Source organism: Methylovulum miyakonense HT12, assembly GCF_000384075.1.
Classification (GTDB): domain Bacteria; phylum Pseudomonadota; class Gammaproteobacteria; order Methylococcales; family Methylomonadaceae; genus Methylovulum; species Methylovulum miyakonense.
This window is the reverse complement of sequence record NZ_KB913025.1, coordinates 584,250-641,920: the sequence shown is the minus strand read 5'-3', so window position 1 is coordinate 641,920 and position 57,671 is coordinate 584,250. Positions and strand designations below refer to the sequence as shown.

Annotated in this window: 53 protein-coding genes and 2 tRNA genes (2 of these 55 cut by a window edge); 16 read left to right on the top strand and 39 right to left on the bottom strand. The window is 49.9% G+C overall.

Annotated elements, in window-relative coordinates; genetic code table 11:
- The 22 genes from METMI_RS0103275 to METMI_RS0103165 all read right to left on the bottom strand — a co-directional run.
- Nucleotides 1-454, bottom strand: the 5' portion of a protein-coding gene (locus METMI_RS0103275; RefSeq protein ID WP_232215173.1) for a tyrosine-type recombinase/integrase. Its footprint begins 59 nt before the window's first position; 454 of the gene's 513 nt are visible here — the first part of the coding sequence; the start codon lies at nucleotides 452-454; the stop codon falls past the left edge of the window.
- Nucleotides 455-494: 40 nt separating this feature from the next.
- The gene (locus METMI_RS27700; protein ID WP_019864800.1) at nucleotides 495-677 is read right to left on the bottom strand and encodes an Arm DNA-binding domain-containing protein; all 183 of its coding nucleotides are present in this window, start codon (nucleotides 675-677) and stop codon (nucleotides 495-497) included.
- 374 nt (nucleotides 678-1,051) lie between these two features.
- Entirely contained in the window at nucleotides 1,052-1,231 is a 180-nt protein-coding gene (locus METMI_RS0103265) for a hypothetical protein (RefSeq protein WP_019864799.1), read from the bottom strand.
- Between the two features lie 851 nt (nucleotides 1,232-2,082).
- A complete protein-coding gene (locus tag METMI_RS0103255; protein WP_019864797.1) occupies nucleotides 2,083-4,086 on the bottom strand; it encodes a hypothetical protein in 2,004 nt (667 codons plus the stop codon).
- Nucleotides 4,079-5,008, bottom strand: a complete 930-nt coding sequence (locus tag METMI_RS0103250) for a toprim domain-containing protein (RefSeq protein ID WP_019864796.1) — start codon at nucleotides 5,006-5,008, stop codon at nucleotides 4,079-4,081. The genes METMI_RS0103255 and METMI_RS0103250 overlap by 8 nt, the downstream gene beginning before the upstream one ends.
- Complete coding sequence (locus tag METMI_RS0103245) at nucleotides 5,008-5,241, bottom strand: hypothetical protein (protein WP_019864795.1); 234 nt, start codon at nucleotides 5,239-5,241, stop codon at nucleotides 5,008-5,010. Before METMI_RS0103245 ends, METMI_RS0103250 begins: the two co-directional genes overlap by 1 nt.
- On the bottom strand, nucleotides 5,238-5,561 hold the full coding sequence (locus METMI_RS0103240) for a hypothetical protein (protein WP_019864792.1): 324 nt from the start codon (nucleotides 5,559-5,561) through the stop codon (nucleotides 5,238-5,240). Before METMI_RS0103240 ends, METMI_RS0103245 begins: the two co-directional genes overlap by 4 nt.
- Nucleotides 5,562-5,684: 123 nt before the next feature.
- Entirely contained in the window at nucleotides 5,685-5,966 is a 282-nt protein-coding gene (locus tag METMI_RS0103235) for a hypothetical protein (protein WP_019864791.1), read from the bottom strand.
- Nucleotides 5,967-6,266: 300 nt separating this feature from the next.
- Entirely contained in the window at nucleotides 6,267-6,773 is a 507-nt protein-coding gene (locus METMI_RS0103230; protein ID WP_019864790.1) for a hypothetical protein, read from the bottom strand.
- Complete coding sequence (locus METMI_RS25250; RefSeq protein ID WP_019864789.1) at nucleotides 6,770-7,141, bottom strand: helix-turn-helix transcriptional regulator; 372 nt, start codon at nucleotides 7,139-7,141, stop codon at nucleotides 6,770-6,772. The genes METMI_RS0103230 and METMI_RS25250 overlap by 4 nt, the downstream gene beginning before the upstream one ends.
- Before the next feature lie 164 nt (nucleotides 7,142-7,305).
- Entirely contained in the window at nucleotides 7,306-8,019 is a 714-nt protein-coding gene (locus METMI_RS0103220) for a hypothetical protein (RefSeq protein WP_019864788.1), read from the bottom strand.
- Nucleotides 8,020-8,172: 153 nt separating this feature from the next.
- The gene (locus METMI_RS0103215) at nucleotides 8,173-8,436 is read right to left on the bottom strand and encodes a type II toxin-antitoxin system RelE family toxin (RefSeq protein ID WP_019864787.1); all 264 of its coding nucleotides are present in this window, start codon (nucleotides 8,434-8,436) and stop codon (nucleotides 8,173-8,175) included.
- A complete protein-coding gene (locus METMI_RS0103210) occupies nucleotides 8,420-8,647 on the bottom strand; it encodes a DUF6290 family protein (RefSeq protein WP_019864786.1) in 228 nt (75 codons plus the stop codon). The genes METMI_RS0103215 and METMI_RS0103210 overlap by 17 nt, the downstream gene beginning before the upstream one ends.
- Before the next feature lie 76 nt (nucleotides 8,648-8,723).
- Entirely contained in the window at nucleotides 8,724-9,983 is a 1,260-nt protein-coding gene (locus tag METMI_RS0103205; protein ID WP_019864785.1) for a tyrosine-type recombinase/integrase, read from the bottom strand.
- Nucleotides 9,984-10,192: 209 nt separating this feature from the next.
- Nucleotides 10,193-10,266 (bottom strand) — tRNA-Cys (locus tag METMI_RS0103200).
- Nucleotides 10,267-10,316: 50 nt separating this feature from the next.
- A tRNA-Gly gene (locus METMI_RS0103195) sits at nucleotides 10,317-10,391 on the bottom strand.
- 55 nt (nucleotides 10,392-10,446) lie between these two features.
- Nucleotides 10,447-10,944 (bottom strand): hypothetical protein, encoded by a 498-nt coding sequence (locus METMI_RS0103190; RefSeq protein ID WP_019864784.1) that lies wholly within the window; start codon nucleotides 10,942-10,944, stop codon nucleotides 10,447-10,449.
- A gap of 246 nt (nucleotides 10,945-11,190) precedes the next feature.
- The gene (locus METMI_RS0103185; RefSeq protein ID WP_019864783.1) at nucleotides 11,191-12,753 is read right to left on the bottom strand and encodes a hypothetical protein; all 1,563 of its coding nucleotides are present in this window, start codon (nucleotides 12,751-12,753) and stop codon (nucleotides 11,191-11,193) included.
- 90 nt (nucleotides 12,754-12,843) lie between these two features.
- Nucleotides 12,844-13,647: an ABC transporter permease gene (locus METMI_RS0103180; RefSeq protein WP_019864781.1), complete on the bottom strand. Its 804-nt coding sequence runs from the start codon at nucleotides 13,645-13,647 to the stop codon at nucleotides 12,844-12,846.
- Entirely contained in the window at nucleotides 13,644-14,384 is a 741-nt protein-coding gene (locus tag METMI_RS0103175; RefSeq protein WP_019864780.1) for an ABC transporter ATP-binding protein, read from the bottom strand. The genes METMI_RS0103180 and METMI_RS0103175 overlap by 4 nt, the downstream gene beginning before the upstream one ends.
- Entirely contained in the window at nucleotides 14,381-15,340 is a 960-nt protein-coding gene (locus METMI_RS0103170) for a PQQ-dependent catabolism-associated beta-propeller protein (RefSeq protein WP_019864779.1), read from the bottom strand. The genes METMI_RS0103175 and METMI_RS0103170 overlap by 4 nt, the downstream gene beginning before the upstream one ends.
- 2 nt (nucleotides 15,341-15,342) lie before the next feature.
- Nucleotides 15,343-16,521, bottom strand: coding sequence for an ABC transporter substrate-binding protein (locus METMI_RS0103165; protein WP_019864778.1), 1,179 nt, complete (start codon nucleotides 16,519-16,521; stop codon nucleotides 15,343-15,345).
- 157 nt (nucleotides 16,522-16,678) lie between these two features.
- On the opposite strand from METMI_RS0103165, the gene METMI_RS0103160 reads away from it, so the two are divergent.
- On the top strand, nucleotides 16,679-17,080 hold the full coding sequence (locus tag METMI_RS0103160) for a PilZ domain-containing protein (protein ID WP_019864777.1): 402 nt from the start codon (nucleotides 16,679-16,681) through the stop codon (nucleotides 17,078-17,080).
- 2 nt (nucleotides 17,081-17,082) lie between these two features.
- Nucleotides 17,083-17,907, top strand: a complete 825-nt coding sequence (locus tag METMI_RS0103155; RefSeq protein ID WP_019864776.1) for an MOSC domain-containing protein — start codon at nucleotides 17,083-17,085, stop codon at nucleotides 17,905-17,907.
- Here METMI_RS0103155 and METMI_RS0103150 read toward each other — a convergent pair.
- Together METMI_RS0103150 and lnt are read right to left on the bottom strand one after the other, a co-directional pair.
- Nucleotides 17,904-18,578, bottom strand: coding sequence for a phosphatase PAP2 family protein (locus tag METMI_RS0103150; RefSeq protein WP_019864775.1), 675 nt, complete (start codon nucleotides 18,576-18,578; stop codon nucleotides 17,904-17,906). The genes METMI_RS0103155 and METMI_RS0103150 overlap by 4 nt on opposite strands.
- Before the next feature lie 50 nt (nucleotides 18,579-18,628).
- Nucleotides 18,629-20,191 (bottom strand): apolipoprotein N-acyltransferase, encoded by a 1,563-nt coding sequence (lnt, locus tag METMI_RS0103145; protein WP_019864774.1) that lies wholly within the window; start codon nucleotides 20,189-20,191, stop codon nucleotides 18,629-18,631.
- Between the two features lie 193 nt (nucleotides 20,192-20,384).
- Here lnt and METMI_RS0103135 point away from each other — a divergent pair, with 193 nt between their 5' ends.
- Nucleotides 20,385-21,389 carry an endonuclease/exonuclease/phosphatase family protein gene (locus METMI_RS0103135; protein WP_019864772.1) on the top strand — a complete coding sequence of 335 codons (1,005 nt, stop codon included), beginning with the start codon at nucleotides 20,385-20,387 and terminating at the stop codon, nucleotides 21,387-21,389.
- A gap of 380 nt (nucleotides 21,390-21,769) precedes the next feature.
- The gene (locus METMI_RS0103130) at nucleotides 21,770-23,053 is read left to right on the top strand and encodes a hypothetical protein (protein ID WP_156829756.1); all 1,284 of its coding nucleotides are present in this window, start codon (nucleotides 21,770-21,772) and stop codon (nucleotides 23,051-23,053) included.
- A gap of 425 nt (nucleotides 23,054-23,478) precedes the next feature.
- On the opposite strand, the gene METMI_RS0103125 is transcribed toward METMI_RS0103130, so the two are convergent.
- Nucleotides 23,479-24,525: a hypothetical protein gene (locus METMI_RS0103125; protein ID WP_019864770.1), complete on the bottom strand. Its 1,047-nt coding sequence runs from the start codon at nucleotides 24,523-24,525 to the stop codon at nucleotides 23,479-23,481.
- 458 nt (nucleotides 24,526-24,983) lie between these two features.
- Between METMI_RS0103125 and smc the strand changes: the two genes are divergently transcribed.
- The 4 genes from smc to METMI_RS0103100 all read left to right on the top strand — a co-directional run bounded on the left by smc (nucleotide 24,984) and on the right by METMI_RS0103100 (nucleotide 31,932).
- On the top strand, nucleotides 24,984-28,538 hold the full coding sequence (gene smc / locus METMI_RS0103115) for a chromosome segregation protein SMC (protein ID WP_019864768.1): 3,555 nt from the start codon (nucleotides 24,984-24,986) through the stop codon (nucleotides 28,536-28,538).
- Entirely contained in the window at nucleotides 28,538-29,359 is an 822-nt protein-coding gene (locus tag METMI_RS0103110) for a cell division protein ZipA (protein WP_019864767.1), read from the top strand. The genes smc and METMI_RS0103110 overlap by 1 nt, the downstream gene beginning before the upstream one ends.
- Nucleotides 29,360-29,465: 106 nt before the next feature.
- On the top strand, nucleotides 29,466-31,463 hold the full coding sequence (gene ligA / locus METMI_RS0103105) for an NAD-dependent DNA ligase LigA (protein WP_019864766.1): 1,998 nt from the start codon (nucleotides 29,466-29,468) through the stop codon (nucleotides 31,461-31,463).
- A gap of 133 nt (nucleotides 31,464-31,596) precedes the next feature.
- On the top strand, nucleotides 31,597-31,932 hold the full coding sequence (locus tag METMI_RS0103100; RefSeq protein WP_019864765.1) for an ASCH domain-containing protein: 336 nt from the start codon (nucleotides 31,597-31,599) through the stop codon (nucleotides 31,930-31,932).
- A gap of 204 nt (nucleotides 31,933-32,136) precedes the next feature.
- Here the strand turns inward: METMI_RS0103100 and METMI_RS0103095 are convergent, their stop codons facing one another.
- On the bottom strand, nucleotides 32,137-33,690 hold the full coding sequence (locus METMI_RS0103095) for a lipopolysaccharide biosynthesis protein (RefSeq protein WP_019864763.1): 1,554 nt from the start codon (nucleotides 33,688-33,690) through the stop codon (nucleotides 32,137-32,139).
- A gap of 124 nt (nucleotides 33,691-33,814) precedes the next feature.
- Between METMI_RS0103095 and METMI_RS28100 the strand changes: the two genes are divergently transcribed.
- The 7 genes from METMI_RS28100 (at nucleotide 33,815) to METMI_RS0103060 (ending at nucleotide 41,702) form a co-directional block, all read left to right on the top strand.
- Entirely contained in the window at nucleotides 33,815-34,459 is a 645-nt protein-coding gene (locus tag METMI_RS28100) for an acyltransferase (RefSeq protein ID WP_019864762.1), read from the top strand.
- Between the two features lie 123 nt (nucleotides 34,460-34,582).
- A complete protein-coding gene (locus tag METMI_RS0103085; RefSeq protein WP_019864761.1) occupies nucleotides 34,583-35,077 on the top strand; it encodes an SRPBCC family protein in 495 nt (164 codons plus the stop codon).
- A 2-nt stretch (nucleotides 35,078-35,079) separates the two neighbouring features.
- The gene (locus tag METMI_RS0103080) at nucleotides 35,080-35,541 is read left to right on the top strand and encodes a PAS domain-containing protein (RefSeq protein ID WP_019864760.1); all 462 of its coding nucleotides are present in this window, start codon (nucleotides 35,080-35,082) and stop codon (nucleotides 35,539-35,541) included.
- A 114-nt stretch (nucleotides 35,542-35,655) separates the two neighbouring features.
- Nucleotides 35,656-36,513 carry a sterol desaturase family protein gene (locus METMI_RS0103075; RefSeq protein ID WP_019864759.1) on the top strand — a complete coding sequence of 286 codons (858 nt, stop codon included), beginning with the start codon at nucleotides 35,656-35,658 and terminating at the stop codon, nucleotides 36,511-36,513.
- Between the two features lie 215 nt (nucleotides 36,514-36,728).
- Nucleotides 36,729-37,994 carry a glycosyltransferase family 4 protein gene (locus METMI_RS0103070; protein ID WP_019864758.1) on the top strand — a complete coding sequence of 422 codons (1,266 nt, stop codon included), beginning with the start codon at nucleotides 36,729-36,731 and terminating at the stop codon, nucleotides 37,992-37,994.
- On the top strand, nucleotides 37,991-39,214 hold the full coding sequence (locus METMI_RS0103065) for a glycosyltransferase family 4 protein (protein WP_019864757.1): 1,224 nt from the start codon (nucleotides 37,991-37,993) through the stop codon (nucleotides 39,212-39,214). Before METMI_RS0103070 ends, METMI_RS0103065 begins: the two co-directional genes overlap by 4 nt.
- A gap of 307 nt (nucleotides 39,215-39,521) precedes the next feature.
- The gene (locus tag METMI_RS0103060; protein WP_019864756.1) at nucleotides 39,522-41,702 is read left to right on the top strand and encodes a hypothetical protein; all 2,181 of its coding nucleotides are present in this window, start codon (nucleotides 39,522-39,524) and stop codon (nucleotides 41,700-41,702) included.
- A 119-nt stretch (nucleotides 41,703-41,821) separates the two neighbouring features.
- Here the strand turns inward: METMI_RS0103060 and METMI_RS0103055 are convergent, their stop codons facing one another.
- The 3 genes from METMI_RS0103055 to METMI_RS0103045 form a co-directional block, all read right to left on the bottom strand.
- Nucleotides 41,822-45,178 (bottom strand): hybrid sensor histidine kinase/response regulator, encoded by a 3,357-nt coding sequence (locus METMI_RS0103055; RefSeq protein ID WP_019864755.1) that lies wholly within the window; start codon nucleotides 45,176-45,178, stop codon nucleotides 41,822-41,824.
- A 530-nt stretch (nucleotides 45,179-45,708) separates the two neighbouring features.
- Nucleotides 45,709-47,262 carry a xanthine/uracil/vitamin C permease gene (locus tag METMI_RS0103050; RefSeq protein WP_019864754.1) on the bottom strand — a complete coding sequence of 518 codons (1,554 nt, stop codon included), beginning with the start codon at nucleotides 47,260-47,262 and terminating at the stop codon, nucleotides 45,709-45,711.
- Between the two features lie 159 nt (nucleotides 47,263-47,421).
- Nucleotides 47,422-48,093 carry a cysteine hydrolase family protein gene (locus METMI_RS0103045; RefSeq protein WP_019864753.1) on the bottom strand — a complete coding sequence of 224 codons (672 nt, stop codon included), beginning with the start codon at nucleotides 48,091-48,093 and terminating at the stop codon, nucleotides 47,422-47,424.
- A 579-nt stretch (nucleotides 48,094-48,672) separates the two neighbouring features.
- Between METMI_RS0103045 and METMI_RS0103035 the strand changes: the two genes are divergently transcribed.
- Nucleotides 48,673-49,437 carry a GntR family transcriptional regulator gene (locus tag METMI_RS0103035; RefSeq protein ID WP_232215172.1) on the top strand — a complete coding sequence of 255 codons (765 nt, stop codon included), beginning with the start codon at nucleotides 48,673-48,675 and terminating at the stop codon, nucleotides 49,435-49,437.
- A gap of 139 nt (nucleotides 49,438-49,576) precedes the next feature.
- Here the strand turns inward: METMI_RS0103035 and METMI_RS0103030 are convergent, their stop codons facing one another.
- The 10 genes from METMI_RS0103030 to METMI_RS0102985 form a co-directional block, all read right to left on the bottom strand.
- Nucleotides 49,577-50,383 carry an MAE_28990/MAE_18760 family HEPN-like nuclease gene (locus METMI_RS0103030; RefSeq protein ID WP_019864750.1) on the bottom strand — a complete coding sequence of 269 codons (807 nt, stop codon included), beginning with the start codon at nucleotides 50,381-50,383 and terminating at the stop codon, nucleotides 49,577-49,579.
- The gene (locus METMI_RS0103025) at nucleotides 50,380-51,483 is read right to left on the bottom strand and encodes a DUF262 domain-containing protein (protein ID WP_019864749.1); all 1,104 of its coding nucleotides are present in this window, start codon (nucleotides 51,481-51,483) and stop codon (nucleotides 50,380-50,382) included. Before METMI_RS0103025 ends, METMI_RS0103030 begins: the two co-directional genes overlap by 4 nt.
- A 73-nt stretch (nucleotides 51,484-51,556) precedes the next feature.
- Complete coding sequence (locus tag METMI_RS23025) at nucleotides 51,557-51,871, bottom strand: type II toxin-antitoxin system HicB family antitoxin (protein WP_019864748.1); 315 nt, start codon at nucleotides 51,869-51,871, stop codon at nucleotides 51,557-51,559.
- A gap of 39 nt (nucleotides 51,872-51,910) precedes the next feature.
- Entirely contained in the window at nucleotides 51,911-52,228 is a 318-nt protein-coding gene (locus METMI_RS0103015; protein ID WP_019864747.1) for a helix-turn-helix domain-containing protein, read from the bottom strand.
- A complete protein-coding gene (locus METMI_RS0103010; protein ID WP_019864746.1) occupies nucleotides 52,218-52,535 on the bottom strand; it encodes a type II toxin-antitoxin system RelE/ParE family toxin in 318 nt (105 codons plus the stop codon). The genes METMI_RS0103015 and METMI_RS0103010 overlap by 11 nt, the downstream gene beginning before the upstream one ends.
- Before the next feature lie 68 nt (nucleotides 52,536-52,603).
- Nucleotides 52,604-52,963 carry a dimethylsulfonioproprionate lyase family protein gene (locus tag METMI_RS0103005; RefSeq protein WP_019864745.1) on the bottom strand — a complete coding sequence of 120 codons (360 nt, stop codon included), beginning with the start codon at nucleotides 52,961-52,963 and terminating at the stop codon, nucleotides 52,604-52,606.
- Between the two features lie 210 nt (nucleotides 52,964-53,173).
- Entirely contained in the window at nucleotides 53,174-54,952 is a 1,779-nt protein-coding gene (gene atzF / locus METMI_RS0103000) for an allophanate hydrolase (protein ID WP_019864744.1), read from the bottom strand.
- Between the two features lie 55 nt (nucleotides 54,953-55,007).
- Nucleotides 55,008-56,546 carry an ABC transporter ATP-binding protein gene (locus tag METMI_RS0102995; RefSeq protein WP_019864743.1) on the bottom strand — a complete coding sequence of 513 codons (1,539 nt, stop codon included), beginning with the start codon at nucleotides 56,544-56,546 and terminating at the stop codon, nucleotides 55,008-55,010.
- Nucleotides 56,543-57,223, bottom strand: coding sequence for a biuret amidohydrolase (gene biuH, locus METMI_RS0102990; RefSeq protein ID WP_019864741.1), 681 nt, complete (start codon nucleotides 57,221-57,223; stop codon nucleotides 56,543-56,545). Before biuH ends, METMI_RS0102995 begins: the two co-directional genes overlap by 4 nt.
- Nucleotides 57,224-57,236: 13 nt before the next feature.
- Nucleotides 57,237-57,671, bottom strand: the end of a protein-coding gene (locus tag METMI_RS0102985) for an ABC transporter permease (RefSeq protein ID WP_019864740.1). 492 nt of this gene lie beyond the right edge of the window; only the last 435 of its 927 coding nucleotides appear in the window; its start codon lies beyond the right edge, outside the window — the gene reads right to left on this strand; the stop codon is at nucleotides 57,237-57,239.

The following is a 57,671-nucleotide window of genomic DNA, read 5'->3' as shown; positions in this document are numbered from 1 at the left end:
TTTTAAACGGTATCACTAGCGCCCCGTTTTTGAGGCCGTCCAGATAGTCCGCCCATGATTGCATCATCTTATGGCGTTCGGGCAGGTGCGCCGTGCGGTTATATGCCCGCCCGTTGGGGTCTCTTACGGAATGGGCTAGTTGATGCTCGATAAAGTCAGGGCGAAAGCCTAGCACTTCATCCAGTATGGTTCGCGCCATTGCCCTGAACCCGTGGGCGGTTATTACGTCTTTACCGTAGCCTAGACGTTTTAAAGCCGCGTTTAGGGTGTTTTCGCTCATGCACCGATACCGGCGCGGGGTGCGTTCAGACGGGAATATATAACGCCCGTGGCCTGTCAGCGGGTGGAGTTCTTGCAGTATCGCCACGGCTTGGGACGATATTGGCTTGCCGCCAAGCCAAGGGAATATGTTCCGCTCCAACATCCGTTTAGAACGGCTATTTTTTCCGCCCATGTCTCGACTTTTTTTTTCGACCCACTCGCGGGCGATCACTTCAAAGCTGTTGGCTGCGCTCTATACCGTCAGAAATTTGTTTTTTGGCGGTATAGAGCTTGTCGCGGGCTTCCTTAAGTGTCGTTTTGGGATAAGTGCCAAGCGCAAGCGTTTTGCATTTGCCGGAAAAGCGGTAATCCAACCGAAAGTATTTGCCGCCGTTGGTATGGACAAGCATTTTCATCGGGTAGCTTGTAAAGCTTGTCGGGGCTGGGTTTGGCGTTCTTAATAGCGGTATCTGACGGGACTGTAAATCTCCAGAAATTTGGGATATACCGCCACAAATGGCGGTATATCAATGTATCTTGTTACACATCGTTGGACAATAAAAAACCCGCTAAGCCTTGTGACTTGCTGGTTTTTGTACTTCGTGGAATCTGTATGATGCGGCCTCAATCACAAAAGCCTCTGCAAGCCTTGTAAATACTGTATTCATTGATTTTTATCATTACGAGTTACTGACAAAGTTACTGCATAAAGTTGTTGTGACTCTGAAAAAATCCGTTTTCGATACCCCGATGCCTCCCTTTTTTTGCCTATTCTGGTATCAGGCCGCCATCATTCCATCAGTTCCGCTTTCTCGATTTGTTCCCTTAGCCAGGCTACACCGCCCAAGGCTATAAATTTTTGGTGTTGTGCGGGGGTCAGCCGGATGGCGGTGTTCATCGCCCTTTCTTCTATCGGTAACGGCTTTCTTCCAGCACCTTTGGCGCGTGTCTTTTTGGGTTGTTGTTCCATTGCGTAGCCTTCAGGCTTTTAAAGCGGACAAACCACGCTGTTCAGCTTTCGCCTATAGGCGAATGTCTCACCTGTAATGGTTTGCCTTAGGTGTGTGGCTGGCGCGAAGAGTCCAGCGATTACCCAAATCATAAGACACTTACTTTCTCCCCTTGCCCCCATCAGATACGCCAAAAGGTAGGGCTTGGTAGGGCTTGGCCTGTGCCCGATACCGGATTGAATGCCTGCCCGTGGGCTTTTCTTGTCCAATTGCCAGGGCGTATAAACGCGGTTGGGGCAACGTAAAGGGCAGTTAAGCCCCTAGAGATTTGACCAGCCACCTACGGGAAGCTATACCCCCCCTATAAAAACTCGCGGCGATAAAACCAGAGGGGGCGTATCGGTCTAGCTATCTTAAGTGGTAAGGATTTTTACCCCCTACCCCCTAAGCGGTGGGGCGGGGCGGGTTGAATCCTTAGCTATAGCTATTTGACTAGCATTCCAAGTGTAACCATTGTTACACCCTAAAAAATAATTCTATACCCCTCCTATGTGTAGGATGTGGGGAATGTGGGGAGATTGGCTTCTAGCCCTTGTGTGGCGCGGCTTCCAGCTCCCCACATGGCCTCAAAATGTGGGGAATCTCCCCACACAATTTGGCTGTTTTGTGGGGAGTTGGGCTTTTTTAGGCCGTTTTTGTGGTCAAAATGCGGCATTTTTGGTGCTGGCGTGGTTTTTCTTGCTCCCCACATTTGTGGGGAATCTCCCCACAAAAAAAATCCCTGTGGGGAGCTGTAAGACTTGATATATAAGGGCTAGAAGCCTATCTCCCCACATTCCCCACAAAATAATACTATACCCCCTTAACTTTTTTATTCGCCCGACTCGACCAGCTCGGCGGACAAGACCATCACGCGAAGCTCACGCCCTGCAATCATGCGCTTGACAGCCAAGCGGGGTTGGTTGCGGCTGGCGTTCGGTTCAGTCTTAAGGATCAAGCCCCGTTCGTGCATCCGCCGCCATAAGCTGGCAGGGCTAATCAGGAAGGTATCGCCTTGGTTTCTGGCGAACTGTTGCACCACCTTGAACGCCGTTTCCTGCTGTAGCCATAGCTCGGCGTGGGTGTTGCCTGTTGGGTCACAGTACCAGCCGATACAATCCCCCATCGGGCTATGAGTTTTATCACCCATAGGGCTGACACCGTCCAGCCGCCAACCCCACGCATACGGCCTCAATGTCGGTTCGCGTTGCTTTAATCGGCAAGCCACATGGGCATTGCCGGAACTGAACACAGCGCGAAGTAGCTGTAAGAACCGCTCGATTTCGTCCTGTTCGCTTAAATACGTGCCTTGCTCGCTAAAAGCTTGCTGTAGGTTGGCCTCGACCGCTAACAGGCAATCGTTCCCGCTTTCACTGCTGGCACCGCCCACGGCTTCCAAGAACGCCAAGAACTGCTCAGCCCCCGCCACCATATTGGCGTAAATCTCAGGGGCGCGGGGGTGTGAGGTGGCAAGACCATCGCGAATGCTGGCATTGCGTAACGCCTCCACATTTTTAGGAAAAGTTTTTTTCAATTCATCCAAGCGCGGGGCTAACCATTGCAGGTAAGCCGACATCAAGCCCGACAACCGCCCCGACTCGGCGGCTTGCTGTAATCTGGTCAATACCGCGTTATCGACATCAGAACGGCTAAGCTCCAGAATCAGCAAGCGGCCTAACAGCGATTGACCACGCGGCAAATCTTCGGCGGTAACGATCATCAGCGAACGGTTATAGGGCGCGGCCTTGGCTTGCATGTCCGCCCCACGCCTCCCACGGCCTGCCTGATTGCCTGTATTGCGTATCAGCCGTTCGGCCATCGCGTGGAGCTTTGCCGCCTCGCTTTGGGATATGGAGGGCTTGAAGTCATCGACCACAAACACCGCATCCTTGGCTTGGTGGCTCTTCATTTCGCAATCGTTCACACTGTCCGACCAATTGGCGGGAAAGCTTCGGGCGGTGAAGTTGCCGAAAAAGGCTTGGGCAATCGCGGCAACTGCACTTTTGCGCGATCCGGTCAGGCCATGCAACCAGATGGCAAAGTCTGTCGGGTGGCATTCCCCCAAGGGCGCACGGGCAACCGCTGCGAACAAGGCCGCCCCCACATAAGGCTTGCTAGGGCATAGTGCAAATAACGCCAAGGTGTCGGCTACGGCTTGGCTCAAGGCTTCACCTGCTAACGGGGCGGTCAGTTGGTAGCGGCTCATGTGACCACCGCCTAAATCGACCTCAGCCCCATTGACTAAACCATCAACCGTTAACGAACCGGAACCCGTGAGATAGTGCCAGTGGCCATTGATACATTTCCAGCCCGTATATTTGTAGATGGAACGGCGCGGCACATCGCCTGATAAACGGGAATACTGGTGGATGGCGGCGCGTAGGTTATCCTTCTTGGCTGCACCAGGATAAATAAAGGGCAACGTCCCCCAATGCTCATTCGCCCAATTGCCTTGCGAAGAATAAAATGCCTTTGCCGGAACATCCACCAAGGGCAAGGCCACACCGTCCGACCGCTTGCCCTCGACACGCAAAAAAGCGGTGTCGGTCAGCCCGTCATCCGCTATGATTTCCTCCATGATCTTGCAGGTAAAATCACATAAGGGGAACTCCACGCTCCCATTGCCATCCTCACCCGACCGCACCGCCTTGATTTGGTGGAACGCACCGTTTTTTATCAGGTAATCGCCAAACCGTTCGGGGTTTGTTGAGCCTTTGCCACCACCACTATTGCCACTATTGCCACCGTTGCCGCCCGTGTTGCTTGGCTTTTTAGGTGGCGGTTTCTTGGCGGAATTCACCAGCTTCAAGACGGGGTTTTTCGTGTCCTTATCCATTGCCTTGCTCCATTAACCACGCGGCATAGTCGTTAAAATCCCCGTGTACAGGCGGCACGGCAACCCCACCGCCCACGGCTTGGGCGGCCTCCGTGGCTTTGGTCAGGCCTGGGTTTCCCGCCGTTTTCGTGTCATTGTCCGCACAGAACACCAGTTCGGTATCCGGCAATTTTTCCCGTAACAGCCGCCCGACTGCAAGCAGGTTATTGGCCGTAAAGGCGATATAGACGCGGTGGCCAGTTTCTTCGTGCAGGGTGGCACAAGTGGCGAAACCTTCACCGATCAGCACGGTGTCAGATTTCGCCCCCAGCCACCAGAACAAACCCGCCAAACCACCACCGGCCAGCATATCTTTATCACGGCCTAACGCTGGACAGGTTTCAGGAAAAATGGCCTGTAGGCTACGAAGTTCACCCACGGCGTTATACAGCGGCACTAACAGCGCGTTTTCAACCACCAGCTTGCCGTGCTTACGGTCAGGCTGTTGAATGAGCCGCTCCCATGTGGCCACCCGCAAGCCATGCGGCCTGACGTGCTTGCGGACAAGGTAAGGATGGCTGGCAGGTGCGGGGCTGGCGTTATCCCAAAGCGATTTCGCCCGTTTGGCGGCCTTATTGTGGCGTTGCAATAGTTCAGCCTCACGGCGGCGTTTTTCGCCCTCGATACGGGCGCGTTCTTCGGGGGATAGGCTGCCTTGCTGCATCCTGTTGATAAAGAACGTCTGCCTTTCACCGCTTTTATGATTCCAGACAATCCCGCCTTGCCGGTCAGGGAACAGCTTAATCCGTGCATCATTCTTGCCTTTGTGGTCATCGCTCAGGTTCGCCACATGCCACACACCATCGGCGGCGACGGGTTGGTAATCCACGCCAATGTGTTCACAGGCTTGGCGGCAAGCGGTTTCTATGTCTTGATAGGCCATTACGAACCCCCTTGCTTCGCGTTGTGGTAGGCGGTCATAAAGGCTTGCATATCCCCTGGCTTTGTATTGCGGTAGGCGGTCAGCAAGGCTTGCATATTCTTGATTTCAGCTATTACGGCCTCAATGGCGCATAACTGTTCTTCATCGTCCATCAAGGCTATATCGTCGATAAGCTGCTGGGACAAGACATAAAGAAGAGGTTTGCTGTTTAGCACATCCTGAAATGTGTTCATGGCTTGTCCCCTTGGCTTTTGATCTCCACCACATTGCTGGCTGTATTACTGGCTGTATTGGTTGAGCCGTCGTAATAAGCATCAAGGATGGCTTGCGCGTCCAAGATTTCAAAGCGAATGGCTTGCGCGGCTCTCCAGAGATTGCTTATCTCGTCTGCCTTGCCTTGCTCGAAGGCCGATTCCATCAGGTCAGCAAGGGCGGCGGCTCTTTCTAAGGCAGGGTTCAGGCAATCGTGCAAACGGGCGGGGCTTGCGTCCAGTTCCGCATTCACGCGGTGGCTAAAATCAGGGGTGCAAGCGTTGGGGTTTGGTGTTTTCATGGGAATAGCTCCACGCCGGACAATAGCAATCCACCGCCGCCTTAGGCTATAATAGCCCTGCGTTTTAGGTGGCAAATGGATTGCAAAGAACCGGCTAATTTTTGGTTGAATTAGTCGGTTTTTTTATGCCTGAAGGGTAGGAGTGCCTATAAACCGCCTCGATCCCAAATTAGTAACCCCAATGGCGGCGGCGTAATAATCAAGGCCATCGGTATAAAAGGCCAATTGTCGGCAATCTTCACTAATGGCGACAATATCGCCCTCTTCGGCGGCTTCACCGCGTAGCATGATGAGCTGTTCGCCGTATTTGGCACGCGGTGAAAAATCGTGGGTTAATACGGTCAAGATAAAAGGTTCAGTGGTGTTTTGCTCTGGATTTTGAGCGTGGCTTGATTGTGTGTTCATGCGGATAATCCTTGTCTAAATGGGGGATGACCGCCAATCATGCTTTCCACGGCATGGGCGACGGGTTGTAGTGGGGTGGAAATACCGCGACAAGGTGCGGCAAGCCGTGAAGGCTTCCCAAAACAACCCGCCATAATGAAGAGACGGCATAAGGCCGCACAATATGACGCGCATAAAAAAGCCACAAAAGGCTGTGGCGATTTTTCGCCTTGTCTAAAAACGGGTTTCCACGCCCGAACTGGCTTGTTGCCAGTTGCGGACAGAGTAAACCCAAACCGTGGGCGGGTCAATAAAGGGACGTTATTCATGTTCTGCCCCTCTGAATTCGTCATCGCCAAGTAAAGGGTTGTCAAAATGACAACTTACTTCGGCCAAGAACTCCACCACAACCCGTCTGGCGGCTTCCGCAGTGTTAGGTTGGCGTTCCTGAATCAGGCTGGACATGCCCAAAGCCACCCCCGTCAGGTCATCAATAATGGCAAAGACCCAACTGTTTCCGGCGTTGTAACCCGCCACCAGACGCTTGGCAAACCGGACTATATGGGTTCGGTGGCCTTGCAGGAATGCCATTAATTGTTCGTCAGGGTTTACCGGGGCGGGTGCAGGGTCAGGCGTTGACAATAGGGAGCGGTGCAGGGCGTTGCGGCCTTCTTCAATTTCCCTAATCAAGTCCAGCGCGGCTTGCAGTTCCGGCGTACCGTCAAGGCGATCCAAAAGCAATAATTCCACATTGACGCGGGCTATTTTTTCTTTCAGCGAGTCCAGAAACGCCAATTGATGGCAACAGGAAGGGCTTGGGGTTTTCATTGTTCACCTCCCAATTTAGCTACTAAAGCCCGAATATCCGACACATCCCAGACACGGCAACGCGGGGATAGGAGCTTTCCGGCGGGATAGCGGCCTTCCTTTACGCCATTAAGGAAACTGGTTTTGGAAATGTTCAAGAACGCCAGAATAGAGGGCAGGCGTGCCACACCTTCAGGCGGCAATGGCGAAGGGACATAGGTTACTTTGTTGCGGGGTTTGGGCGTGGGGCTTGCAGCTTCTTGCCCGTGGTGAACCGCTGCACTTATCGGTTTGATTGTGGGGCTTGTGGCTTCTTGCCCGTGGTGAATCGCCGCACTTATTGGCTTGATTTTGTGGGGCGGGGTTTGTTGGTTGGTTTTCGTTGGCATTTTTTGACCTTCGTAAATATTTAATAGAGGTCAAATTTTAAGACTATGATTTTAATATAAAAATTAGGATATTTTTCATATCCTATGATAATTCCTATGTATCCGATATTTTAGGGCTTGATTTTTCTATGGGCATAAAAAAGGGATTTTTCAGTCCCTTTGATTTATTTGTTTTTGCCCCGCCCTGGCTGCCCTTTAATGCCAGTATTTGCCGAAAATTCTTGCCAAAAAAAGCGGTTGAAATAGCCAAATTCAATATTCCATAATTCGGGATTGGCTTGCTTTACTTGGTTAAAGGCGTTTTCTTTAGTTGTATTCATAATCAAGGTATCGTCAATATCTGGCTGAATCCGCCTAAGGAAATTAAGAAAATCATTTTTCCTCTGTGTTCCAGTCTCAATATCGTTTTTATTCTGCGATTCGGCATCAGGCTTTGATTCGAATATTTTTTCATTTGCCCACCAATTAGCCAGCAGTCCATCAATAGGCCACAATTGTTTATTTTTCAGATAAGTTTCAAAATTATCCTTATGAATCAAGCAGTCATCTGGATAAGCATACAATTTTTCAGGGGTGTAATAATCACCTACAAACATTAATGGATAATCCCCATCCGATTTTGGATAAGGATTAGGCATATTATCCCAATACTCCCAGCCTTTAATATCGCCATAAAATTTAAGCCTACCGGATTTACATAAGCCAATTAGTAGCAGTCTAAAAGACTCCTGTTTTTCTTCGTCATCAGGAAAAGCAAGTTTGGCAATATCTTTGATTTTCAATTCATCGGGCAGGCCACTAATTATTGTTGCCCTCTTTTCTATCGGCAAGTTTTTGATGGCTTCAGTGTTGCCACTTAAAAGATTGTCTAGTTTCACGCTTCACACCCCGTCAAAGTGTCAATCCGTCCTGAAAGGAAGACCAGAAACGGGGGACGAATCCCGCTTATTGCCCCGTCGGGCTATCCGGTCAAGGTGAATTATATCAAGAGATTACGCCAAGGGTTAAAAACAGGGCGTACTTTATGGGGGTTAGCGGTAAATGTCCTTCCGGTGTCCGATTTCGATCACCAAGATAAGCAGTTCGCCGTCTTTGATTTGGCAGATTATCCGGTAATCACCGACACGGTATCGCCAATATCCGGCAAGCTGGCCTTGTAGGGCTTTTCCGGTGGCGCGTGGGTTGGTTTGGGTCGATTGCTTTTTTAAAAAGGCGCGTATGCGTTCCCGCTGCGGGGCATCCAGTTTGTTGATGGCTTGCGCGGCCTTGGCTTTCAGTTCAACGCGCCATTGCATCTAGCTGTTTCTCCCAATCCTCAAAGCTGATAACGGTATCTGAGCCGCTTTCCAGTTCCGCCAACGCGGCATCGGCCGCCCGTGCGTCCTGCCAATCCTCAAGGCATTCGGTCAATAGCCTGTTTGCCAGTTGCGCCAAAGTGGTATGTTCCTGTTCCGCCATTTCAGCCAGCAAGGCGGTGGTTTCGTTGTCGAGTTCTACGGTTGTCATATCTTGCCCCTGTTGGTGTCTTGTCGGGCTTTATTATACGTCTCTGGACAATTCAAGCCACCAAAGCAATCCAGCATCACACGGCTTTTTTAAACGGTATCACTTGCGCCCCGTTTTTGAGGCCGTCCAGATAGTCCGCCCATGATTGCATCATCTTATGGCGTTCTGGTAGGTGTGCGGTGCGGTTGTATGCCCGCCCGTTGGGATCTCTTACAGCGTGGGCTAATTGATGCTCGATAAAGTCAGGCCGAAAGCCTAGCACTTCATCCAAGATGGTTCGTGCCATTGCCCTGAACCCGTGGGCAGTCATTACGTTTTTACCGTAGCCTAGACGTTTTAAAGCGGCGTTAAGGGTGTTTTCACTCATGCACCGATCACCGCGCGGGGTGCGTTCAGACGGGAATATATACCGCCCGTGGCCTGTCAGTGGTTGGAGTTCTAGCAGTATCGCCATGGCTTGGGCGGATAGCGGAACAATGTGCTGCACTTCGGTTTTTGATACAAAGTAACGCCATTCTTTAGCGTCAAAGTCGATGTGTTGCCATTCGGCGGCGCGTAATTCGCCAGGTCGGACAAATACCAGCGGTGCAAGTTTTAAGGCACAAACAGAGGGGAGCGAGCCTTGATAGCTATCTATGGCGCGTAACAATCCGGCTACGGCCTTGGGTTCGGTTATGGCGGCGAAGTGTTCGCCTTTGGCGGGTGGCAATGCACCGCGTAAATCAGGGGTTATATCCCGATCAATGCGCCCTGTTGCCACTGCATAACGGTAAACTTGCCCACATATTTGCAGGGTGCGGTGTGCGGTTTCGATAGTTCCCCGATCTTCAACGCGTCTTAAGCAATCGAGTATATCTTTCGGCAAAATATCGGTAATGGGTTTACTGCCAAGCCAAGGAAAAATGTTCCGTTCAAGCATTCGTTTGGAACGGTTGTTTTTATCTTCCCAGTCATTGACCTTTTTACCGCCCCACTCACGCGCCACATACTCAAAGCTGTTAAGCACAGGCAAGCCCAAATCAAGAAGGCGTTCATTTTCTTTTTGCTTTGCCTGTTCTATTTTTTCTTCTTTACGTTCTGCACTAGGGTCGATTTTGTTGGCGATTTTACTGGCTGCTGTTTTGGCTTTTTTTCGGGCATCAATTAATGATGTTTTGGGATAGACACCCAATGATAAGGTTTTGCGTTTGCCTAAAAAGGTGTAATCAAATCGCCACCATTTAGCACCAGTGGGTTTAATGAGTAGATACAGGCCACCACCATCATTTAGGCGTTGGTCTTTGTCGGTGGGCTTTGCGTTGCGGATAGAGACATCAAACAGAAGTTCTTTAGCCATTGCGGTAACTCCTTGAAGTAAAAACAACATACCTTGCTTGCAGTAACTTTTATCGCAGTAACTTTAAAAAATACTGTTACTGACAAAGTTACTGCTAAAAGTTGTGGCTTCCATTGTATGTTACTGCACTTCGTTGGACAATAAAAAACCCGCTAAGCCTTATGACTTGCGGGTTTTTGTACTTCGTGGAATCTGTATGAATTCACTAGTGGAGGCTGCGGCCGGAATCGAACCGGCGTAGATGGCTTTGCAGGCCACTGCATAACCATTTTGCTACGCAGCCGTATATCGAAATAAAAAAGCCGCGAAATTCGCGGCTTTTTTTAGAACTATTGGAGCGGGAAACGAGATTCGAACTCGCGACCCCAACCTTGGCAAGGTTGTGCTCTACCACTGAGCTATTCCCGCACTGGAATTTATTCGACGTATTATATAGATTTAATAATTTGCGTCAAGCTAAATTTTATTGGACATCAATTGATAACGCCCAACCTGAATTACCTTTACACTCACCTTCTTCTATTTGGACTTTAGCATAAGCATTTTTCTTTCCATATGCGTCTTGCAGTTCAAGGATAGAGACAGGCGTTCCTTGCGCGATATGTTGGCAGGCACCATTCCTATCGGCTTCTTCGGTGTCATCATACGCAGCGATTGTCCCTGGGACAGATACTAAACGGACGGTTGCTTCCTTATCGTAGGCATTGGCACTTTTTAGTACATATCGTTGGCCTACTGCAAGGTTTTTGATCACAGGGCCTGAAACGGTATTCGAGTCACCGCCGCTCATCATCATTATGATTAGAAGAATAACGACACCGCCAACAGCACCAAAAAACACTTTAGGGTTTTTTTCTTTTAAGCCAAGTACTGTTGAAATAATATTATTAACTGTTTTTTTCGGGGCTTCATCCGCTACCGTATTTTCTACAGTTTGGTTTTCATTTTCTTCATTGCTCATTTTTCATCCTCACGATAATTCAATTTTATTTATTATTTTTTGCAAATATGCCGGAAGCATTTTTATGTTTATGATGTTAATTTAACTAAACGTTTTTGCTTCAAACAATCCCCTCGACTTTTTAACCAGCAGTTAAATGATCAATCAATAACTACTTAATTTACCAACTTACCATGATGAAAAATCTTTTCAAGTGTTTTGGCCGATTAATTATTATTTCATGATGGGAATAAAGTATCGGCTTTTTTAAGCGCTGTCTATTATCTTTTTTTCTGGCGTTTTCATGCATTCGAACCGCCAATATCCTAAGCCTATATTTTTCTTGTTTTTCAATGTGATATTGAATTCCTCATGCTCGATAAATAAACGGATCATATCACCCGTTTTTAGGAAAAAAGTGTCGGTAATGAGGTAGCTCTTGGATTCTTGGTCCTTTACTTGGTAAAAGAGGGCTTTTTTAAAGGCTTCGTTGGCGCCAGTGTTCAGCTGAAAATAATTGACGGCTAAAGCATGGGGGGTTAACAAAGATAGCCCAAAGCTTACTTTGCCATTTTCTTTCTCTACGACCAGCTTGTCGACTATCCCTAATGACCGTTTATTTGCTGGCGTGCCCGCTTTTCTGAAGCTGACTAAGCTGCCGACGGATAAAATCCCCTGTTTTTTAAATATACAAGATAGAAGCCGGTTGGAGACGGATTGTGCAATATATTCCAGGTCATCTTCTTCCGCAATATCAAGGGCTTTTTGTAGCTTATAGGTGGCTGTCAGGCCGATGGCTATATAGCGGTCAAGCCGGTCACCAAAAAGCGGTGTGCTTTCTAAGGGGATGCCAGACCATCTTTTTTTAAGGTAATCAAGCAATTCTACCGTTAGTTTTTCGTTTGCATTGCCAACTAAATTTGATGCCGTATATCTTGATTCGGGGACGTTGACACTGGCTTTTTTGGCGTCGATGATCTGATAGAGTGTTGTAAAGTCGATGAAGAGCCGAATGGACTCGGATTGGATGTCGTCACTGAGTTGAAAAAAAGGGGGTTTGTCTTCATCAAGCAAGACAATGCATTGTGTCTGTTGTCCTAAGATAGGGTGGTTTTTAAATACGACGTGGGGGCTTAATGTTTGGATGAAGCTGTTGACCCATTTAATTTCCCTTTGCATCAGGCCTTTGGTGTCCGCAAGCATCAGCAGGAGTGTTTCGATGTAACAACCTTCAGGGCTGCTGGTTTTGCTTGTTGGATTGACTGCGTCGTTCAGGGCGATTTGTGCCGTTTGTTTTTTAAGTTTAAGGCTGAGTTTATATAATGAATGCAAGTCCAACCATATCCAGTCCGGGATAGCCATGCCCATAATAAAATGGCTTTTGATGATTTGGCTTAGCCCTTTGAGGCAACGATGGATGGACAAGGAGATATTTTTGCCCTGAAACCAGCTGACCGAATGGCTGTTCAGCTCTTTTAAAGCGATCCAGTAGCTCAGGGTAAATTCTTTTTCTAGGGCGACCAAAAACCTAAAGGCCTTTTTTTCGCTTTCTTCTTTTGGAAAATCCGTTTTCACTAATCTTGAGCGCAAATATTCCTCAATGGCAAGAAAGCTGGGCCTTAATTTTTCTAGGGTATCCAAACGTAACTGGACAGGCGTTTTTATGCCGTTGAGTTCGGTAATATAGTCATAAACTAACCGTGAGGCCAATAACGGGTTGGCAATAGGCAATTCAGAGACCCATTGCTCCAAAATTTTCTCATCAAATTCCTTCAGCCGCTGAGGATCGTTCCTTTGCTTTGGAATAACTAGAAAAAATGAATGTCTCAATTAATTATCCACCCGGTTTTTTTAGAAATGATTGTCTGGAAAAAATGATTTAGATAAAAAACGCAATGCTTACATATGCCCAGAGTTTTATTACCCACCACCTTTTCTGCTCATCATCCCTTTTGATGGATTGTAACCAAGTATGGCTATTGCCATAAACACTGTGAACGCAACCAGGGTATATATAAACGCGTATTGGGCCATTTGTCCATACAAGGCAAAGCGGATGAGTTCAACTGCTTGGGAAAAAGGATTGTATTGGGCCAAGTTGTGCAGCAAGGCGCTGGATTCTTTTAACTTCCATAGCGGATACAATGCTGTTGACATAAAAAACATCGGAAAGATGACAAAATTCATTACGCCTGCAAAGTTTTCCAGTTGTTTGATAAACGACGACAGTAACAACCCTAATGCCCCTAGCATCAGCCCTGAGAGCATCAGCGCGGGCAATGCCCATAAATAGCCTTGCCAAGGCGCGTGAATGTCATCGCACCAGGCGATGCCTAAAAATACATACACTTGTAAAATGGAAACCCCGACACCTGCAAATAATTTACTGAGCAATAAAAACCAGCGTGGCAACGGGCTCACCATCAAAATACGCATACTGCCCATTTCCCGGTCATAAACCATTGATAACGAACTTTGCATACCATTAAACAACTGGATCATGCCACATAAGCCGGGTGTGATATAGACTTCGTACAGAATATAGGTTTCGTAAGGGGGGCTAATCGCCAAGCCTAATGCCGCCCTGAATCCGGCGGCAAAGACAAATAGCCAGACCAATGGCCTGACCAGTGCCGAAATAAAACGTTCGCGCTGGGTGACAAAACGCCAGAGCTCACGTCCAACGATGCCCCACATCGCCCGCCAATAATGGACAATAGTCACGTTGCTTCCCCTTGCGTCAAGTTGTGGAACGCTTCTTTAATGTGGGCCGTGTTAGTTAACCGTAAGACCTCATCTACGGTGCCATTGGCTTTTATATGGCCTTTATGTAGGATCAGTAAATGATCGTCGGGATAGATCTCATCAATCAAATGGCTCGCCCATAATACGGCAAGCCCGTTTTCCTTACTGAGCTGATGGACATATTCGACTATCGCTTGCCGGCTCGGCACATCCAGTCCGACAGTCGGTTCGTCCAATAACAACAAGGACGGTTTGTGTATCAATGCCCTGGCAATTTCCACGCGGCGTTTATGCCCGCCATTGAGCTGGCGGATTTTCTCAAGCCTCCTTTCCCACATATCAAGCCGTTCCAGTTCCTGCCGGATCTGTTGCTGTGCTTGTTTGCGCCCGATGCCATGCAAAGAGGCGTGGTAATACAGGTTGTCCATGACAGACAAATCTAAGTCTAAGGTCGTCTGTTGGAAGACAATGCCCAGCTTGGCCAATGCCTTGCAGGTTTGCCGTTGCAAGTCAAAGCCACATAATTCTATGCGCCCGTCATGGCTGTCATATAAACGGGTGATTAGGGAAAATAAGGTGGTTTTGCCCGCCCCGTTAGGGCCGAGTAAGACGGTGCATTCACCCGCACGAATTTGAAAACCGACCTTATCCAAGACTTTTTTGCCGCTGTAGGTAAAGCTTAAATTTTCTATTGATAAGGCAATCGCTGGCTTCATGGTTTTACCGCGACTCCCCAAGGATACGTCCCGACCCCCACTGATTTGGTCACGGCCATATTTTCAAGGTCAATGATCGACAAGTCGTTGCTCACGCCATTGGTGGTATATAAGCGCTTTTGGTCAGGCGAAAACGCCAAGTTCCAGACCCGCGAGCCGACCAGAAGCATTTTTTCCACTTCAAAGGTTTGTGCATTGACCACGGCAACGCGGTTTGCAGGCCCTAATGCCACATAGCCACGGCGCCTTTCTTTGTCAATGGCGATGCCTACTGGCTGGATTTTGTCGGAAGTCACGCCGGTGGCTTCAAATTTAATGGTTTTGATGATTTGTTTGGTGTTGACATCTAACACCATCAAGGTGCCTGCCATTTCTGAAGTTACCCAAAGCTGTTGGCTATCGGCGGTAAAGGTGGCGGCGCGTGGCCTTGGGTCGACTAAGGTGTTTTCGCTGATTTCATGGTTTTTGGTGTCTATCCAATGCACCATATTGGTGGTTTCCGACGCGCTAACCAGCCAGCGGTTATCAGGGCTGACGGTAATCCCTTCGGGTTCCACGCCGACTTTGATTTGTTTGATGGCTTGCTTTTTGGCAATGTCAATTACCGTGACCATGCTGTCATCTTCATTTGAGACATAGAGTTTGTCGCCAGCCGGATTCAGCGCGAAGGTTTCAGGGTCATCGCCCGAAGGTAGCCTGCCCAGTTCTTTCAAGGTTTCGCTGTCAATGATTTTTATAGTGTTTTCATCGCTGGTGGCGACGTACAACACTTTATTGTCAGGGCTGATGGCAATGCCGCGCGGGCGTTGGCCCACCGGTACTGTTTTCAATAACTTGCCGCCCACAGGATCAACAATCGCCAGCGCATTATCCTTTTCCAGGGTGACAAACACGGTTTCAGCCGTAACGGTGGCTGACATGGTCAACAATAAACCGCTTAAAAGCATTTTTTTCATGGTTAATGGTTCCATTGGCATTTTGATTCTGGTTGGTCAAAACCCAGCGTGTCAAGTTCCGATTTAGGGTGCAGAAAACCTTCGATAGGCGCAACGGTGACTAATGACTGTGGGGCCGCCAACAAGACTGGCTGCCGCAATTGCCCGTCCCAGCTCCTGAAGGACAAGGGATTGCCCTTATAGCCTTGCAATGCAAATTTGTCGCTGAGCAAATACGTTTTTACCGGATTGAGTTCTGAGGTTTGCGTGCGCGTCGCCGCTTCACCTATCGCCCTTATTGCCAGATACGCCGCATAGTCTTCCTCTTCCATCCATCGTCCGGCTTTTTCTTTAAAGCGGTTTTGGAGTTGTATGGCGCCCCATTGTTCATGGGTGCGATGCCAGGAGGTTGCAATCAAGCCTTGTGTGCCCATCACGGGTCTAGGCAGCCAAGTCCGGTAATCCAAATATTCGCCAAATTCCCCTTGTTCATCGGCAACCACCAGGACATCATAGTCATCCACTTGGCTGAATACGGCTACATCGGACTGGACGGTGCGCCGTGCATCGTAAGTGTGTTCCCAAGGTTTCTCGGTGACAATATCCATATTGAAGCGTTTGGCGGAGCGTTTGATGGCTTCGGCAAACAAAAGGTCTTCTGGTGCTTTGCCGCTTACCAAAAACCACTTTGTCCAACGTTTCTTCATCATGTATTGTGCTAATGCATCCGTCCGCATGGTGCGTGTCGGCAACAGATGTAGGACGTTGCTACGGCATTGCCCGTTACGCAATTCATCATCGGTCGTCCCTGCATCCAATATCAGCATTTGCTGGGCCGCAGGCAAATCGGCGATCTTTAGTAGAGGTTCCGCAGGCAAGACGGTGACCAAATAACGGTACTTCCCTGCAATTTGTTTGGCAAAAACGTCATCGGCAGCGCCGTCTTCGGGCACAATGAGTTTTTTTAAGTTAAATTGCTGGTTGGTAAATTTTCCGGTGGTATTGTTGTCACTGATTGCCAGCTCGGCACCAAAAATTCCCTTATTTTTGACAAAAATATCAAAATTGGATAAAAAATGGGGAGGGCTTTTCTCTTGCGTTAAATAAACAATATCAATAACTTGTTTATTTTTAGCTGAAGCCGTAGCGAAAAAGAAAATAAAATTAAAACATAAAATGTGAAAAATTACCTTAAATAACACGCTTTCTTTCCTTAATATGGCAGATTTAACCGAGGTAATTCTAGTCGATTCAATAAAAATTATTTAGCTTTTCTAATAAAAGCTTAATTCATATTTGAAATTTCATCTTTACACGCTGATATTAAGAGGACTTATCCTCTTCAGGAATTCTTTGCTTATGAATGATTTCGACGAAAATGACGAATTAGATGTGCTTTTTAACGCCAATTTTCCAGAAGATTTACTCAAAAACCATCGTATTGCCACACGTTTTATCCGTGCCGATATAGACGCGTCCGTCAGTGACCTTGGGTTTTTTTATGGCGGGAAAGTGTTTGCGGTTAACTTGATTGACATTACGAGTAAGGGGGTGTTGATTGAATCTGAAAAAAAACTAAAAATTAACCAGAAGCTGACTTTAACCCTCAAATTTAAAACCGGAAAAACCTTTGTGATTAAAGCAAAAGTCGTGCGTATCGCCGACAACACCAACAACCGGTATGGCATAAAATTTGACCGCTACAACAATGAGTTAGGCGAATATCTTCTGGAAACACAAACTAAACTGGTTTTTAAATAAGAATGGCCATTATCACCCTCAGCCAGATTACCATTTATCCGATCAAATCATTAGCGGGCATCAGCGTAGCCTCTTGCCCTGTCGTAACCACAGGTTTGCAATACGATAGGCAATGGATGTTGGTTGACGTGGATGGCCAGTTCCTCAGCCAACGCCGCTTACCTAAAATGGCCGCCATCAAAACGGCCTTGATTGGGCGGCACCTGCGGATTTCGGTTCCGGATAAAGCGGATTTGGTCTTGCCATTGATGCCTGCACAGGGAGGGGAAGTGCCCTGCCGCATCTGGGAAGATGCTTGTATAGCCCGCCATGTCTCTACCGAAGCTGACCTGTGGTTCAGTGATGCCTTAGGGCAAGAGTGCCGTCTAGTTTATTTTCCGGACAATGAAATTCGCCGTGTTGACCCCAATTATGCACTGGCTGGTGACCAGACCGCTTTTTCCGATGGCTTTCCGTTTTTGTTGGTTTCGGAAAATTCCCTGGCTTGCCTTAACGAAGCCATGCAATTGCCCATGCCGATGGCGCGTTTCCGCCCTAATGTAGTTGTTTCAGGCTGTGCAGGTTATGCGGAAGATAGCTGGCGTGAAATCCGTATTGGCGGGATTGAATTTAGGCTGCCCAAACCCTGTTCACGCTGTTCTATCCCGACTATCGACCCGGACACCGCAGAAACTGGCAAAGAACCGCTATTCACGCTCAACCGCACCCGCAAATGGCAAAATAAAGTCTATTTCGGGCAAAACGCCTTGCATAACCAAACAGGGGTTTTAAGCGTTGGCGATCCGGTCACCATCCTCCAAACAGGCGAAAAGCAGCCGCCTATCTAATCCTGCCCGCGTTCGTACCATCCGTAATACAACAGCCAGGCCACCAAGAACACCAGGTAGCCCGACCATAAAATATCCGAGATAAAATGCCCTCCCGCCGCCATGCGCGACAAGCCCATTACCAATCCTGCGGCCAGCGTCAAGGCAAAATAAAACGCCTTGCGTTTGCGGGATAAGAAATACAGGGCAAACAACGCGTAACCGACCGAACAATGCCCGCACGGGAACGACTTATGCGGCGTGCCGCCGATTTGTAACGGCGGGACATAACCGTTATGCCCCCCAAACTCGCTGGTATGCAGTGGCCTAGGCCGCCCCCAATGGTCTTTAAACACCCAATTGACCACCACGCCCGAACCCAGGGCAATCACCAGCGCCATATACAAAGCAGGCCGCCGCCAAGGTGTTAACCGCCCCACAGCGTAACTGGCGACGGCAAGCAGCAAAGCCCCCACCGCAACAGCACCCAGCACCTTCGGCGCGTAAGCAAACAAACCACGCCATAGCCACCAATCACCCCAAGCCCAAGCGGAATGCCCTTCGCCCCCTTGATAAAACAACGCCGCCGCCCTCTGGTCCAAATCCGTCAACCAGAAAATGGGCGTGGTGACGGACATCAGCAGCAGCAAAATTAGCAATTCACGCCAGCGGCGGGACAAAGGTAAAGGCATGGTTGGTTTCCCGTAAAAAATAACTGTTTTCTAAATGGACAGGCCGTATTTCAGCTTTTCCGCGTAATCCCAGACAAAAGCAACGCCAGCAACGTTGCCCATAACAGGCAAGGAAGCAACCAAAAATAAGTCTGGTAAAAAGTCGCGGCAGGTTGGTTATGGTAAGGGATACGGTAAACGCCAGCCCAAGACTGTTCCAGCGGCGATTGTTCGAGTATTTCGCCAGTAGCCAAACCCACCGTGGAAATGCCCGTATTGGTCACCCGCAACACCGGGCGGCGGAATTCCACCCCACGCGCCAGCGTCATGTACATGTGCTGGTAAGGCTCCTGCCAAGTGCCGTACCACGAGTCGTTAGTGACATTGACGATGAACTGCGCCCCCAACTGCGCCAAGGAACGCGAAAACGCAGGGAACAGGCTTTCGTAACAAATCTGCGCCCCCATTTTAAAACCATTTAAGGCCAGCAACTGCTCAGGCCCCGGCCCGCGCGCAAAATGCCCGGTTACGGGCAACCACTTACGGATTTCAGGAAAATAACTTTCGCCAGGGATAAATTCGCCAAAGGCCAATAGGATCGACTTGCTGTAGTGCGGCGGGACAATCGCGCCGTTTTTATCCAAGACGAACAGGGAATTGGTGATTAACCGGGAGGCTAGGTCGACGCTATATGCCCCCGTCAATAGCGGCACTTGTTGCCCACGCACGAATGCCGACAAAGCTTGGGATTGCCCGGAATCCTTAAACCATTCGCCCAACAAATACGGGTAAGCCGTTTCCGGCCACATGACAAAATCAATTTTCACATCTTTATGCGCCGCTATCGCCTCCGCCGTCAGGCTGGTGTAGCGTTTCCAAATGGCCTCACGATGGCCTTCGCCCACTTCCGCCGAGATTTTTTCCTTATTGCTGATACTGGCCTGCACCAACAAAGCATTCAGCTCCGCATCCGGTGGCGGCAACCGCGATTTCAACCACAGCCCGCCGCAATTCAGCACCATAAAAACCGCCAAGACACCACCACAGATGTACTTGCCGGACGGCTGCCGCCGCTGTTGCCAAGCCACCGTCAACGGCAGGTTGGTCAATACTGTCACCGCGCTCAAGCCGCTGAAGCCGATAAGTTCCGCCCATTGGTAAACCGGAAAATCCGCGCCGTACCACGAATAACCAAAATTCCAGTCGAACACCGTGTAAGAGTTCGCCTCGCACAACGCGGTGATGACCGCCATCAGCCACAATGACCACCTCTCTGGCCCGCGCAGGAAACGCCTTCCCAAAAACCAGAACAGCCCTGCCACAGGCACATACAAATTGGCGATCACCCCGTACAGCATCAACCCGACAATCGCCCAAGGCCAATCCAGATGGGCAAATTGATGCAGCGTCAACGCAACCCAATTAAAGCCAATCAAGGTGAACACAAACGCCGTTAGCAAACCGCCCCATAAAACTGGCCTAAGCCGGGTTTGCCGCAACCAAAACAGCCACAACGGCACGAAACCAAACAAAGAAGCCCAGGGCGGAAACGGAATGTAACTGGTGCCGATGAAAATGCCGGACAGGATGGGCAGCAACCACGGGTTGCGGAGAAAAACGGGGAAACTATTCATAAACAGGGCAAGAAGGTGGTGTTTTTGATTATAAAGGGCTTAAGTTTAGCATCACCTGTGTTACAGGGATTATGCAACGATCTTTCCTAACTTATTTCCAAGCGTCCTGCTTTCAGGCAATATAGCCTTTTCCATAATCCGTTGCACGTAGGCAGCGCAGTGGATGGCAATAACTTTTTCTTGAGAGACTCCCATGCTGCTTTGGTTTAAACGCATCATTATCACGCTAACCCTTTTATTGCTTGCCCTGCTGGCATTCCTCCGTTTCCAAGGTTGGCAATATATCGCCGCTTATTCGGGTGGCGGTTTTGCGCGTAGCTTGCCCGATGCCGCTAGCATTGCCAAAAACCAAAGCTGCGATACTCCTCCGATACAAGTGTTGAGCTATAACGTTATGTACGGCTCGGCATTTATCGAAGCGATGGCGGCGCGTTTCCGCAACGGTGAAACGGGCAAGGGCGAGCTGCCTTGGTCGGTACGCCTGCCCGAAATCCGCGAGCGCATCGCCAGTTTTTCCCCTGATCTGTTGGGTTTGCAGGAAATGGATGCCGATAGTGACGTTGCCGCGATTGTGCCTTTAGGCCAATACACCTTGGTCAGTTACCATTTAGGCAATTTCCAATACGGCGACTCCGCCCTGCTGTTTAAAACCGAACGCTTTGAGCCATTGGATGCAGGGCAATTGTGGCTGGGCAACACACCGGATTTGCCGATGTCCTTAGGCTATCGCCCACTGTCGATGATCCGTTATGTCAATTGGGTGCTGCTGCGTGAGAAGGCCAGCGGTTTTACGTTTATGTTCGTCAACACCCATTTTGACAACGCGGCCGCCAATAAGGAACCTAGCGCGACCTTGTTCCGGCAGCGCATAGCCAGTCTCACGACCAAAGGTTTGCCAGTGATTGTCACGGGTGATTTCAACACCACGGCCAACACTGAACGTTACCGCCGGTTCACAGGGACTGATTTGCAGCCGCCGTTATTGGAAAATGCCTATGTATTGGCCCATAGCCCCCCGGTCGATGCCGTTTTGCATCCCGACCACCGTATCGACCATATTTTAGCGGGCGGCCCCTGTAAAGTGGAAGCCGAGCAATGGTCGATTGACCCCCGTCCGCTGAAAAGCGGTTTGCCCATGTCCGACCATGACCCTGTGTTTGCACGCCTGCGGTTTATTGACAACCCGGTAAGCCAATAAGCTTAGGGTTTAGGGTGTGGTTAAAAATAACGCCCTACTTTTAGGATGTTGTGCGGGAGATGGTTTAGGCACAATACCGTTAAGCCAATGGACAAAGGACTAGGGCAGGACGGGGTTTGAAACCCCGTCCTTAACGTTTCAAAATACCTATAGGCACACTGTAAACGTTACGGAATGGATCGGATCGGATCGGATCGCTTATGCGCCTACTGTTGGTACAAACCCGTTCCAGCTGCCGAATGAGTGCTACAAAAAATTAATGTTAAAAAACTTTTGCATACCCACTTAAGTTGTGAAGGTCGGGCTAATACGCCTACTGTTGGTAGCGGTAGCGTAACCAGATCCGGCTAACGTTTTCTGAATCTATATTGAGAATTTGAATGCCTAAAGATCTTCCAATACGCCCTATATTCGGGCCTTCCCATGCCGTAAGGCTCAGATACGCATTATCAACCGGCCAACTCCCTGAGCTAACGGTACCTAGCCGCGTGATTGGGGTGGGCGGCATGCCGATTTGGAGCCCGCGTGTCCGTAAGGAGCTTGCAAGCTCCACGTTGGACGGCAAGGCTTTTTTTATTGTTGGTGATTTTAGGTTTGGCAATAGGATCCTTAATGACCCGGCGTTCAACCCTGAAAAGCGGCAAGAGAAAGAATATCTCGCCATAGAAAAGGCGTTAATCAATGAAGAAAATGACCGCATCCTGTTTGACCTATGCCGGTCGGAAATTGAGTCGCTCAATGTGGAACTTAAAGGGCAGTTACGTTTGTTGTTTTGGGACTTGACTATACGGGAAGCCAAGAACCGTGCGGCAGGGCGCTATCAAGGGCCGGGTGGTTACCGGCATCCGGTCTGGAATCTGGACGATGTGCTTGGGCAGTTTCCAGGCATCGCCATTGACACCAGGGAAATGCTTGAGTATGGGGAACAGCTCTGTATTGATAACAGCGCCCATCCTAGCCTGCTTGGTTGGCTTTACATTGCCAGGTTGTTGCGTGGTGACGCCCATGTGGATTTGGCCGGGTTCATCCGCCATTTTGACCATTCGCTAAACCGCCTTGTTGATTGTGCCTTGGCCAAGGAGCCTGTCCTGATCACCGGCAATTCAAAGTTTACGAGGCTGCTAGGCTTGTCTGTCCAGATGGGGCATTTCCGGTTGCCGGCAGGTTGGGCCATACGCCCCTTATCAAAAACCCTGGAAGCGGAAGCATTCGGCCATTGCCTGTATTTCCCTAGTTTGTCCTCTTTTATGCTGGATGAAACCGAAATTCCGAAAGAAGTGGAAAAAATCCGTCGGATCCGCACTAAACTGGCTTCGAAACATAAGAAGGTCTCCATCATTTATTATGATAATTGGGCCTATGAATCCATATCGCAGCGAAGGGATTATTTGGGTAAGTTCGTCTCAAAGCATCCCCGTGGCCTGACGTCCAATTTAGAGTCAGCCACTTGCCCTGAAGGCCAATCCTATAAAATATCCGATAGTTTTGATTTTGAAAGGATGTTAGAACGCAACGCAACATTGAAACCGACAACTATCGGTATCCTTGAAATCCTTTGCAGAAGCACCTCGCATTTAAGCTATGAACAGGTGACGGAAGCTTATAACGGTTTTGTAGATGAATGTTATGGTAAGGGAGAGCCGGCCTCATTGCCATTAAGTTAAGAGTTTAATGTAATTTAAACAATGTATTACGAATTCGTAGGTCGGGTTAGTATCAGCGTAACCCGACATTTTGGGTGTTGGTTACGTCGGGTTACGCTATCGCTAACCCGACCTACTATGAATTACAAGATGCAATCGCAACAATTTGAATATTAACACTTATTTATTAACTTAATGGTAGTGGGGGCCAGTCTAAGGCGGCGCAAGCAGGTCTGGCCGTATCCCATTGGCATCAAGAAGCATAAGGGACTGGAGGTGTAGGGGCCATGAAGGCCTGTCTGTACGGTTTAAAATGTTATGGAGGGCCGCAAGGCCACGCGTTGCTGCGGCCCCGTTCCTTGCAGTACGCAAAGGCTCCCTCGTGTTAGGGTAGCGGGTTGGCAAGCCTATCCTTAGGGCAACGGATGCCCAAGGCCAAAGCTTGCTCATTGTGAAAAGCCAATAAATTTCCGGTAAGGCGAATCCTGTTTCCAGGTGAAGCTTTCCGTGTAATAGTGCATCAATGCCAAATAGCCGAGCAATCCTAAGGTAACCGCTTTGCGGACTTCCACACCAAAGAAAAATTGTGCCAGTTGGTTGACCAGCCCGTCCCCATAGGCCTGTAGCACAAATGCCAAGGCGAAAGACAAGGTAGGCAACACGATGAAAATAGGCAATTGGCAGGCGGCACTGAAGCGGTAAATGCGGTTTTTGGGCTCAGGGCGATGTTTGTTGTAATCGTGGGTGACGTAAAAAATATACGCGGTGGCGTCATGCACCACCCTCGGCGCGAGTATGGACAAAAAATAATACTGTTGTGCATACAGATAAAAGCTGCCCAAGATCAGCAAGACGTTAGCCCATAGGAAGCATTTGCCCAATGCCGTTTTGACATAGCGTTGGCATAACACCGCGCTCCCCGCCAAACCGATACATAAACCCCCGATGATATGCTTCAGCCATTCGGCTTGTTGCATATCCAAGCTGTTTTTCAAAAAAATGCCAATGTAGATGAAGATACCGGCCACCACGCTCAGCCACAATAGCAACTGGTAAGCCCAAGCGGGCAAACGGCAAATGCCCCGCGCAACGCCGTGTTGTTGTTTCAATACATGCAGCACCGTCCAGGCCGCAACTAAGACATACAAGGCCTTGTAAGGGATAAACAAACTGCCGATACCAAAAAAGGCCGCCAAAGCGACCGTCATCAACAAAATTTTACGTTGGTAACACTGCCAATAATCGCCGTTACTGGCCAACACCACCGCACTGGCGATGATGTGCGGCGTACCAAAAAGGATTTGGAACAGCAAAAAATGCGAGGGGCTACTGGGCAGCTGGGCTTTTAGGGCGCCTTGCCAAATCCCGGCGTCCAGCAGTTGCAATATTAGGCATAAGGGAATCATCAGATACAAACTCAATAACAACCGAAATGACACGGTGAGTTTGCCGGCGCGTGTCAGGTCTTGAATAGAAGCGGTATGTGCGGACATGGGATTACCTTTTTAGGGCAGTGAGGTTTTTAACTTGCCATAAACATCTTTATCCATGCCATTACGACCGCCACGATATTTTTTGTTTTTTCTTCGTCGTGGCCCGCTTTCTTGGCATATTTATACTTAAGTTGATGCTTATGGATACGTTTTCCAGTTACCATGTTTCTTGCCGCCGCCTTGTAGTAAAGCTGGAGTGGGGATGTTCCTTTAATTTAATGACAGCGGCATGACGGCATGGTGCGTAAACCCGTAGTTCTTTAAAGCAGGCCCCGATCATCAGCATCGGGTGTGCGATGTCCAGGCGAAAAGCGGGTTTTCTGCGGGCATAAGTTAAACCTATTAAGCACTTGCATTCAAGTGTTGCGTGAAAAACAGATATTAAAAGGTCGAAATTACCTGTCATATCGTCGATAATGATGGCTTTTGCATGAAGTGCCGGAACTGTTTGCCTGTTTATGAAGTTGGAAAAAATCAAGCTCTCTGGGTTTAAGTCTTTTGTTGATCCAACGACCATCCCTATCCACGGCAATCTGACGGCGATTGTCGGCCCTAACGGTTGTGGCAAGTCCAATATCATTGACGCGGTGCGCTGGGTCATGGGCGAAAGCTCCGCCAAGCATTTGCGTGGCGGCAATATGGCGGATGTGATTTTTAACGGTTCCTCAGGCCGGAAACCCGTCAGCACCGCATCCGTGGAATTGGTGTTCAACAACAGCGAAGGCAAATTGGGTGGCGAATACGCGCAATATGACGCCATCGCCATCAAACGCCAAGTCAGCCGTGACGGGCAATCGCTGTTCATGCTCAACGGCGCGAAATGCCGCCGCAAAGACATCACCGATTTGTTTTTAGGGACAGGCTTGGGTTCGCGCAGTTATGCGATCATCGAACAAGGCACGATTTCGCGCATGGTCGAAGCCAAACCGGAAGATTTGCGTTTGCATATCGAAGAAGCGGCGGGGATTTCCAAATACAAGGAACGCCGTAGCGAGACCGAAACCCGCATGAAGCACACGCGGGAAAACCTGGAGCGGCTCAATGACTTGCGCGAGGAAGTTGACAAGCAACTCAAGCACCTGCAAAAGCAAGCCGAAAAAGCTGAAAAATACACCGCGCTGAAAAAACAGGAGCGCCAGTTCAAACTGGAATTGCTGGCCCTGCGCTGGAGCGCTTACCAGCAAGCCGCCGAAACGCTGGAAACCACGCTGCATGAAGTCGCCGCCGAACATAACCGGTTGTTCATGGAATTGCGCGACTTGGACACCGCCATCGCCACGCAACGCGCCGGACATAAGCAACAGCAACAGCAACTCAACCAAGTCCAAGGCGATTATTACAGCGTTGCCGCCGATGTCGGGCGGCTTGAGCAAACCATCGCCCACCAGCAAAACAGCCATCGGCAAGCGCTGCAAGACATCGACCGCACCCGCCAGCAAATGGGGCAATTGCAAACCGAGATCGAAGCGGATGCCCAAACCTTAGAAAACTTGAAACAAGATTTATTAGTGGCGGAAGAGGCCTTGGACATTGCCCAAGACCGCCAGGACGAATGCTTGGACAAGCAGCAGGACATGCAACAGCAGCGTCTGTTGTGGCAGCAGCAATGGGACCGTTACCGCACCGAAAGCGCCAAATACCGCGAGCAGGCCGAAGTCCAGCGCGTCAAGTCCGAGCAATTGGGCAACCAGAACCGCCAATTGCAGGCTCGTTTGGAAAAAATGCTGCATGAGCGTGAAGATTTGACCGCCAGCAACTTGGCGGAAGACATCGCCGAATTGGATGAAAGCATCCAGGCCATTGCCTTTGAGCGGGAAACTTTGCAGCATCAGTTGGAACAGCAGCAGCACATTATCCGCGAACAGCGGCAGCAGGCCAAAACCGCCCAAGAAGAGCTGCACGCAAGCCGCTCCGAACTGCACGGCATCACCGGGCAAATCACGTCGCTGGAATTGTTGCAGCAGCATGCCATGGGCAAGGCCAATGAGAATTTGCAAGGTTGGCTGCATGCCCTGGGCTTGCACAACAACCAACGCTTGGCCGAATTTCTGGAGGTGCAAACAGGCTGGGAAAATGCTGTGGAAACTGTTTTGGGCAATACCCTGGAGGCAGTGTGTGTGGGCGATATTGCCCCATTGGCAGGGGACTTGGCCGGGCTTACCGGCGATTCCCTGACCCTGTTCGCATTGGCTTCCAAAGGGGAGGCGGCGGCAGGCCGTAGCCACCCCGTTGGCGCGCAACGCTTACAGGATAAAATCAGCGCCCCTTCGGCATTGGATGGATTGTTGGCTGGCGTATATTGTGCTTGCGATTTGGCGGAAGCCCTGGATTTGTCAAGGGATTTGCAAGCCCATGAGTCGGTTGTGACCCCTGATGGCATTTGGTTAGGCCCGGATTGGCTGAAAATTAGCCGTACCCAAGACAGCAAGACGGGCGTGTTACAGCGGGAAAAGGCCTTGCGTACCCTGAAACAGCGCCAGGACATCGTCCATGAAGACATTGGCCAATTAACGGGACAGCAGGAGCTTAGCGAAACCGCGTTAAAAACCGCCGAACAGCAACGCGAATTGCTGCAACAACAACTGGACCGGCTGAATGCCGAGTGGTCGCAAAAAAACGCCCAATTCAGTGCGCAATCGGCACGGTTTGAGCAACAACAACGGCGGTTGCAACAAATCCAGCACGACCTGGATAGCATCAACGGGGAATTGTCCGAGAATGCGGAGACCATTGCTGAAGCGACGTTATTGCAGGAGGAAGCCGGGCAGGTGTTGTTTGACCAGGACGACCAGCGCGGGCAGTTGGAAACCTTAAACCAACAATTGCAACAGCAACAGTTGCAGCTTGATAAAGCTGTCAACGAGGCGCGGCAGCAAGTCTATGACAGCAAAGCCAAACTGGAGGGTTTGCGGGCATTGGAAGTGTCCACCCATAAGCAACGCACCCGTTTGCAAGACCAACGCCAGCAAGCGCAAGACTATCTGGCGGAGTTGGAGCAAAAATCCCTGCAAACCCTGTTGCCCTTGGATGCCGAGAAACACTTGCTGGAACAACAAACCGCCAATAAACAGCGGCTTGAAACACAATTAAAACAGCAACGCCAGCTGCAAGACGAGATGGAAGCCGAGACCGTCAAGTTATCCGAACAACACACCCGTGTACAGCGGGCGCTGGAAGGGCAAAAAGAACGCCTGGACAAACTGCGTTTTGAATTGCAAGAAAGCCAAGTCCGGCAACAAACCATCAACGAACAACTGGACGAGATGGCGGCGGACGCCAGCCAGATCCTTACGTTTTTACCGGCGGAAGCGGATGAGGCGCGCTGGAAAAAAACCGCTGACGAGGTGTCGGCGCAAATCGAGCGTTTGGGGACAATCAACCTGTCGGCCATTGAAGAATACCAAGCACAAGCGGAGCGCATGAAGTTCCTCAACGAACAACATGCCGATTTGAGCGAGGCCTTACAGACTTTAGACCAGGCGATCAGTAAAATCGACCAAGAAAGCCGGTTACGTTTTAAGGAAACATTCGATAAAATAAACAGTGGCTTGCAGGAAAAATTCCCGAAATTGTTTGGCGGCGGACAAGCTTATTTGGAATTGACCGACACTGGAAATGGCGCGGCACACGCGGCGGCCGGGCAAAATTTGCTGGAAGCTGGGGTCAATATCATTGCCAGGCCGCCCGGCAAAAGGAACAGCTCCATCCATTTGTTATCGGGCGGGGAAAAAGCCTTGACGGCCGTGGCCTTGGTTTTTGCCATTTTTGAACTCAACCCCGCGCCTTTTTGTTTGCTTGATGAGGTCGATGCGCCGCTTGACGATGCCAATGTCGGGCGCTTCTCACAAATGGTCGAGGCAATGTCCGAGACAGTGCAATTTTTATATATTTCACATAATAAGGTTACAATGGAAATCGCAAAACAGTTGGCAGGTGTGACGATGAAAGAGCCGGGCGTGTCCCGGATGGTTGCAGTTGATATTGAAGAAGCAGTCAGTCTGGCGGAAATCTAATGGATAAAGAATTATTAAGAGTAGTCATTATTGCAAGCGGCCTGATTATCATTGTGGGTATGTTGGCTTGGCATTTTTTTAAAAATAAAAAGTCATTCCAGGACATGATGTTTTTTGGCAACCAGGAAATCAAAGGCAAAATCGACCCGGCCATTGTCGTGAATACTGGAAACGATGATTTTGATGTCGTGCCTAAACCCAAAAAGAAGCTTATTGATACGGTCGAGTTATTGGAAAAAATCAAGGCCAAGCCGAAACCTGGGCCTACATCCGAACAGCCCGTATTTGAAGCGGATGAAGACCAACAAATGTTCGGGGATTTCGATTTTGCCAACGAAGATTATGCCGATGAAGGGTTTCCGCATACTGACGGGCCGGCAGCAGACAGCCCCCAAGAAGAGCTTCCTGAAGAAAGCATTGCCCCACGGTTTATCGCGCCGGACATTATCCAATTCCGGGTTCTTGCCAAATCCCCGGAAGGCTTTAATGGTTTGGACATGCTTAAGGCTTTCCGCATCGCCCAACTGGAGTACGGCAACCTGAAAATATTTGAACGCTTCGATGCCAACCATCTGGTTGATTTTGGTGTCCTTTGTATGGTCGATCCGGGGACTTTTCCAGACCACGATTTAGACCAATTCTACTGTCCTGGCCTGGTGTTCTTCATGCAGCCTGCTTTGTTGGACGATGCGGTCAAGGTGTTTGATGATTTCCTGGAAGCGATCAATATTGTCGCCGTCGAATTGGATGGTAGTTTGCTCGACCATGAGAAAAATCCGCTGACCAATGCCACGATCAAAATGATCCGGCAAAGTTTGTAAACCATCCCCGGTAGGGATGTTGCAAGGCAACGTCCCTACAACCGCCGCCCCAAACCCACCACCGCCTATGGCCGTTTTATAGGCCCATGCCCGCACCGGATTGACCGTGAGCCCACGCTACCAACAACTGATCACCACCCTCAACCAGTGGAATTACGAATACTATGTGCTCGATAACCCCACCGTTGCCGATGCCCGATATGATCAAGCGTTCCAGGAATTATTGGCTATAGAAGCCGGACACCCCGACTGGGTCACGCCCGACTCGCCTTCCCAACGGGTCGGTGCACAACCCATAGACGAGTTCCGCAAAATCGAGCACCGCGTCAAAATGTTGTCGCTGGCCAACGCATTTTCCTTGGAAGAGACCTACCAGTTTTTTGAAAAGGCCGCAAAAGAATTGGATAAGGCGGCTGATGAGCTGGCTGTTTTCGCCGAGCCCAAACTTGACGGGCTAGCGATCACCATCCATTACGACCATGGCCTGTTCAGCTACGCGGCGACCCGTGGTGACGGGCAAATTGGCGAAGATGTCAGCCACAATATCAAGACTATCCGGTCCGTCCCGCTGAAACTCACCACTGATGCGCCTCCCGCCAAGCTGGAAGTGCGTGGCGAAGTGTTCATGCCCAAAACGGCGTTTGCCAAGCTCAACCGTTTGGCGGAAGAAAACAACGGCAAAACTTTCGTCAACCCCAGGAACGCCGCCGCCGGCACGATCCGGCAAATGGATCCCAAAATCGCCGCCGGGCGTGACCTGCGCTTCATCCCTTATGGCATAGGTGAATACCAAGGCGGACATGATTTCACGGCGCACTCGGAAATATTGGCTTATTTGGCGGGCCTTGGTTTCCGGAAAAACGCCCATTGTTATCGCTTCTTGGGCAGCCTTGCCGAGTTCACGCAAAATTACGCGCTGATGGAGCAAGCCAGGGAAGGCTTGCCGATGGAAATTGACGGTATAGTCTACAAAATCGACAGCTTGGCCTTACAAAACGCGCTGGGCTTTATCGCCCGTTCGCCGAAATGGGCGGTGGCCCGGAAATTCCCGGCGCAACAAATGGTCACGCAATTGCTGGACGTGGACTTCCAGGTCGGCCGGACTGGCGTCTTGACCCCGGTCGCACGCCTCGAACCCGTATTTGTCGGCGGCGTGACCGTCAGCAACGCCACCTTGCACAATATGGACGAAATCGAACGCCTGGGCTTGTGCATAGGCGACAGCGTCGAAATCCAACGGGCGGGTGATGTCATCCCGAAAATATCACGGGTTGTTGCGGAAGGCGGGGAGCGGAAGCCCGTCATCATGCTCCCCAACTGCCCGGTCTGTGGCGCGGCGGTGGAAAGGACGCCCGGGCAAGCCGCGTTCCGTTGCTCGGGCGGTTTAAGTTGCCCCGCACAAGGCGCGGAGCGCATCCGCCACTATGCCTCACGCAAGTGCATGAATATCGTCAATCTGGGCACGAAACTGATCGAAGTCTTGTACAGCAAAGGCGTCCTGCGCACCATCGCCGACATCTACACCCTAAAGGCCAGCGATATTGCCGATTTGGACGGGCAAGGCGAAAAGAGTGCGCAAAACGTGCTGGATTCCATCAACGTATCCAAAGCCACCCGCTTAGGGACATTTATCGCCGCCTTGGGCATACACGAAATCGGTGAGGAAAGCGCCAAAGCCGTTGCCAGGCATTTTAAAAATTACCCTGCGATTGCAAACGCCACTTTCGAAGAACTGCTGCAAGTGCCGGACATAGGGCCGGTGATGGCGAAAAATATCGTGGATTTTTTTGCTGACGCCAAAAACATAGCGATAGTGCAGGCCATTATTGATGCAGGCGTGACGTGGCCTGACGAGGACGGCGCCCCCCCGCAGGCGCAACCCTTGGCAGGCCAAACGTGGGTCATTACCGGCACGCTATCTATGCCACGGGATCACTTCAAAACCCTGTTGGAAAGTTTAGGGGCGAAAGTTTCGGGTTCTGTTTCCAAAAAAACCACTTGCGTGCTGGCGGGGGCGGATGCCGGTTCCAAGCTGGATAAGGCCGAGGCTTTAGGCGTGAAGGTATTGGATGAAGCGCAGTTTAAGCTCCAATTTGAAAGCTGATAGGCAAATTTAACGGGCTTGTGCAAACATAGGCTGGCTCAATCCAATATGCCTGGCCCGCCCAGTTTTATGGGCAAGGTCCCGAAACGTAAAACGGCTATAATGCCAACTTTTTATCCACATGGAACCCGCTATGGAAAACTTACCTGAAAAAACCTGCTCAATCGAGCGTCTGGTCACCCAGCCTAAACTTGTCGCCGCCGCCAAAGCGGGTACGAAAACACAGCAACGCCGAGACGGTGTATATGGCTGGGTGGGGGAAAGCTTTGAGTTGGACGGGATGGCTTTTGTTGTCACTGGCTTGAGCCGCCAGCGTTTAGGCGATATGACGGATGAGGATGCACGGGCCGAAGGTTTTCCTGGCTTGGCAATGTATAAGGACATTATCCTGAAAATGCACACTGGCATGATCTGGGAAGAAGACCATTTGGTTTGGGTGCATAGTTTTGCTGTTAAGGCCGATGCGTGAGCACCCAAAGAAGCGCATGATGGGTGAAATTTTATAATAGGGGCGGGGGTGAATAAAAACGGTTTGCCCCGCTACCGCCTGTAAGCCAAATTCCGGCAATCCATGCCAATGACTGGCTTCTTCCAGACGGTTGTCCGATGGCCCTCCACCCGTTACCGAACGCCAGGCGTTTGTGAAAATATCTTCAATATCAAAGGCATAATATTAGGTTTTCCGGCGGTTCAGTTTCTGCCGGATTTGCCCTTGTTCGTCTTCCCCGCACATGAACGCATAAAAATACCCCGTTGCCAGCAGCATATAAAATACGCCAATAATGCCCAAGATGATAATTAACAGCCAGCGGTTGGGGGCTAGCGAACTTATCCAGGGCCCAATGGCGGCCATCAGGCCATAGCCGAACACGTACGGCATCATGCCCGGCAATAACACCGAGCGGACAAACCGCCATAGCTTTAGTTGTAGGCGGTAATTGCCAACCAGCAGGTAAACCAACGCGCTTAGGATACGTGCCACCATGACCAATAAGGCGATGGTGACAATATCAAACGTGGAATATCGCCACACCGTGACCAGGCCCGCGATGACAAACACCACTTGCCAGCCGATATAGCCGAAAGTGCGGGCGGGTTGGTTGATGCCTTGATAATACGCCGATAAAGGCCCGGTCAGGACATGCAATTGATAACCCGCACAGGCGCAAACCATCACTTTCATGGTGTCCGCCAAATTCATGGCCGTGTTTTTGCCTATCCACGCGATAATCAGCCAAGCCGCAAACGGGGCAAGAAACCCCATCGCCAAACCGTTGAGCAAATTCAGGTAACGCAGGCCTTGCGTGTACAGCTTTTGGATGTCTTCCCGTTTGCCCAGATGGTGCGCTTCGGTGATGGCGGGCAGGAAGCTTGCGTTCATGGACGAGAACACCTGGCTGGCCATGACCGGGAATTTTTGCCCCAAATCCAAAATGGCGATCGCCGCCAAGCCGCTCAAATAACCCGCCAACACCCGTTCGATGGAATACATGGCGACACCCAGCAAGCCGGAAAGCTGCAAGATGCCGCCGTATTTTAAAAACGTGCCCAAAAAATCCCGGTTCACCAACCGCAGGCTGATGCGCAGATCAGGGATGGCGCGGTAACACAGGGCAATATAAACAAAGGTGGAAAAAATATACCGGGCGAAGAACGCCCATAACAAGGACTCAATACCGTAATGCAGCAGCAGTAGCGTGACGATCAGCGCGGTTTCCAGCAAAAAACTGATGATCCAAACGAGGGTTTGCTGGGCGATTTTTTGCAGGCCGTGCAAGATATAGGCGAACGCGCCCAGGGTCATATCCAGCAACATCGTCGCCAGGGTGCCGAGTATCAGGACTTGCGCGGTATGCTGCAAATGCGGGGCGACCTTAAAGCCTTGCAACAACCAGGGCATAGCCAGCCAGACACCCGACAAGGCGATGAGGCTGAATGTAAACGTCAGCAGCAAGCCGGTGCTGACCAAGCCGCTAATGGATTCATGTTGGTTCTTGGCGTTGTACTCGGCAACGTAGCGGATATAAACATTGGACACGCCAAACGCGCCCATGCTGACGTAGCTGATCAATAAAAAACACGTCGCCCAGAGGCCGTATTCTTCCAGCGACACATAATGCAATATCAACGGCGGCAAACCGACACGGGTCAGCAAGTACAATAACCGTCCCGCCGTCTGCGCCACGGTGTTGCGGAAAAATGGGTTGCCTTGGCGTTTGTTTTTCATGGCCGTCACTGTGATTCCTATGGGGGTTGGCGTAGAGTATAGCCTTGTTTGTTGCTTATCAATATGCCGGAGGCCGGATGTTGTCAGGTCTCATAACATAAATACAAAAACAGGGGCTTTATCCATGCTGGCGATCTTCCGAAAATTAATCCGCGCTTTCCTCACTAAAAACGCCATGCAATCCGGCCGTTTTGTCGGTTTGTACCGTAAATTTTGCCAACCTACCGGCCAAGAATGGGCGCAATATCTCAAACGGCACCATGTGCTGTACCAAATGGGCGAGGATTGTGTCGTGCAAATGAATGTCGAAATCACCGACCCCAAACATGTCCGGCTTGGCAACAATGTGCGCCTGACGGGGTGTACGCTGTTCGGGCATGACGGATCCGTCAATATGCTGAAAAAAATGACCGGGCTGTGCCTGGACAGTGTCGGCAAGATAGACATACTCGATAATGTTTTTATCGGGCACCGGGCGATCATCATGCCCAATGTCACGATAGGCCCTAACGCCATTGTCGCGGCGGGCTCGGTCGTCACCCGTGATGTGCCGCCGAACACCATTGTGGGCGGCATCCCGGCAAAACCCATAGGCACGCTGGATACGTATATCAAACGTTGTGAAGAACGCACCAACGCCCTGCCGTGGCGGCATCTTTTGTCCGCCGATAATTTTGCCCCGGCGACAGATGAATTGACCAGAATCCGTTGTGAATACTTTTTTGGGAAGGCCGACGATGATGCGCAATTAACCAAGCAAGATGCTTAAGTGGAATGACGCAAAACTGATGGCGCAAATGTCTTGACTTGCTATTGGCAAACTTAAGGATAGAATCAGTAAGTGACACCAAAATAAAAACTCAATGAATGGAATTCAGCCAGGAGAAAACCCATGTTCCCGTTTGATGCTACTAAACCCGTAGTCGGCAAGGCCAGTGTGGTCATTAATAAACCTACCACCGATATTTTTGTTTTTATTGGTGACCGTTTTTTTGAGAACTACCCGAAATGGGCCTTAGAAGTGACTGATTTCCAGCCATTAAATGGTTTGCAAATGTTTGTTGGCGCGAGGGCCGAGCAACTGCGCCGCGACCAGGGTCAAGACATCAAATCGGTTTTCGAAATAACCGAATTTCATCCTTTCATCAAACTGACGTTCAAAGGCCTTACTGCGCCGTATATGAACAGCTATTATCTGGAACCGGGCGATACTGAACAATCAACGTTGCTGACTTTTAGCTTTACGTTATTGGAATTGGAATTGTTCATGCGGCCTTTTGAAAAACTCATCCGCACCGCGATTGAAGAGGGTGCCGAGAATACTGTCGAAAATATCAAAAACCTGCTTGCTGACGAGCTGGAACCCACCACCCAACTTGGAGTTTAACCATGAGTTTTGTCGTAGAAAAAGACAATGGATTGATCCCACAAATTCTCTCGTCAATTTTGGACGAGTGCGTCAATGGCGTGACGCTTGCTGACCCTGACATTGAAGGCGCACCTATCGTGTACGCCAATAAAGCGTTTGAGCGGCTGACCGGATATACCAACACCGACATCATTGGGCATAACTGCCGCTTCCTGCAAGGTATTGATCGTGACCAACCGGAACGTTATCTGATTGCCGATGCGATGAAAAATGGGCAAAGCGTCGAAGTCACCTTGCGTAATTACCGTAAAGATGGCGAATTATTTTTTAACCATTTAAAAATTACCCCGTTGTTAGACCGCAAAGGCAGGGTGATCTACTATTTGGGTGTGCAATATGACGTGACCTATCAAGTGAAGGCAAAAAATGAAATCGCCGAGCTCACTAGTTTGTTGGGGGCATTTTCTGAAAAAGTGGTGTAATTTTTGGGTGCGGGGGCAAGCGTGGGATTATGGCCCCCAGCCCCATAAAAAGATAATGCCATTGACTCTACGTACATCTCGTACACTTAGCGGCCAACAATCACCAGGTGAGTTATGAGTCCAGCCGAAAATCCCTTACCACTCGCCGAAGCCAGCCTACAAGGCCATGAATCCGGCATAATGTTCAATGAAGCCCTGTTTGGGTTGGCGATGGTGGCGTTTGTTGTGTTGATGGTCATGGAACGCGTCCAGCCTTACCGTAAGTTCACCAACAAGGTCGGCAAAGAATCCTTTGTCACCAATACCTCGGCGTTTTTGTTCAACAACATCATCCTGACGTTGTTAAGGGCGTCATCGCTGTTCTTCCTGGCGCAACGTTTCTCGTCTTTTGGCCTGTTAAGCGGTTTCGAGAACGGCCCGGTCAAATGGGTGATTTCTTTCGTGCTGTTCGATTTTGCGATTTATGTCTGGCATTACTTTAGCCATCATTCCGATTTCATGTGGCGGTTCCACAAAGTCCATCACAGCGATAAAAGTTTCAACGTCTCCACGGGCTTCCGTTTCCATGTCTTCGATTTATTTCTGGAAATCCTGTACAAATGCCTGTTTGTCATCCTCATTGGTGTGGAAGCCTATGTGGTTTTGGCGATTGAAATCATCGAACTGTTTTTTATCTTCTTCCACCACGCCAACCTCGCGTTCAAACACGAAAACCTGATTTCCCAAGTCATCATCACGCCCTCTTTGCACCGTACCCACCATTCGGCCTTGCGTTCAGAGCATGACAGCAATTATGGCATCGTGCTGTCGGTTTGGGACAAACTGTTCGGGACACGCAAAGAATTAGTCCCCGAAAAAATTGGCCTGAATATCCTTGAAGCGGACAATTTCCTGCAATTGTTCTTCCTCGCGTTTATCACCGAACGGCATATACGGCGGTTGTTGCAGATTATCCCTAAGGGTAAGAAGTGATTCACCACCTTTATATGAAGTGGCACACAATGCATCATATGATTATGAAATACGCGTTCATGGAAAAAAAACACCGTTTATGCAATTGTTGATGTGTCCAGAACGTTGGGAAAACCAGTTTTTACATGGGCCTGCACTACTCCACTCCACTTTTTACATAGGGCGGCGTGATCCCTTCAAGCATCCTTGTAAGCAATAAACCCAAAGGGCAACTCATGGCAGCAAACCCAAAAATCCGCGTATTAGTGTCCGCCTACCAATGTGGTGTCGGCATGGGGTCGGTGTCGCAAATCGGCTGGGAATGGTATAGCCGCCTGAGCGGTTCATGCCAAGTGACGTTGCTGACGCACATCCGCAACCGGCCCGCATTAACCGAAGCTGGCGCACCGCTGGAGGGTTCCGAGGTCATTTATATTGACACAGAATGGTTCGCAGGGCCCTTGTACCGCTTTGCCGCGTGGTGTTTCCCGCGTAGCGAGCATCCCAAATTCCTGATCGCGTCGTTGGATTTTTTTGTTTACGACTGGATTGCCGTGCGCCAAATGCGCAAGCAAATAAAAGCGGGGCGGCCGTTCGATGTAGTCCACGCCGTCACCCCGGTGTCGCCACTGGCCGCGACGCGCTTATACAAACTCGGTTTGCCTTTGGTCTTGGGGCCTTGGAATGGCGGTTTGGCTTCGCCGTCCACCTTCCCTGAAATCATGAAAGCCGAATCGAAATGGCTGTATCCTATCCGCAATGTGGGGCGGGTTTTCGATAGGCTCATTGGTTCCACGCGCAACGCGGCGATGATACTGACCGCCACCCAAGCGACCTTTGACGCGATCCCCAAACCTTACCAAGCCAAATGCCAAAGCTTGTTGGAGAATGGCGTTAATCTGGATTTGTTCACCCCTGCGCCCTATCCGCCCGCACCATCGGACACCAAGCCTTTGCAGATTGTCTTTGTCGGGCGTTTGTTACCGTTCAAAGGTGTGGGCATGTTGTTGGAAGCGGTCAAAGCTTTAGATTTTCCGGCGTGTGTGACGATAGTCGGGGAAGGTTCGGAGCGGCTCCATCTGGAAAACATCACCGCCGAATTGGGCTTGGGTGACAAAGTCCGCTTTACGGGCAATTTGCCGCTGAATGAAATATCCCCGATCATGCAGCAAGCCCATGTGTTTTGCCTGCCTTCGGTGCGTGAATCCGGCGGCGCGGTGTTGCTGGAAGCGATGGCGGTGGCGCGTCCCGTGATTGCCGTGGATTTTGGCGGCCCTGCGGAAATTGTCGATGCTGGCGTTGGCGTAAAACTACCGGCAACCGGCAAGGCCGCTGTCGTGCAGGGCTTGATCGAAGCGCTGGCCGATGTCCGCGAACACCCGCAACGTTGGCAAGTCTTCGGTGAGGAAGGCCGCCGTCGCGTCGAAAACCATTACAGTTGGGCGGCGAAAATCGCCACCGCCATCGGTTTTTACCGTCAATTATTGGAAGCAACATCATGAGCCACCGTATCGCCTATCTGGTCAGCCAATATCCTGCCTATTCCCATACCTTTATTTTGCGGGAGGTGTTGCAACTGAGGCAATTCGGCGTGGACATTGCCGTTGCTTCGATTAATGCGCCAGACCGTCCGTTCGATAAACTCACTGAAGTGGAGCGCACCGAAGCTGAACAGACGTTTTATGTCAAAGCGCAAGGCATGGCAAAAGCGGCGGCGGCCTTGGGCAAAACTCTCGCCACACAGCCCACCGGATTGCTGCGGGGTTTGAAACACGCTTTTACATTAGGCGGCTGGGACATCAAGCGTTTGCTCTACCATGGTTTTTACTTGCTGGAAGCGGTACTGGTCGGGCAGTGGATGCGCTCGAAAAACCTCGGCCATCTGCATGTGCATTTTGCCACGCCCGCCGCTTCGGTCGGGATGCTGGTCAAAACCGTGTTCGGCACGAGTTTTTCCTTCACCGTCCACGGCCCCGATGAATTCTATGATGCGGCGGGTTATAACTTGCCGGAAAAAATCTTGGCGGCGGATTTCATTTTCTGCATCAGCCATTATGCGCGTAGCCAAGTGATGAAATTGTCGCCTGTGCAAGCGTGGGCCAAGCTCGATGTCTGCCGCTTGGGCGTTGACCCGGAACGCTTCACCCCCGCCCCCAAAATTAAGGTCAATTGCCAGTGCGAATTGCTGTGCGTAGGCCGACTGACTTCCGCCAAAGGCCAAGCGATTTTGCTGGAAGCCGTCGCCGCCTTACAAAGCCAACAGGTTCCGGTCCGGTTGACCTTAGTCGGTATGGGGCCGGACGGGCAAAGCCTTAAAGCCTACGCGGAACAATTGGGCATCAGCGGGCAAGTCCGTTTTACCGGGGCGGTTGACCAAGACCATATCCTGGGTTATTACCAAACCGCCGATATTTTTGTCCTGCCCAGTTTTGCCGAAGGTTTGCCCGTGGTGTTGATGGAAGCGATGGCGATGGAAATCCCCTGCATCACCACCGCGATCACCGGCGTGCCTGAATTGATCCAAAACGGGGAAGACGGGCTGTTGGTCGCCGCGTCCGATTGCGAAGGCTTGACCGCCGCGATCAGGCAATTGGCAAGCGACCCCGATTTGCGCCGCACAATAGGCCAGGCGGGCCGGAACAAAGTCTTGGCGGAATATGATCTGCATAAAAACACGCGGCATCTTTTTGCAATGTTGGATAAGCGGCTTAAGGCTTTGTAGTTACCCGGCTTTGTTTGATCCTAGCTGGAACGGGTTTGTAACCCGTCCCTTAACGTTTTTATGACCTTACGGAAGATAAAACATTAAGGACGGGGTAATAAGCCAATGCCGTTATGTTAAGCGTTGTAGGAGCGGGCCATGCCCGCGAACAAATAGGTGTTCCATCGAATTCCTTGAGTGCTTGTCGCAGGTATGGCCTGCTCCTACGGCATCATTTCCCTTAACTTAACGGCATTGGTAATAAGCCCCGTCCCATCTTGTGAAAGCAGGTACGCGCAACGTACCACCACTTATCAACAGGCCTTTTATGCGCCAAACCCGTTACGCGCTCATCATCACCCTCGCCATACTATGGTTTCCTTCAGCACAAGCCACCCCGGAACTCCATTACCAAGTCAACCCCCAAGCCATCACCAAAAACGTCCCGCGCTTAGGCCTTAACCTAGGCGAATGGACGGCGTGGGGCGCGTCGCAATTCCCTGCCAATGTCCTAAAAAACCCCGGTTTTGAAGGCATCATAGACCGCGCCATCGTCATCGTGAAAACAGCGGATGGCCGTAGTTTCACCGATGACACCGCATGGACAAAACGCCCCGATGGTTTTTGGGCAGGCGCGTCGTACGATGTGCGCAGTGGCGCAGGTGCGGGCACACAAGGGGTTATCTTCGATTCCAAAGCTACAGGCCAACAAGGCTTGCCGGAATTTATAGCCGCAGGCGAAACGCCGACTTTAAAACTAGGCGATGTCGTCAGCCTCACCCGCATCAACGACCAAGACTTGCCTAGCCAATGGTGGTTTGGCAAAGGTTTATTGCCAGGGCAATTGTCTATCAGCACCGATAAACGACCGGATAGCCACGGCTTGCGGTCTTTGGCCCTCAAACCGGAAGCAGGCAGTCCCGTGGAGGTGTTGTCTTATTTAGATAGCATAGGTGATAGGGCGGGGAAATTATTGCCTGTCAACGGTGTCTGGAAACTGGTTTTTTGGCTGAAACAAAACGCATCCGGCGCAAAAATCAGCGTCGGTTTCCGCCGCTTAAATGGTGGCCAGCCGTTTTTCCAGGAAACTTTCCAGCCCACTGATAAATGGCAAAAAATAGAACGCGAGTTCACCGTCCAAGACACGGGCGCAGCCGCGGCACTGGCCTTAAGTTTCCGTGCCGAAGGCAGCCACGGGCAAATCTTATTGGATGATATTGAATTAGGCGCCGCCAGCAAAACCACCGCCAGCGCGTTCCGCCCCGAATTGGTCGCCGCCCTGAAAAAATTACGGCCTGGCTACTTGCGTGATTGGCAAGGCCAATTAGGCGACACCTTCGATAACCGCACCGCCGATCCTTATGCCAGACGCGCGACCCGCTACCGCCCAGGTGCGGAAAGCACGTTCAGCTATGGTCTCCAAGAGTTCCTGCAATTGGCGCATGATGTGGATGCGCAGCCGTGGCTGGTCGTGCCGCCGACGATGGGTGATGATGAATTGCAAAAACTCGGATGCTATTTAAGCGGGCAAATAGACACCTTCCATTTTAAAGACCTGCTGGTCGAATTCGGCAACGAAAATTGGAACCCCATTTTCCGCCCCGCAGGCATCCCGGCTTATCAAGCACATGGTGAAGCCGCCACCCGCGCTTTCCAACAACTTCTGACCGGAGCCAAAAACCATCCTGCCCTGCACACGGTCGTCAATGGCCAATACGTCAACCCGTGGCTATCCGCGAAATACCTCGCAGGCGTCGGCAATGCCCAAGCCTTGGCCGTCGCGCCGTATTTTTTGTTCAAACTGGATGACACGGATAAGGTGTTGGAAAAGCTGTTCGAGCAAGATGATTTTTTCCGTGAGACCCTCGCCGCCACCCAGGCACAAGGCAAAGATTTGCTGGTTTACGAAACCAATCTGCATACCACGGGCGGCAATGCCCCGGCGGCGGAACGTGACATCGCCACCACCAGCGCCGCCGCCGGAGCCGCCTTGGCCAAACGCTTGTTGACTGCGTTAAACCTAGGCATCACTAAGCAATGCCTGTACACCTTGGCGCAATACGACGCCTTTGTCGAAAGCCAAGGAAACCAACGGGGATTGGCCAAGCTTTGGGGCATCGTCCGCGACTTGGGCGATACGCAGCGCTTAAGGCCGGCTGGCTTGGCAATGGCGATGCTCAACCAAGTGTTGCCTGCCGATGTCCATCTGCTGAAAAGCCTGGACGCAAATGATAAGGCTATCACCTTGGCGGCCTTGCGCACTCCCACAGGCTGGGCTTTAGCTGCCGTTTCCGCCAAAGCCGAAGCGCAAAAAATCACCGTGCAGTTCCCGGTGCAAGCGCAAAAACAGGCTTGGCGGGTGTGGCGCTTGGATAGCCCGTCACCGGCTGCGGATAATGAAGCGCAAGAAAATGTGCGGATTGTTGAAGAAGGCATCCAGTCTGAAAACGGTAGTGTCAGTTTGGCCCTTCCTGCGTACGCGGTTATGGTTGCGCTCGAAGGCAAATAAAGTTAGCAAAGTCGATGGGATTCGAAATCCCGCCATTAACATTTCAAAATATAGCCCTAAGCACTAAAAACGTTATGGAGCGGCTCATAACCCTGTTCCGGCCTTGTTATTTTGTGGATTTAAGCCAACAGCTTCTTTATTTCCGCCAAGCGGAATTCACTGGTCAGGGTCTTGATGCGTAAGCTTAAAGGCCGGTACTCCGGGTTATTTTTAACCAATTCATCAAGCCTTTTGTTTAACCCCAGCAAATCGCCGATACGCACAAAGGCTTGTAATTTTTTCAGGACATCGGGTGGTGGCAACTCCAACGGTTCTTCTTGGGTGCCGCTAAGGTCCGGTTCATCGTTTTGGCAAATCCAGGTCAGCGCCGTGTGCAGCTTTAGTTTATGCAGCAATTCCCGGACTTGTATGGGCTTTGCCAAAAAATCATTGCAGCCCGCTTGGATGGCTGAGGCGCGGTCAGCGGGGTAGGCGTTGGCGCTCAGGGCGATGATCGGTTTCAGCAGGCCGCTTTTACGTAAGCGTGAGGCGGTTTCCGCACCGTCCATGTCCGGCATGGTCAAATCCAACAGCACTAGATCAGGGGTATAGCGCTGGGTTTTGCTTAGGCAATCGGCACCTGAGGTGGCGGTATCCATGATAAAACCTAGGGGTTCAAGGATGGAAACCATCAAATCCCGGTGTTCCGGTTGGTCGTCAACGATGAGGATTTTTTGCTTCCGTCCACGGTAGCCTATGATGTTTTCTTCTTGCAGGGTTTCCGGGGCCGCGCCCAGGTTAGGTAAAAATAGCCGTACGGTAAACGTCGAGCCTTTGCCCGTCTCGCTAGCCACCGCCAAGTCGCCGCCCATGATTTCGGCGAGGATTTTGCTGATGGTCAGCCCCAAACCGCTGCCGGAAATGGCGTTGCCCGTGGTCGTGTTCAGGCGCATGAAGGGCTGGAAAATGGCGTCCAATTGTTCGGGGGCAATGCCCGGCCCGGTGTCGATGATCTGGAGGGTTGACACGCCGCCGCTATAGCCGATGCACAGGGTGACCCCGCCCGTTTGCGTGAATTTGACGGCGTTGCTGAGGATGTTCATTAAAATTTGCCCGACCCGTTTTTCATCGGCGCGTACCCGTTGTGGCAAGGTGTTGAGGATTTGGCAGCGGAATGACAACCCTTTGTCTTCCGCTTGTGCTTTGTAAATCCGCACCAAATGTTCGATAAACGCCTGGAAATTGACCGGCTCGTAATTCAGTTCAAATTTCCGGGCTTCGATACGGGCAATGTCGAGTATATCTTCTATCAAGGCCGACAAATGTTCGCCGCTGCGTTTGAGCGTGTCCACCGCTTGCCGCCGGTGTTCGGGGATGGCCGGGTCTTTGTGCAAAATGTACGAATAGCCGATGATGCTGTTCAAGGGGGTGCGGATTTCGTGGCTCATATTGCTCAAGAAGCGGCTCTTCGCGCTGTTCGCGGTGTCCGCCATTTTGATGGCCTGTTCCAATTTGGCGTCGGTCTTTTCATGTTCTTCTATTTCCATCAGCAACAATTGCGTTTGCCTGCCGGTTTCTTCATGCGCGACACGGCGGCTTTCATCATTCAGGATCAGCCACCATGTGCATAAACCGATGAACACCAGCAACGATGTGTAAACCTTGACGAAATTGGCCAACAGCAATTGGAAAGTGGGTAGGGATGCCTCGGCGGTGAGCAAATCTTGGTAATAAATGATGCCGATGAAAATGCTGGTCAGCACTGATAGGAAGGCGAACAACAAGGTGAAGCGCAGCAGCCGCAGACGGGCGGTCAGGTTCATGCGTGAAGGCATGAACTTACGGGCAAATTGTTCCAGATAATCATCCAGCCGTGCCCCAGGCTTGCAAGCATCCAGGCAACGGGCATCCAGCGTGCAGCACAGCGAGCAAATGCTGCCGTTGTAAGCGGGGCAATGGGCGATGTCCTCATGCTCGAATTCGTTTTCACAAATCACGCAGCGGTTATGGCTGTGGCGGTTTTTCTTGTTGCGGTCACGCGCCAAGTAATGCTTGTGTCCGGCAAAAAAGGCGATGATAGGCACTAGGGCAAACGCCAGCCCTAAGGAAATGAAGGCCGAAAAGGCGCGGGCGTAATCGCCAAACAAGCCCACGTAAGCGAGTATGGAGACTATAGAAGCCACGAAGGTGGCGATGATGCCGACCGGGTTCAAATCCGGCAGGTAAGCGCGTTTGAATTCAATGATGTTGGGGCTAAGTTTCAGTGGTTTGTTGATCAGCAATTCCGCCGCCACCGCGCTGATCCACGCGATGGACATGTTGGAAAACAAGCCCAGCACCTTTTCCAAGGCGCCGAACACGCCAAATTCCATCAGCAACAAGGCGATCAGGACGTTGAACAACAGCCAGATCACCCGCCCAGGATGGCTATGGGTGATGCGTGAGAAAAAGTTCGACCAAGCGAGCGATCCCGCATAAGCGTTGGTGACATTGATTTTGAGCTGGCTGATGACGACAAATAAAGTCGTGGCCGCCAAGGCCAGCTCCGGATTGGGCAGCAATTCTTTGTAGGCAATCAAGTACATTTGCGTGGGTTCGTGCGCATGTTCGGGTGCGATGCCGTGGCGGATCGCAAGATGCGCGAGCAACGCGCCACCCAGTTGCCGGAGCATCCCGAAGATGATCCAGCCCGGCCCGGCGCTGATGGTCGCCAGCCACCAGCGGAGTTTGTTTTTTTCGGTTTTTTCCGGCATGAAGCGTAGAAAATCCACTTGTTCACCGATTTGCGCCACCATTGAAAACGCCACGGTGGTGGCGCTACCGAACATCAGCCAATTAAAGCCTTCGCCGCTGCCCGCTATCCAAAAATAAGTTTGCACCGTCAGTAGCGCATCCTGTTCGTGCATGACGACGGCGATGTACGGGGCGACCAGCAGAAGCAGCCAAACGGGTTGCGTCCATAGCTGCATCCGGCTGATGGTGGTGATCCCAAACGTCACCAGTGGGATGACGGTGACCGCGCTGATGACATGGGCGAGGGCGATAGGGATTTGAAAATACAACTCCAAGGCCAGCGACATGATCGAGGCTTCAAGCGCGAACAGCGTGAACGTGAACGAAGCGTAAATCAGCGAGGTGACGGTGGAGCCGATATAACCAAAGCCCGCGCTGCGCGTCAGCAAGTCAATGTCGATGTTGTAACGGGCGGCGTAATAGCTGATCGGGAAGCTGGTGATGAAGATGATGAGGCCGACAATCAGGATGGCCCAAAACGCATTGGTGAAACCGTAGTGTATGGACAAAAAGCCACCGATGGCTTCCAACACGAGAAATGAAGTCGAACCAAATGCAGTATTGGCGACTTGGAACTCCGTCCACTTCCGGAAACTGCGCGGGGCGAAACGCAGGGCGTAGTCTTCCAGGCTTTCGTTGGCCACCCATGAATTATAATCGCGGCGGATTTTTGAGATGTTCTGGTAGATATTTTTGTTTTTCATGGGCTTTTGTAGGGGCGTACACAATCCAATTGTAACCAATTGACCCTATCCTCGAAAAACTTCTAGGATTTTGCTTGCCAAGCATACCCTCTAATAACCAGGTTATGTGGCGGATCTACGCAAAAAAACCATAGGGACATACGTACCTAGGTTAAAGGATTGGGAAGGTGTCCACTGTATAAAAACCTGTTCTTGCCAGCTATCCGTCAAATGACTCATGAGTCATTTGACGGATTGTGCAAAGTTGTGGGGTGTGGGTCTGAAGGAACGCGGGGGTAAATGAAGGGTGCGGGTTGGAGACGCGGGCCGGGAGGTACAGGCCAAAACCATAATCGGTTTTAAGCTAAGCAATGTCTGGGGAAGGGGATGTGGTTAATGCGGTGGCAAGTCGGCCAGCGCTTTGGGTTCATGGCGTCTGATTGTTTGGGGTAAAACCTATGCGCCAAATTGCTAGGTAGCTGGCGCATAGGGTGTTTTTTGGGCATCAAACTGATCCGGTTTATTTGATGGAAGGCTAAAGATGGACAGTTTTAATGGGTTTCTGCGGATGCCGGCACTATTTCGGCATATTTTGCCGAAACGAAAAGGATACCGGCCACGGCAAGGTAACTGAATGTCACGGGCAACGATTGCGCGAAACCGATGGCCTCGCCGTGCATCAGGCCAACAAACGTACAGGCCGCCGCGGCCAAAGCAAACATCGCGGCCTTGACTAGTTTGCGCTCAATAATAAAAGCGGCTATCGCGCCTAGCATCAAGCCGCCGAGGATGGCACCGCCGCCCAGCACTTCCAGGCCATGGTACAGCACGCCTACTTTACCGAGTTTGTCCAAGCCGAGCGTCGCGGCGCTGGTGCCCGCCGCCCCTAAGGCATTGTCAATCTGCAACTTGCCCCAGGCGGCAAGGTTCGGCATCAAGGCCAGGATGATGGCGGGCGCGTGGCTTCTTGGGGTTTCTTGGAACGCCTGCGCACCAATTAGCATACCAATGTACAGCAGGATCGGCGAAATGGCGACGACCGGTATCAGCGAGGCCATCAGCGCGATGATGCCTAACCAGGACAGTACCAGCACAGTGCATCCGGTGGCGGCGGAGTAGCCTATGCGCCCGCCCATGGACTTCCAACCTGGATGCCCGATATACACGGCGTTGATGAACGGGTTGCCCATCATGCAGCCAACCAGGCTGACCACACCGTCGGCGGTCAGCACGCGGGTGGTGGGGTAGCTGTCACCGCCCGCCGCCGCGCTTTCCACGTTATCCATCGCTTCAACTAGGTCGTAAATGCCAAATGGGATCGCCGTCACCAGGATCACGCCCAAAAATTCAAAACCTGAAAAAACATGGCCTATGGCGGGGATCGGGAACGAGAAACCAAAGTTAGCAAAAGATGCCGTGACATTCTCCAAACTCATGCCGCCATAATTCAAGCCCATGGCGGTGGAGCCCCAAGCAATGAGAGTGCCCACGGCAATGGCGACCAAACCAGCCGGAACGCCTTTGAAATAACGCACCCCGCCGAACCAGCTTGCCAAAATAATGGCGAAACAGACCACGCCGACTACTGGGGTCATGAACATTTCCAGGGCAGGGCGTAAGGAGATGAAGGCGATGGACACCCCCGCCAGCGTGCCGAGCAAGGCGGCGCGTGGTGTGACCTTGCGGATAAAAGGCGCGATAAAGCCGCCCACCATCAGCACAAAGCTTTGGATGAACACCCAAGCCAAGCCAGCTTCCCAGCCTTTGATAGGGTCACCGCTGCTGAGCGAGATCGGCAACATGATGACAAAAACCACCACAAACATGTGCGGGACACTGATGCCTGAGGGCAGGGCGCAGACATCATCCCTGCCCGTTTCTTTTGCCAGCTTGTAGGCCAGCCAAGCATAATAAACCGTGCTTAGAAAGAGCATCAGCCCGGTCGCCGGAAGAATACGGCCGAAGACAATTTCATCGGGCATTTTCAGCACGAACCGTAAGAGCCCGGTCAAGACCAGCAGATTGACCAGAATGTTGGTGCCAAAACCGAAATAGGCGTTCCAGTCCCCGGGTGTCCAAATGTTAACCTTTGCTGTTGTTGTCATAATGCCCTCTGTGTTGATATGCCTGAATTAAAAATACATTCGGTAGGTTTTACGCGTCCATTGCAGAGCAGTAGGGTGGGCAATGCTGTTTTGCCCACCATGACGCCCATTCCCCAGCCCCAGCTTGGGAATGCCATCTGGCTTATAAACTAAAAAATATCACCCACCCATTGCCGCCAAAATACGCTGCGAATCAGTCACCCAGCCAAAAATCCCGCCTTGCGCCTTGATCATGCGTAGGCCCATTTCGTGGAATTCGGGTATGTAAGAGCCGCAGCAGTCTCCCGGTACGATGCAACGGTAGCCCCGGTCATTTGCTTCCCGTATTGTGGTGTGTACGCAAACTTCGGTGGTGACGCCGCAGACGATCAAGTCTTCAATGCCGTTGGCTTGTAAGATGGATTCGAATTCAGTCGCATAAAACGCACCTTTGCCGGGTTTGTCGATGACCGGTTCCCCCGCTTGCGGGTACAGTTCCGGGGTTATGTCTTGCCCTGGCTCGCCACGGATCAGGATGCGCCCCATCGGCCCCATCTGCCCGATCCGCACGCTGGGGTCGCCACGCTCCACTTTGGCCTTGTGGGCATCTGACATATCAGGAAGATGGCCTTCACGGGTATGGATGACCAGCATCCCTTTTTGCCTTACCGCGTCCAGCAAAGCCTTGCAAGGGCCGATGGCGGCTGCCAGCAGGGAAACGTCGTTGCCTAGGGATTCCCCAAAACCGCCCGGCTCAAGAAAATCCCGCTGCATATCAATCATGACCACAGCCGTTTTAGCTAGCTTGATGCTGATGGCTTCAGGTTCGGCATGGATTTCAAGGGATGGCATGGCAAATCTCCGCTGTTTGGTGTGGCAGTGGCAAGTAAAATGCAACTATGTATACAACAAAGCAAGTCCCATACCATTAGGATTGTTGTTGAATTTTTATTACAAGTTATTGTAAATAAATGGCTTCTTAACAAGAAAAAGGCGGTTTTGCTAATGAATTACGGGGCAGGGTTGCACAGGTTTTGGTCAATTTGGTGCAAAAAGCGGTAATTTTGCACATGAATGTCGCACTAATTTGTCAAGGTTGTTTATCGGAAGCTTGTTTGGTTTGCTGCTTGCTAAATCCTGGGACTTTAACGAGGGACGGGGTTTGAAACCCCGTCCCTAACGTTCCAAGATACCTACAGGCACTAAAAACGTTACGGAACGGGTTATAAACCCGTTCCAGCAGGAGTAGGCTCATTAGGCGATCTACTGATTTATGTTGTTTAAATCCTTAAGGTAATGGCGGTGAGGCATAGCCGACATTACGCGATTATTCGGCCTCGCTTCAATATTGACTAGCCTCATGTTATATACTGTGGCCAATTGCTTAGCGACAATGCGGCAATCCTATCAAACCCTTAGCATTTCAAGTAAATGCCCCCTAGACCACAGGCGATTGGTGACAAAAACTACATGACGAAAGCAAAAGGCGCGGCGGCGCAAAATATTTATGGCAAACTCCGCAACATGATCCTGAATTTTGAAGTCCAGCCGAATTCGCGTTTGACCGAAACCGAGTTGGCGGGTTATTTCAATGTCAGCCGGACACCGATCCGGGAAGCGTTGCAGCGTTTGGCAACCGAAGGGCTGATCACCATCCGCCCCAAACAAGGCTGTTTTGTGCGCTCAATGGATTTGGAAGAATTTACCGACTACTACCAAATCCGCGTCAGCTTGGAAATGTTGTCGTTGGAATTGGCCTGCACCAATATGTCGGACGAGGCGTTGAAAAATTTGTGCAAAGTTTGGGAACAAGACACCAGCGAAGACGACGAAGGCAAAGCCGAACGCATCGCCAGCCTAGATGAAGCCTTCCATATCAAACTCGCCGAAGGCGGCGGCAACCAAGCCCTAATGAAATTGCTGATCGACATCAGCAACCGTATCCGCATCGTTCGCCGTTTGGATTTTACCGACCAAGAACGCATCAGAAAAACCTACGAAGAACACCACCGCATCCTCCAGCACTTGCTCAACCGCGATGTGCAAGCGGCGAAAAATGAAATGTTGCGGCATATTAAAAAGAGTGAGGAATTCAGCAAAATGCTGACGATAATTCGTATGGGGATTCGGAAAAATAATAGCTTTCCGTTTGCGGGCGGGGGGAATGCGGTGGAAGGTGATGTGTCGGCTTATTGATATTGATTGGAGTGAAAAAGCAGTTTTTTCACTCCATGCAAATGCGAAAATCAATGATCTTTAGAACTATTGCAATGCACCTTACTAATTGGTTTATAAGGTTATGGTATGAAATTTCAGTAATCATGCTAATAAAATTTTAACTATTAGGATTAGATATAAAGGCTAAATTTATTATAAATACATAAATAACGATTTTAATTTTAATCTTTGCTTTGTTTAAATCTTCATGATTATATGGGTTATTAAGAACTTGTCCGTGAACGATGTTATGTCGTTCTTTTAAAATATCGTCAATAAATTCCTCCCAAAGTGTTTTTTGTTTTGTTTCGGTAAGGATATTTTCATCAGGATTATAAATACCTCTGTTAACGGTATACGGATATCTGATAACATTTCCGTTAATATGATTTTGTAGCAAATTTTCTAGTTCTTCTATTTCAGTTCTTGAATCTTGAAAAACAACATCTAAAGATGAATTTTTCAAACTCCAGAAAAAATCATCTAATCCAAATCGTTTCAGTATAGTTTCTATTATTTTAGGGGCAAGGTTTTTACCTTCAGTAAATATAAATGGTTCAACTTTCAAAGTTGCTCTTGAAGTTCCAAAAGCAGTTGATAGTTTTTCTTTTAATTTGTGTTTACCCTTACTTGAAAATTCATTATTATTTTCTTTAACCAAAAAATAATCACAGTAAGTGGCGAATATTTTAGAAGGAATCTTATCATAAGTAATATTGTAATTAATATCATCAATCACATCCCTACAAATTTCCTTAATTGCGCCTTCAAAATGGGCAACAAGAATAATATGAGCTGAGCGACAAAGAGTAGAATAAGCTTCCTCATTATTTTGATTTTCTTCTGCAAATCTAAGGAGAATATCAACTTCCTGAAATCTTTTTTCAATAGATTCCAATCGTGAAAAAATAAATGTCTCTGTCATCGTAAAGCTTTAGTTGTTTTTTCAATGCGTAGCTTAATTTTTGCCGTGTCTAAATAGCTACCAGAAATAGATTCATAGAAATCTTCTTCTTTAAATAAATCGAGAAATGAATCTCTTTTGTTTCTAAAATCCTTGATGCCATTTTCATAAATTAAGTCATGACAACTAGTAGCTAAAGCATCAAAAACCGCAACATTGAATTTTGATTGAAGCCTCAATTTACCGTTTTCATTTTTGTATTTTGCAAATCCACTATCTCCAAAGTCTCTTCTAATTATTTTCATTGTATTCTTGAATTCTTCTTCAAGTTTTTTAAGTTCTTTATAATTTAATTCATTATTTTTTTCCATTACTTCAGATAAAAAATCAACGAATCCTTTCTCTTTAGTCTTTTTAAAATTTAAATAATTATCATTTATCATTGAAAAAAATCGCAGGACTATTTCAACATCCTCCATTTTTTTTACTTTTTTTTCATTGTCGCCATTTATTTGTAATAACTCTCTGAAGTTTTCATCTTTTGATAATTCTTTACATAATTTATTAAAGTTCCCACTATAAACAGCATTTCTTAGCTCTTGAGCTTCTAACTTTACCGATCCAGAGTTTAGTCTTTCAAAAATATCGATTTTAACTTGTGCATCAATAGTTGAATCAATTCTTAAGCATTTGATTGTTCTTTCTTCTAATCTACGAATTAAAAAAGGTGGTAAATCTCTATAAAAAGATCCATTCAAAGCATTAAGTGTTTTTAATCCTTCTAAAGGAAACTTATTATTAAAGAATTGGTGTACAGCTGTGAGTCTTTGTTGGCCGTCAATAACAGAGTATCTTGAATCTTCAGTATCAGTATCAACATCTACATCCTGTGATAAATATATTATTGGGATAGGAATATTAAGAATTAAACTTTCAATTAGACGAGAGGATGTTTCAGTATTCCATCTATGTCGCCTTTGATATTCAGGATCAAGTTTAATTGTTCCTTTGGTGATTTTTTTTACAAGAGTTTCCAAATCATACTCAATACTTTGAGTTTTTACTGTCCGTTCTTTAGCTATATCTTGCAGAGAAGTTAAGTTATTTTTTAAGGTAGTCATTTTATGTTTAGTTTATATAGCACTTAATTTTGTTATAAAAATCATTTTTAGGTTATAAATTCTTTAGAAATGATTAAATTCGGCGCAATGCCCGTTGGTTATTGCCATACTTATTGTGCCTTTTGCGCAATTGACTTATGTCTACTTCGACTATTCCCCAAATGCCAGAGGCGTAATCTGGGTTGGGTTGATGTTCTTCAAATGGGCGCAATTTAGGGACGGATTCACTATCTAAAAACAAGCCTACTATATGGCACTCTATGGCTTTTTTCGCCATCGCCAAAGCTTCTTCAATGGTGTATCCGGCGGAAAAACAGCCAGGCAAATCAGGTACGGTAACGCTGTAATCTGATTGAGGGTCTTTGTGCAGAACAACTGAATATTTCATTTCCAATCCACTTGTTTATAAATGCTTTTTGATGGTTATCTATGCGTTTGACACCAATAAATCCCTCAATACCTCTGGGTGCTTGGCGACGATTTTGAGCAGTGTTTCCGCAGCTCCGGAGGGTTGGCGGCGACCTTGTTCCCACTGTTGTAGGGTTCTCGACGAAATATGCAAGGCGTTGGCAAATTGGGTTTGTGATAAGCCGCATTTTAACCGCGTTTCTACGATTTCATTGGGTTCAATGGCATAGCTTGCACCGTGACGGCCTGCTTTAACATCACGAATGGCGGTAAGCAATTCTTCGCCAATGTTCCGCTTGGCATCACGTTCTAATAGTTCTGTTTCGTTAAGGGGCATGTCCCAGTTCCTCGGCAATTTGTTTGAGTAGGTGGCTTGGAATATTCTCTTTGGCACTTTTGGCATAAATAACCAGTAAAACCAATGCGCCGCTTTCAAGACGAGCCGTGTAGATGACCCTTACGCCCCCGCGTTTTCCGGTGCCATAACGTGACCAACGGATTTTCCTGCAACCACCTGAATTTGGAACAACATCGCCAGCCTCTGGGTTTTCGGCAAGAAAAGCCGTGAATTTTGTATGCTCTTCATCTGACCAGTAATCAGGCCAGAGTTTTGTGAATAAAGGGGATTCGATAATGGTCAGCATGTTTAGATCATACGTCAATGGCGTATGTCACGCAATTATTTCGGAATAATTTTGAAGTTAAGCGAGGCTTAATCCCCCATAAACTCCACAGGCTTATGCCAATGCACCAACACCAAACACCCATCTAGGCTGCTGACGCTATGTTGCGAACCTTCGGGATTGTAGATGTAGCTGCCTGTTGGATAGATGCCGCGTTCGTCTTGTTGCGAGCCGGAAAGCACATAAATGTGTTCGTCGCCGATATGTTTGTGTAATGGGACAGATGCGCCGGGTTGGTATCGGATCAGTCCGACACTGTAACCGCTGTCGGACTCTTGGAATAACATCCGTAAAAGCACGCCTTCGCGTAGGGGATGCCAGCCTAAACTTTCGTCTGCCAGTAATTCTGGTGATAGGGAAAAGGGCGTGGGGATTTTGGGATGCGTCATGATGGCCTTGTTGGGGAAAAAAAAGGACTGTTAGATGGATAGTAGCCCAGTATTTTAAGAAGATAAACTAAATCGTTAGTAGAGGGACGGCTGTCCGCCTGATTGCAGATGATTTTTATGCGGCCTATAAAAAAGGGCGGACAGCCGTCCGCCCCTACGGGGTTTTGCTTAATCTGATAAAAATTGGAAATTCTAGTTAACGAAATCGCCTTATACCTTATTTTTCAAATAATTCCGCCAGCCACCAAACTTGGTAATGGCAACCGATTTCCCTAACGGATAAGGTTCGCACAAGAAACCGTATTCCCAACTGCCATCTGCCATTTCCACCGAACCGATACACAACGGGCTTTTGATGTTGCTGATAAATTTTGCCCAATTTTCTTTGGGTAATTCCCAGATTTCTAGGGCGATGTTTTCACCGTGGCTGTCGTCGCGGACTAATCCGGGGCGTTCCGGTGGCGCGATAGCTAGGGCGTAGAGTTGGTATTTCGCGGCAGTTTGGGTGCTGGCGTAAAAACGTGCGCCGAGTTCCAGCAGTTGCGGGTTTAGCGGTAAGCCTTGCATATGTGCGCCGCAGACGGCGATGCGTTGGTAGCCGGATGGTTTGTGCGGGAGGTTTTCAGTTTGCTCGTTGGCAAGGCGTTTGGCAATCGCAAGTAAACGCGCATCTGCTAAGGCGGTTGAAAACAGGGTAATGCCAAACGGCAGTTGGTTGCTGTAAAAACCTGCGGGGATTGCCAAGGCGGATAAATCCAGCAGGTTCATATAATTAGTATAGTAGCCCAGATTGCTGTTCAAGCGGATCGGTTCGGCTAGCACTTCGTCTATGCGGTAAATGCGCGGCGCGGTGGGGACGACGACACAAGACAAGCTTTGTAAGAGCGTCGCGGTGTCCCGTTTGAGTTGTTGCAAACGGTGCAGGGCATCAAAAGCGGCGATGGCATTTTTGTCTTTTGCCCCCGCCAGCACTTCCATAATGACCGGATGCAGTTGTTCGGGATGGTTTTCGATAAATGCGCGGATGCCTGCATAGCGTTCGGCAAGCCACGGGCCTTCGTAAAGCAAAGCCGCCGCTTCTAAAAACGGTTGGAAGTCGATTTCTACGACTTCGCCCAAGGTTTGTAGTTTGGTGATAGTTTGCGCAAACAATGCTTCGCCTTCTGGAGCGCCAAAATACTGTAGCTGTTCGGGTTTGGGTACACCAAAGCGCAATTTAGCGGTTGCCGTCATACTGGCATCTAAGCCTTGGCGGTCATTGCGGGCATAGCTGTCGTTGGTATCGTAGGCGTTGACTATGTCGAATAAGTATTCGGCCTCAGCGATAGTTTGGCTAAAAATCGATACGCAATCCAAGCTTTTGCAAGCAGGGACAACGCCGCTGCAACTGAGTAAGCCGCGTGTGGGTTTTAAACCAACGATGTTATTGAATCCGGCAGGTACGCGTCCAGAACCAGCAGTGTCCGTGCCCAGCGAAAAACTGACGATATTTAACGCCACCGCCACCGCCGAACCAGAGCTGGAGCCGCCGGAAATGTAATCGGGGTTAATTGAGTTTTTGCAAATACCGTAAGGTTCTGGCGAGCGTGTGCCAGTCAGACCCGTGGCGAATTGGTCCATATTAGTTTTGCCGATTAGCACAGCACCTGCGTCGATCAGTTTTTGGACAACGAATGCCGATTTTGCGGGAAGGTAACTAAATCCAGGGCACGCGGCGGTGGTGGGTAATCCGACGCAATCAATATTGTCTTTGACGGCAAACGGGATGCCGTACAGGGGTAAATCGTGCGGGTCTAAATCTTCCAGTTTTTTTGCTTGTGCCATGAGCGTGCTCTCGGCGTTCAAGTTGATCCAGATATTATGGCTTTTAAAATCTTTAACCCGCGCCAAGCTTTGCTGGATGACTGCCGATACTGTGGTCGTGCCGTCCAGATAGGCTTGTCTTAAGGAAAATAGGTCAAACGATAAATGATCAGCTGATGTATTCAAGGTTAACTCCCTGCAAGTTGAAGACTAAAAAGCGGGTTTGTTGGCGGACATTTATTTAATGTCCCGCCATTTTCAAACCCATTTCATCCATATTGGCTTGCGCTATGGGGGCTTCATAACGCAGTTGGCCTCCAAATATCACCGCGATACGGTCGCTGAGCTCCAGCAATTCGTCGAGGTCTTCGCTGACCAGCAAAACGGCGACACCGCGATTACGCGCCTCCATCAATTGCCGACGGATTTCGGCGGTGGCGGCAAAATCCAAACCAAAACAGGGGTTGGCGGTAATTAACAAATCCACTTCACCGGATATTTCCCGCGCCAACACCAAGCGTTGCACGTTGCCGCCCGATAAAGTTTCAATCCAACGTTCTAGCTCAGGGGGACGGACATGGTAACGGGCGATTAATTTCAAGGCGTGGGCTTTGAGTGCTTGACGGTTAAGGAACCATTTCCAGCGTGTATAACGGGGTTGGTCAAATATACGTAAGGCCAAGTTTTCGACTAGGTTCATGCGCGGCACACAGGCGTTGCGTAGTGGCTCTTCGGGTAGGCAATACAGTTTGTGTCTGGCCATTTCTTCGCGGCTGGCGGTATACGGTTCGCCACAGACACGGATGTCGCCGCTATCAGGGCTACGTTGTCCCGACAGCACTTGGACCAGTTCACGTTGACCATTACCGGATACACCAGCAATACCCAGTATTTCGCCACCATGCAACTGTAGGCTTATACCATCCACCGCTACCGCGCCGCTGTCGTTGGAGGCGACGAGCTGATGAATATCCAGCCGAATATCGCCTTTTAATACCAATTCACGAGCGCCTGTAGAAGCGATTTCTTCATTGCCCACCATCAGCTCCGCCAGCATCGCGGGTGTTTTTTCTGCCAGCGGGCCGCTATAAGCCAGCTTGCCGCGGCGCAGGATGCTGACATCATCGGCAAAATTCATCACTTCACGGAATTTGTGGGTGATGATCAGGACGCTTAGGTTTTTGCTACGTGTCCACTTTTTTAGCATATCGAGGACTTCATCGGCTTCTTGCGGAGTTAGCACCGATGTTGGTTCATCCAAGATCAAAATCTCCGGCTGTAAAAACAGCTGTTTGAGGATTTCAACTTTTTGTTTTTCTCCAGCTGCCAAGGCACTGGCTTTTTTATGCAGAGGAATCTTGAAAGGTGTTTCCGCCATTAAGGTTTCCAGATGTTGCTTTTCTTTCTGCCAATTGATAATTTTCGGGATAGGTGAGCGCGACAACACCAGGTTTTCAAGCACGGTCATTTCAGGCACTAAGGTGAAATGCTGGTAAACCATGCCTAGGCCATGCTGGTGGGCATCGCGGGTGTTGTTGATTTCGCGTTTGCGGTTGTCAATCAATACACTCCCTTGATCAGCGTGGTAATAACCCATGATACATTTGACCAAGGTGCTTTTTCCTGCACCGTTGCCACCCAGTAAAGCATGGAATGAGCCACGGTGTAGCTGGAAGGATATATTATCCAGTACGCGTAACGCCCCGAAACTTTTGCAAAGATTGATCACTTCCAACGCTGTCGCGCTTTGGAAAGGGCTAGTTAAAGCCTCGGCAGTCATGAAATCGCCTGGATGAAGCTTTCTGAATCTGATACCGCGCCAAAAACCCCGCCTTGCATTTTGATCATATTTAACGCCGCCAGATGGTTGCCATAATCGGTTGCGCCACAACAATCCGCCAGCAGCACGCATTCATAGCCACGGTCATTCGCATCGCGCATGGTGGTATGCACGCACACGTCGGTGGTGATGCCTGTCAGGATGATATTGGCGACACCGAGCGTATTCAGCAATAAATCCAGATCGGTGGCATAAAACGAGCCTTTGCCGGGTTTGTCGATGATGGGTTCACCGGGTAAGGGTGCTAATTCCGGGATGATGTCCCAACCAGGTTCACCGCGCACCAAAATCCGTCCGCAAGGGCCTTCGTCACCGATGCCCGCGCCGATTTGTTGGCTACGCCAGCGTTTGTTTTTGGGCAAGTCGGACAAATCAGGACGATGCCCTTCGCGGGTATGGATAATATGGAAGCCTTTTTCGCGGCAAGCGGTTAAGACGCGTTTTATCGGCTCGATAGGTGCGCGGGTGAGGGATAAGTCATAGCCCATCTTATCGACATAACCGCCTTCACCGCAGAAATCGAACTGCATGTCGATGATAATCAAGCAGGTGTTTTCAGGCCGTAAATCACCGTTATAAGGATAAGGGTAGGGTTCACTTTTTAAAAAGGTATTCATAGGTGTCATTGCCTCATTTGGTGATGGAAAGCTCGCCGGGAACGCCAGTCAAGGTCCGTTGCGGCGAGCAGGTGGCTATCATTAATATAAGAGTGAGTACATAAGGGGCGGCGTTGAACAGATAATAGCCGCTTGAGAAACCAACCGATTGTAGAGCAGGGCCTAACGCGCCCGCGCCACCAAACAAAAGTGCCGCATACAGGCAGCGCATCGGATCCCAACGGGCAAACACCACTAGCGCGACGGCAATTAAGCCTTGTCCGCTGGATAAGCCTTCATTCCAACTGCCGGGGTAATACAGCGACAAAAACGCGCCGCCGACGCCGGCAAGAAAGCCGCCAATCATCGTCGCCACCATCCGCACCCCGTTGACCGAAAAACCTAAGGCATCTGCCGCGTCACTGCTATCGCCAACTGTGCGTAGCATCAAGCCCCAACGTGTGCTTGA

Excerpts from the sequence above, each read along its gene's own strand:
- METMI_RS27700 (WP_019864800.1), bottom strand. The coding sequence starts at position 677 with ATGAAAATGCTTGTCCATACCAACGGCGGCAAATACTTTCGGTTGGAT.
- METMI_RS0103265 (WP_019864799.1), bottom strand. The coding sequence starts at position 1,231 with ATGGAACAACAACCCAAAAAGACACGCGCCAAAGGTGCTGGAAGAAAG.
- METMI_RS0103255 (WP_019864797.1), bottom strand. The coding sequence starts at position 4,086 with ATGGATAAGGACACGAAAAACCCCGTCTTGAAGCTGGTGAATTCCGCC.
- METMI_RS0103250 (WP_019864796.1), bottom strand. The coding sequence starts at position 5,008 with ATGGCCTATCAAGACATAGAAACCGCTTGCCGCCAAGCCTGTGAACAC.
- METMI_RS0103245 (WP_019864795.1), bottom strand. The coding sequence starts at position 5,241 with ATGAACACATTTCAGGATGTGCTAAACAGCAAACCTCTTCTTTATGTC.
- METMI_RS0103240 (WP_019864792.1), bottom strand. The coding sequence starts at position 5,561 with ATGAAAACACCAAACCCCAACGCTTGCACCCCTGATTTTAGCCACCGC.
- METMI_RS0103235 (WP_019864791.1), bottom strand. The coding sequence starts at position 5,966 with ATGAACACACAATCAAGCCACGCTCAAAATCCAGAGCAAAACACCACT.
- METMI_RS0103230 (WP_019864790.1), bottom strand. The coding sequence starts at position 6,773 with ATGAAAACCCCAAGCCCTTCCTGTTGCCATCAATTGGCGTTTCTGGAC.
- METMI_RS25250 (WP_019864789.1), bottom strand. The coding sequence starts at position 7,141 with ATGCCAACGAAAACCAACCAACAAACCCCGCCCCACAAAATCAAGCCA.
- METMI_RS0103215 (WP_019864787.1), bottom strand. The coding sequence starts at position 8,436 with ATGCAATGGCGCGTTGAACTGAAAGCCAAGGCCGCGCAAGCCATCAAC.
- METMI_RS0103210 (WP_019864786.1), bottom strand. The coding sequence starts at position 8,647 with ATGACAACCGTAGAACTCGACAACGAAACCACCGCCTTGCTGGCTGAA.
- METMI_RS0103205 (WP_019864785.1), bottom strand. The coding sequence starts at position 9,983 with ATGGCTAAAGAACTTCTGTTTGATGTCTCTATCCGCAACGCAAAGCCC.
- METMI_RS0103190 (WP_019864784.1), bottom strand. The coding sequence starts at position 10,944 with ATGAGCAATGAAGAAAATGAAAACCAAACTGTAGAAAATACGGTAGCG.
- METMI_RS0103175 (WP_019864780.1), bottom strand. The coding sequence starts at position 14,384 with ATGAAGCCAGCGATTGCCTTATCAATAGAAAATTTAAGCTTTACCTAC.
- METMI_RS0103170 (WP_019864779.1), bottom strand. The coding sequence starts at position 15,340 with ATGAAAAAAATGCTTTTAAGCGGTTTATTGTTGACCATGTCAGCCACC.
- METMI_RS0103160 (WP_019864777.1), top strand. The coding sequence starts at position 16,679 with ATGAATGATTTCGACGAAAATGACGAATTAGATGTGCTTTTTAACGCC.
- METMI_RS0103155 (WP_019864776.1), top strand. The coding sequence starts at position 17,083 with ATGGCCATTATCACCCTCAGCCAGATTACCATTTATCCGATCAAATCA.
- METMI_RS0103150 (WP_019864775.1), bottom strand. The coding sequence starts at position 18,578 with ATGCCTTTACCTTTGTCCCGCCGCTGGCGTGAATTGCTAATTTTGCTG.
- lnt (WP_019864774.1), bottom strand. The coding sequence starts at position 20,191 with ATGAATAGTTTCCCCGTTTTTCTCCGCAACCCGTGGTTGCTGCCCATC.
- METMI_RS0103135 (WP_019864772.1), top strand. The coding sequence starts at position 20,385 with ATGCTGCTTTGGTTTAAACGCATCATTATCACGCTAACCCTTTTATTG.
- METMI_RS0103130 (WP_156829756.1), top strand. The coding sequence starts at position 21,770 with ATGCCTAAAGATCTTCCAATACGCCCTATATTCGGGCCTTCCCATGCC.
- METMI_RS0103125 (WP_019864770.1), bottom strand. The coding sequence starts at position 24,525 with ATGTCCGCACATACCGCTTCTATTCAAGACCTGACACGCGCCGGCAAA.
- smc (WP_019864768.1), top strand. The coding sequence starts at position 24,984 with ATGAAGTTGGAAAAAATCAAGCTCTCTGGGTTTAAGTCTTTTGTTGAT.
- METMI_RS0103110 (WP_019864767.1), top strand. The coding sequence starts at position 28,538 with ATGGATAAAGAATTATTAAGAGTAGTCATTATTGCAAGCGGCCTGATT.
- METMI_RS0103100 (WP_019864765.1), top strand. The coding sequence starts at position 31,597 with ATGGAAAACTTACCTGAAAAAACCTGCTCAATCGAGCGTCTGGTCACC.
- METMI_RS0103095 (WP_019864763.1), bottom strand. The coding sequence starts at position 33,690 with ATGAAAAACAAACGCCAAGGCAACCCATTTTTCCGCAACACCGTGGCG.
- METMI_RS28100 (WP_019864762.1), top strand. The coding sequence starts at position 33,815 with ATGCTGGCGATCTTCCGAAAATTAATCCGCGCTTTCCTCACTAAAAAC.
- METMI_RS0103085 (WP_019864761.1), top strand. The coding sequence starts at position 34,583 with ATGTTCCCGTTTGATGCTACTAAACCCGTAGTCGGCAAGGCCAGTGTG.
- METMI_RS0103080 (WP_019864760.1), top strand. The coding sequence starts at position 35,080 with ATGAGTTTTGTCGTAGAAAAAGACAATGGATTGATCCCACAAATTCTC.
- METMI_RS0103075 (WP_019864759.1), top strand. The coding sequence starts at position 35,656 with ATGAGTCCAGCCGAAAATCCCTTACCACTCGCCGAAGCCAGCCTACAA.
- METMI_RS0103070 (WP_019864758.1), top strand. The coding sequence starts at position 36,729 with ATGGCAGCAAACCCAAAAATCCGCGTATTAGTGTCCGCCTACCAATGT.
- METMI_RS0103065 (WP_019864757.1), top strand. The coding sequence starts at position 37,991 with ATGAGCCACCGTATCGCCTATCTGGTCAGCCAATATCCTGCCTATTCC.
- METMI_RS0103060 (WP_019864756.1), top strand. The coding sequence starts at position 39,522 with ATGCGCCAAACCCGTTACGCGCTCATCATCACCCTCGCCATACTATGG.
- METMI_RS0103055 (WP_019864755.1), bottom strand. The coding sequence starts at position 45,178 with ATGAAAAACAAAAATATCTACCAGAACATCTCAAAAATCCGCCGCGAT.
- METMI_RS0103050 (WP_019864754.1), bottom strand. The coding sequence starts at position 47,262 with ATGACAACAACAGCAAAGGTTAACATTTGGACACCCGGGGACTGGAAC.
- METMI_RS0103045 (WP_019864753.1), bottom strand. The coding sequence starts at position 48,093 with ATGCCATCCCTTGAAATCCATGCCGAACCTGAAGCCATCAGCATCAAG.
- METMI_RS0103035 (WP_232215172.1), top strand. The coding sequence starts at position 48,673 with ATGCCCCCTAGACCACAGGCGATTGGTGACAAAAACTACATGACGAAA.
- METMI_RS0103030 (WP_019864750.1), bottom strand. The coding sequence starts at position 50,383 with ATGACAGAGACATTTATTTTTTCACGATTGGAATCTATTGAAAAAAGA.
- METMI_RS0103025 (WP_019864749.1), bottom strand. The coding sequence starts at position 51,483 with ATGACTACCTTAAAAAATAACTTAACTTCTCTGCAAGATATAGCTAAA.
- METMI_RS23025 (WP_019864748.1), bottom strand. The coding sequence starts at position 51,871 with ATGAAATATTCAGTTGTTCTGCACAAAGACCCTCAATCAGATTACAGC.
- METMI_RS0103015 (WP_019864747.1), bottom strand. The coding sequence starts at position 52,228 with ATGCCCCTTAACGAAACAGAACTATTAGAACGTGATGCCAAGCGGAAC.
- METMI_RS0103010 (WP_019864746.1), bottom strand. The coding sequence starts at position 52,535 with ATGCTGACCATTATCGAATCCCCTTTATTCACAAAACTCTGGCCTGAT.
- METMI_RS0103005 (WP_019864745.1), bottom strand. The coding sequence starts at position 52,963 with ATGACGCATCCCAAAATCCCCACGCCCTTTTCCCTATCACCAGAATTA.
- METMI_RS0102995 (WP_019864743.1), bottom strand. The coding sequence starts at position 56,546 with ATGACTGCCGAGGCTTTAACTAGCCCTTTCCAAAGCGCGACAGCGTTG.
- biuH (WP_019864741.1), bottom strand. The coding sequence starts at position 57,223 with ATGAATACCTTTTTAAAAAGTGAACCCTACCCTTATCCTTATAACGGT.